The organism is uncultured Photobacterium sp. (genome assembly GCF_947502415.1).
In the GTDB taxonomy this organism is placed as follows: domain Bacteria; phylum Pseudomonadota; class Gammaproteobacteria; order Enterobacterales; family Vibrionaceae; genus Photobacterium.
In genome coordinates, this window is sequence record NZ_CANMZV010000017.1 from 57672 (window position 1) to 100047 (window position 42376).

General features: G+C 49.2%; 40 protein-coding genes and 1 riboswitch (1 of these 41 running past the window's edge). Of the genes, 28 read left to right on the forward strand and 12 right to left on the reverse strand.

From position 1 onward, the window contains the following. From Q0852_RS16960 to Q0852_RS16985, 6 genes are all read left to right on the forward strand, one after another. Window positions 1-527: the 3' portion of a c-type cytochrome gene (locus Q0852_RS16960; RefSeq protein ID WP_299019934.1), read on the forward strand. 91 nt of this gene lie to the left of the window's left edge; the window shows 527 of its 618 coding nt (coding positions 92-618); the start codon falls outside the window, past its left edge; the stop codon is at window positions 525-527. A 919-nt stretch (window positions 528-1446) separates the two neighbouring features. After that, on the forward strand, window positions 1447-2088 hold the full coding sequence (locus Q0852_RS16965) for a class I SAM-dependent methyltransferase (protein ID WP_299019935.1): 642 nt from the start codon (window positions 1447-1449) through the stop codon (window positions 2086-2088). Continuing rightward, a complete protein-coding gene (gene yihI, locus Q0852_RS16970) occupies window positions 2088-2642 on the forward strand; it encodes a Der GTPase-activating protein YihI (protein WP_299019936.1) in 555 nt (184 codons plus the stop codon). Before Q0852_RS16965 ends, yihI begins: the two co-directional genes overlap by 1 nt. 12 nt (window positions 2643-2654) lie before the next feature. After that, entirely contained in the window at window positions 2655-3125 is a 471-nt protein-coding gene (locus tag Q0852_RS16975) for a DUF2489 domain-containing protein (RefSeq protein ID WP_299019989.1), read from the forward strand. A gap of 206 nt (window positions 3126-3331) precedes the next feature. Continuing rightward, the gene (hemN, locus tag Q0852_RS16980) at window positions 3332-4705 is read left to right on the forward strand and encodes an oxygen-independent coproporphyrinogen III oxidase (RefSeq protein WP_299019938.1); all 1374 of its coding nucleotides are present in this window, start codon (window positions 3332-3334) and stop codon (window positions 4703-4705) included. Window positions 4706-4808: 103 nt separating this feature from the next. Continuing rightward, on the forward strand, window positions 4809-5051 hold the full coding sequence (locus Q0852_RS16985; RefSeq protein ID WP_299019940.1) for a hypothetical protein: 243 nt from the start codon (window positions 4809-4811) through the stop codon (window positions 5049-5051). 211 nt (window positions 5052-5262) lie between these two features. On the opposite strand, the gene glnG is transcribed toward Q0852_RS16985, so the two are convergent. The 4 genes from glnG to glnA form a co-directional block, all read right to left on the reverse strand. After that, on the reverse strand, window positions 5263-6678 hold the full coding sequence (gene glnG, locus Q0852_RS16990) for a nitrogen regulation protein NR(I) (RefSeq protein ID WP_299019942.1): 1416 nt from the start codon (window positions 6676-6678) through the stop codon (window positions 5263-5265). Window positions 6679-6733: 55 nt separating this feature from the next. Further along, window positions 6734-7783 (reverse strand): nitrogen regulation protein NR(II), encoded by a 1050-nt coding sequence (gene glnL / locus Q0852_RS16995; RefSeq protein WP_299019944.1) that lies wholly within the window; start codon window positions 7781-7783, stop codon window positions 6734-6736. 123 nt (window positions 7784-7906) lie between these two features. Next, complete coding sequence (locus Q0852_RS17000; protein WP_299019946.1) at window positions 7907-8482, reverse strand: DUF4124 domain-containing protein; 576 nt, start codon at window positions 8480-8482, stop codon at window positions 7907-7909. Window positions 8483-8607: 125 nt separating this feature from the next. Beyond that, on the reverse strand, window positions 8608-10017 hold the full coding sequence (gene glnA, locus Q0852_RS17005) for a glutamate--ammonia ligase (RefSeq protein ID WP_299019947.1): 1410 nt from the start codon (window positions 10015-10017) through the stop codon (window positions 8608-8610). Window positions 10018-10565: 548 nt separating this feature from the next. On the opposite strand from glnA, the gene typA reads away from it, so the two are divergent. Beyond that, window positions 10566-12395 (forward strand): translational GTPase TypA, encoded by a 1830-nt coding sequence (typA, locus tag Q0852_RS17010; RefSeq protein WP_299019948.1) that lies wholly within the window; start codon window positions 10566-10568, stop codon window positions 12393-12395. Between the two features lie 170 nt (window positions 12396-12565). Here typA and Q0852_RS17015 read toward each other — a convergent pair whose 3' ends face one another. Then, on the reverse strand, window positions 12566-13207 hold the full coding sequence (locus tag Q0852_RS17015; protein WP_299019950.1) for a DUF2959 domain-containing protein: 642 nt from the start codon (window positions 13205-13207) through the stop codon (window positions 12566-12568). A gap of 104 nt (window positions 13208-13311) precedes the next feature. Between Q0852_RS17015 and Q0852_RS17020 the strand changes: the two genes are divergently transcribed. The 3 genes from Q0852_RS17020 to Q0852_RS17030 are packed head-to-tail and all read left to right on the forward strand — an operon-like array spanning window position 13312 to window position 15666. Beyond that, a complete protein-coding gene (locus Q0852_RS17020; RefSeq protein WP_299019952.1) occupies window positions 13312-14259 on the forward strand; it encodes a virulence factor BrkB family protein in 948 nt (315 codons plus the stop codon). Continuing rightward, entirely contained in the window at window positions 14256-14693 is a 438-nt protein-coding gene (dtd, locus tag Q0852_RS17025; protein ID WP_299019954.1) for a D-aminoacyl-tRNA deacylase, read from the forward strand. The genes Q0852_RS17020 and dtd overlap by 4 nt, the downstream gene beginning before the upstream one ends. Window positions 14694-14742: 49 nt before the next feature. Continuing rightward, complete coding sequence (locus Q0852_RS17030) at window positions 14743-15666, forward strand: bifunctional GNAT family N-acetyltransferase/hotdog fold thioesterase (protein ID WP_299019955.1); 924 nt, start codon at window positions 14743-14745, stop codon at window positions 15664-15666. On the opposite strand, the gene Q0852_RS17035 is transcribed toward Q0852_RS17030, so the two are convergent. The 4 genes from Q0852_RS17035 to hslR form a co-directional block, all read right to left on the reverse strand. After that, entirely contained in the window at window positions 15618-17615 is a 1998-nt protein-coding gene (locus tag Q0852_RS17035; RefSeq protein ID WP_299019957.1) for an AsmA family protein, read from the reverse strand. The two genes, Q0852_RS17030 and Q0852_RS17035, sit on opposite strands and share 49 nt — an antisense overlap. A 165-nt stretch (window positions 17616-17780) precedes the next feature. After that, the gene (gene pckA, locus Q0852_RS17040; RefSeq protein WP_299019959.1) at window positions 17781-19412 is read right to left on the reverse strand and encodes a phosphoenolpyruvate carboxykinase (ATP); all 1632 of its coding nucleotides are present in this window, start codon (window positions 19410-19412) and stop codon (window positions 17781-17783) included. 318 nt (window positions 19413-19730) lie between these two features. Further along, window positions 19731-20609, reverse strand: a complete 879-nt coding sequence (gene hslO, locus Q0852_RS17045) for an Hsp33 family molecular chaperone HslO (RefSeq protein WP_299019961.1) — start codon at window positions 20607-20609, stop codon at window positions 19731-19733. 26 nt (window positions 20610-20635) lie between these two features. Continuing rightward, complete coding sequence (gene hslR / locus Q0852_RS17050; RefSeq protein WP_299019963.1) at window positions 20636-21043, reverse strand: ribosome-associated heat shock protein Hsp15; 408 nt, start codon at window positions 21041-21043, stop codon at window positions 20636-20638. A gap of 289 nt (window positions 21044-21332) precedes the next feature. Here hslR and gspC point away from each other — a divergent pair, with 289 nt between their 5' ends. The 14 genes from gspC to cysQ all read left to right on the forward strand — a co-directional run bounded on the left by gspC (window position 21333) and on the right by cysQ (window position 34153). Then, a complete protein-coding gene (gene gspC / locus Q0852_RS17055) occupies window positions 21333-22223 on the forward strand; it encodes a type II secretion system protein GspC (protein ID WP_299019964.1) in 891 nt (296 codons plus the stop codon). 29 nt (window positions 22224-22252) lie between these two features. Continuing rightward, window positions 22253-24262: a type II secretion system secretin GspD gene (gene gspD / locus Q0852_RS17060; RefSeq protein ID WP_299019965.1), complete on the forward strand. Its 2010-nt coding sequence runs from the start codon at window positions 22253-22255 to the stop codon at window positions 24260-24262. Between the two features lie 2 nt (window positions 24263-24264). Beyond that, a complete protein-coding gene (gene gspE, locus Q0852_RS17065) occupies window positions 24265-25767 on the forward strand; it encodes a type II secretion system ATPase GspE (protein ID WP_299019991.1) in 1503 nt (500 codons plus the stop codon). Window positions 25768-25770: 3 nt separating this feature from the next. After that, complete coding sequence (gene gspF / locus Q0852_RS17070; protein WP_299019966.1) at window positions 25771-26991, forward strand: type II secretion system inner membrane protein GspF; 1221 nt, start codon at window positions 25771-25773, stop codon at window positions 26989-26991. A 24-nt stretch (window positions 26992-27015) separates the two neighbouring features. Beyond that, window positions 27016-27450: a type II secretion system major pseudopilin GspG gene (gene gspG, locus Q0852_RS17075; protein ID WP_299019967.1), complete on the forward strand. Its 435-nt coding sequence runs from the start codon at window positions 27016-27018 to the stop codon at window positions 27448-27450. Between the two features lie 61 nt (window positions 27451-27511). Next, a complete protein-coding gene (gene gspH, locus Q0852_RS17080) occupies window positions 27512-28102 on the forward strand; it encodes a type II secretion system minor pseudopilin GspH (RefSeq protein ID WP_299019968.1) in 591 nt (196 codons plus the stop codon). Continuing rightward, window positions 28099-28461 (forward strand): type II secretion system minor pseudopilin GspI, encoded by a 363-nt coding sequence (gene gspI, locus Q0852_RS17085; protein ID WP_299019970.1) that lies wholly within the window; start codon window positions 28099-28101, stop codon window positions 28459-28461. Before gspH ends, gspI begins: the two co-directional genes overlap by 4 nt. Next, window positions 28448-29119: a type II secretion system minor pseudopilin GspJ gene (gspJ, locus tag Q0852_RS17090; RefSeq protein WP_299019971.1), complete on the forward strand. Its 672-nt coding sequence runs from the start codon at window positions 28448-28450 to the stop codon at window positions 29117-29119. The genes gspI and gspJ overlap by 14 nt, the downstream gene beginning before the upstream one ends. Continuing rightward, window positions 29119-30126 carry a type II secretion system minor pseudopilin GspK gene (gene gspK / locus Q0852_RS17095; RefSeq protein ID WP_299019973.1) on the forward strand — a complete coding sequence of 336 codons (1008 nt, stop codon included), beginning with the start codon at window positions 29119-29121 and terminating at the stop codon, window positions 30124-30126. Before gspJ ends, gspK begins: the two co-directional genes overlap by 1 nt. Next, the gene (gspL, locus tag Q0852_RS17100) at window positions 30095-31378 is read left to right on the forward strand and encodes a type II secretion system protein GspL (protein ID WP_299019975.1); all 1284 of its coding nucleotides are present in this window, start codon (window positions 30095-30097) and stop codon (window positions 31376-31378) included. The genes gspK and gspL overlap by 32 nt, the downstream gene beginning before the upstream one ends. Continuing rightward, window positions 31375-31851: a type II secretion system protein M gene (locus Q0852_RS17105; RefSeq protein WP_299019977.1), complete on the forward strand. Its 477-nt coding sequence runs from the start codon at window positions 31375-31377 to the stop codon at window positions 31849-31851. Before gspL ends, Q0852_RS17105 begins: the two co-directional genes overlap by 4 nt. A gap of 2 nt (window positions 31852-31853) precedes the next feature. Next, complete coding sequence (locus tag Q0852_RS17110) at window positions 31854-32612, forward strand: type II secretion system protein N (protein ID WP_299019978.1); 759 nt, start codon at window positions 31854-31856, stop codon at window positions 32610-32612. Between the two features lie 146 nt (window positions 32613-32758). Beyond that, on the forward strand, window positions 32759-33310 hold the full coding sequence (gene nudE / locus Q0852_RS17115) for an ADP compounds hydrolase NudE (RefSeq protein ID WP_299019979.1): 552 nt from the start codon (window positions 32759-32761) through the stop codon (window positions 33308-33310). Window positions 33311-33319: 9 nt separating this feature from the next. Beyond that, window positions 33320-34153, forward strand: coding sequence for a 3'(2'),5'-bisphosphate nucleotidase CysQ (gene cysQ, locus Q0852_RS17120; RefSeq protein ID WP_299019981.1), 834 nt, complete (start codon window positions 33320-33322; stop codon window positions 34151-34153). Between the two features lie 53 nt (window positions 34154-34206). Here the strand turns inward: cysQ and sthA are convergent, their stop codons facing one another. Then, window positions 34207-35622: a Si-specific NAD(P)(+) transhydrogenase gene (gene sthA, locus Q0852_RS17125; RefSeq protein ID WP_299019982.1), complete on the reverse strand. Its 1416-nt coding sequence runs from the start codon at window positions 35620-35622 to the stop codon at window positions 34207-34209. 323 nt (window positions 35623-35945) lie between these two features. Between sthA and fabR the strand changes: the two genes are divergently transcribed. Both fabR and Q0852_RS17135 read left to right on the forward strand, forming a co-directional pair. Continuing rightward, on the forward strand, window positions 35946-36578 hold the full coding sequence (fabR, locus tag Q0852_RS17130) for an HTH-type transcriptional repressor FabR (protein ID WP_299019983.1): 633 nt from the start codon (window positions 35946-35948) through the stop codon (window positions 36576-36578). A gap of 23 nt (window positions 36579-36601) precedes the next feature. Continuing rightward, window positions 36602-36976, forward strand: a complete 375-nt coding sequence (locus Q0852_RS17135; protein WP_299019984.1) for a YijD family membrane protein — start codon at window positions 36602-36604, stop codon at window positions 36974-36976. 101 nt (window positions 36977-37077) lie between these two features. Here Q0852_RS17135 and trmA read toward each other — a convergent pair whose 3' ends face one another. Next, on the reverse strand, window positions 37078-38184 hold the full coding sequence (gene trmA, locus Q0852_RS17140) for a tRNA (uridine(54)-C5)-methyltransferase TrmA (protein WP_299019985.1): 1107 nt from the start codon (window positions 38182-38184) through the stop codon (window positions 37078-37080). 147 nt (window positions 38185-38331) lie between these two features. Beyond that, a riboswitch (cobalamin riboswitch) is annotated at window positions 38332-38558 on the forward strand. Between the two features lie 38 nt (window positions 38559-38596). Here trmA and Q0852_RS17145 point away from each other — a divergent pair. Then, window positions 38597-40537: a TonB-dependent receptor gene (locus tag Q0852_RS17145; protein ID WP_299019986.1), complete on the forward strand. Its 1941-nt coding sequence runs from the start codon at window positions 38597-38599 to the stop codon at window positions 40535-40537. 155 nt (window positions 40538-40692) lie between these two features. Then, a complete protein-coding gene (gene murI / locus Q0852_RS17150; RefSeq protein WP_299019987.1) occupies window positions 40693-41484 on the forward strand; it encodes a glutamate racemase in 792 nt (263 codons plus the stop codon). Here the strand turns inward: murI and Q0852_RS17155 are convergent. After that, window positions 41453-41911, reverse strand: a complete 459-nt coding sequence (locus Q0852_RS17155; protein WP_299019988.1) for an RNA-binding protein — start codon at window positions 41909-41911, stop codon at window positions 41453-41455. The genes murI and Q0852_RS17155 overlap by 32 nt on opposite strands. Window positions 41912-42376: the final 465 nt, after the last annotated feature.

Genomic DNA, 42376 nt, shown 5'->3' on the forward strand with positions numbered 1-42376 from the left:
CCTGTGCAGCCTGCCATGGCGCAGACGGTAACAGCATTATGGCGCAATACCCGAAAATCGCTGGTCAGCATCCCGGTTATCTTGAAAAACAGCTGAAAGATTTCAAGCAGGCAATGACTACTGGCGGCAAGCAGGGCCGTAATGATCCGGTGATGGGGGGGATGGCAATGCCGCTGACTGAACAGGATATGGCGGATCTTGCTGCTTACTATGCCAGCTTGCCGATTTCTGATAACACCACTCCGGAATCTTCCATTGAAATAGGTCAGAGTTTGTATCGGTTTGGGGATGCTGAGCGCGGTATCGCAGCCTGTACTGCCTGTCACGGTCCGCGTGGTAACGGAACCAGCCTCTCTGGTTTCCCGAAAATTTCTGGTCAGAATGCAGAATATGTGAAGCTGCAGCTGGATAAGTTCCGTGCCGGTCAGCGAAGTAATGATCTCAATGCGATGATGCGCTCGGTAGCCGCTAAGCTGACTGATGACGAAATTAGTGCTCTATCCCAGTATGTGGGTGGTTTGCATTAATTGTGTGAGTTTATGAAAATCCATTAATGATTTGCTCAAATGAAAAAGGCAGCTATGGCTGCCTTTTTTGTACCTGGAGCAAAAAAAGTCAGACACTGAGGCCGTTTTGCCCTGCAAGTTAATAACAAAATTGTCGATGACGGAGAGAAAAGCTGACCAGCTTGTAAGAGATCGGCCATTCGATGCGGGCGATGATGATGAAAGGGTGGTGGGATGCTGTTGTTAATTGCTTATAGAACAGTGATTTATATATAGGTGGAGATTGTTTCATAAAATCAGCATAACTAAACAATATTGTATATAGCCTGAATCAGCGTAGAGTTGGCGGGGTCAGCAGGGAAAGCGACAAAGGATAGGAAAGCGCCATTGAAGGCATAGGAAGGAGCCAAAAGAATTCACAGGACGTCTGGCCAGGGAGGCCGGGAAGTTCGCAAGATGCGTAGGATTCGTCAGGAAGACGCTTACGGAAAAGACTTCGGAAGAAGACTCGGTGCACGATGGAGAGTGTATCCACAGGGATGGTGAAATGGGTTACCGGGACGGGTAACACGCTTTATGGAAAAGCCGGTTAGGGATTAATCGCAGCAACAGGATGTTGTCGCAAGGACGGTGAAAATTCATCAGGATGATGAAAAACAATAAACGTTGGCAGGGAAAGCACTAAAAACAAAAGGATTGTTGTCTAACTGGGATGTTTGAATACTGGTTAAGGACAGACTAGACAGGATATAAGCCAGCAATGGCGACCCACAGAGCGACAGGTGTATACCTGTCGCTTTTTTCTTTTTGGCCTGTAGGCCACCTTCTCTGTGGTGCAAAAGTGCACATTTCTCCATCGAATCTGCTATGATACCCGGCTTCATTTTGAGCCAGCCTGCGGTGTAATGAATTGCCGGCTGGATAGAGGAGTCAGAAAGTCATGCAAACCTGCCCGCTATGTCATAGCCAGTCGGCCGGTACGTTCCACCAGGATAAGCGTCGCGCGTATTTTCGCTGCTTGGACTGCGCATTGATTTTTGCCGAACCTGATGCGTTGTTGCCTCCGGAAGATGAAAAAGCTGTTTATGATCAGCATGAAAATAATCCGGAAGATCTGGGTTACCGCAGTTTTCTCGGTCGTTTGGCAACCCCGTTGGCTGAGCGCCTTGGTGCATCGCCGCTTAGCGGTCTGGATTTTGGCTGCGGACCGGGCCCGACTCTTTCGGTGATGCTGGAGGAGATGGGGTATAATATGGCGATCTATGATCCGTATTTTGCCCATAAGCCTGAGGCCTTGGAACGGCAGTATGACTTTGTCACCTGTACTGAAGCGATCGAACATTTTTATACGCCTGCGAAGGAATGGGGGCAGTTGATCGGTATGGTGAAACCCGGTGGATGGCTGGGTTTGATGACTAAGTTAGCCACTGATATCGATGCCTTTGTGCAATGGCATTATAAGAACGACCCAACCCATGTGAGCTTTTTCAGCCGCGAGACTTTCCGTTACCTGGCACAGCGAGATAGCCTGGAAGTCGAGTTTGTTGGAAATGATGTAATTTTGCTGAGGAAAACCCAGTAATGACCCGTAAGAAAAGAAGTCGTAAGCCAGGTTCTGAAGGACCTGCAGCATATACACAGAAATCAACAACTCAGCACGATCTGGAAGCGCGTAAGCGTCAAAAAGATAAAAAGCGTAAAGGCCTGAAGTCTGGCAGCCGTCATTCTGCCGCGCAAGTTGAAGATTCACGCGCGCAAGCTAAGCGTAAAGACCCACGTCACGGTAGCAAAAAGCCGGTAGCCCTGATTGTCGATACTAAGCCGGTAACCAAGAAAGAGCGCCGTTTGAGCGCAGAGCAAGAACTGGCGATGCTGGAAAATGATGCACAGCTGATGGTACTGCTGGATCGTATCGAAGCTGGCGAGAAGCTGGGTGCTGGCCTGCAGAAGCAGGTAGACCAGAAACTGGATCGCATCGAGCAGCTAATGAGTCAGCTTGGTTTGCTGGACGAAGACGAACCGGAAATGGCATCTGTTGCTGGTGTTTCTTCAGATGATGATCTGCTTGATCAGTTTGAAAATATGGATTTAGATTCTTTTGGTGAGTCATTCGAGACCTCATCCGATAAGGAGTAACCCTTGCAGGATATGACGCTTTGGTTAGGGCTGGCCGGTACGATTATTGCTGTGCTGGCGGTGTATGCCGGGTATCTGTTGTTCAAACTGTACCAGCAGCATACTCGTCACAAGACTTTTCTGGAGCGAGCCAAGCTTCATCAGGTCGAGAAAATCAATGAACGCAATGCCAACATCATGGATAGCGTGTTCATTATTGCTGAAGCAGGCAAGCAGGACCAATGCGATATGTCTGAGATTTCCATTCGCCTTTATAAGCTGATGGAAGTTTTGCAGGCCGAAAAGCACGTGGATTTTGCGAGTCAGTATCCGGCAATGAATGAGCTTTACCATGTGGTCAAAGACATGCCGCGTGGTGATAAGCGCAAGACGTTGCACAAGAAAGAACGTATGAAACTTGATTTGCAGCGGATGAAAGCTGAAGCTCGCTTGCTCAATGCCATCAAGCGCGAGCTGGATACCATTCTGGAACTCAAGGCATAAATCAAGTGGGCTATTTTAGTGCTTGATTCTCCTCATCTATACTGAAGATATCGGTGTGGATGAGGGCTTTGGCTCAGTGCCGCCCTTGCATTGAGTCAGCTATCATTTCGGCTTTGCTGAAAAAGTAAAAATTTCTACATCATTACCAAGTTATGGCACACTTGGCATTCGCAATTTATTCCCCAGACGACTAGTGGAAGTATGTCATGTCACATGAGCAGATTATTTGGGATCAGGCACTGATAGAAAAGTATAACTATTCTGGTCCTCGCTATACTTCATATCCAACCGCCCTTGAGTTCCATGAAGCTTTTACGCCGGCGGAATTTGATATGGCATGTGCTCAGTACCCTGAGCGTAACCTTTCACTGTATGTCCATATCCCATTTTGTCATAAGCTTTGTTACTACTGTGGTTGCAATAAGATCATCACTCGCCATCAGCATAAGGCAGATCAGTACCTGGATGCCCTGGAACAGGAAATTCGCCAGCGTGCGAGTTTGCTCGGTGAGCGCAAGGTCAGTCAGTTGCATTGGGGCGGTGGTACGCCAACCTTCCTGACCAAGGCACAGGTCAGCCGCCTGATGGGGCTGTTGCGTGAGCAATTTGATTTTGCTGATGAGGCTGAAATTAGTATTGAAGTCGACCCGCGCGAGATTGAGCTGGATATGCTGGATCACCTTCGTAGCGAAGGCTTTAACCGCCTGAGTATCGGGGTGCAGGACTTCAATAAAGAAGTGCAGAAGCTGGTCAACCGTGAGCAGGACGAAGCGTTTATCTTTGCCATGGTTGAGCGGGCGAAAGAGTTGGGTTTCCGCTCTACCAACCTGGATTTGATTTATGGCCTGCCGAAGCAGAACCGTGAGTTGTTTGCCCAGACACTGGAGCAGGTACTGATGATGAAGCCAGGTCGACTGTCGGTATTTAACTATGCCCACATGCCGAAGCTGTTTGCCGCGCAGCGTAAGATCCACGATGTCGATCTGCCGACGGCCAACGAGAAACTGGCTATTTTGCAAGATACCATTGCGACTCTGACCGGCGCTGGCTATCAGTTTATCGGTATGGATCATTTCGCATTACCGGATGATGAGCTAGCGGTAGCTCAGCGAAATGGTGTACTTCACCGAAATTTCCAGGGCTATACCACCCAGGGAGATTGTGATTTGCTTGGTCTGGGGGTTTCGGCTATTTCGATGATCGGTGATTGTTATGCCCAGAATCAGAAAGAGCTGAAGAAATACTATGCCAGCGTAGATGAGAAGCGCGAGGCATTATGGAAAGGTGTATCTCTTGATGCTGATGATTTGCTGCGTCGTGAAGCAATTAAGTCGCTGATCTGTAATTTTCAGCTGGATATGCGGGATATTGAGCAGCGTTTTGATTTGGATTTTAAAACGTATTTTGCTGAAGATCTTGAGCTGTTGCAGACGTTCATTAATGATGAGTTGGTAACAGTGGATGAGCACAATATTCATGTCGAGCTGAAAGGGCGCCTGTTGATCCGTAATATTTGTATGTGCTTTGATAAGTACCTGCGCGATCGTGCCCGCCAGCAGCAATTTTCTCGAGTGATTTAATTACACTTGATTTTAAACGTTTCAGTTATACAAAAGCCCTCATGGCTTAGGTCGAAAACCTAAGTCGTGAGGGCTTTTTTGATAACAGGCTTAGCTGTTAAACATGTTTACGGTAGCTATTAATGCCAGTATGCCTGCGGCGAAATGGCCTGAGCCATTGGCTGCAACATCACTAACAGCAGGCATAGCCACGCTAAACGAAAGAATACTTTCCAGCATGGTGGTGTTCCCACAGTGTTTTGGTTGGTGTTTTGAGCGGATGCATAGAGCAGGGCGCTGCGTTATCACGCTTCAAGCCATTGGAATACTAACCGCGAAGGTTAAACGTTGTGTTCCGTTGGTATGAAAGTGAGCGTATTTTACTCGAAATTGACCAGGATGGAATTGCTTTTGCTCAAAAAACAATCACGGAGGGTGTTGTTATCAGTAAGTTATTGACTATTCTCTAGGTATTCAAGGGGTTAACAATGCTATTTGACATAGAAAAACCTTTTGGGGGAGTGGCAGCCCAAAAAAGGTTTTAGCGTTTGGGCTGCACTACCGGACTTTGTTGTTGATTAATCGGCGGAAAGATTGAGTTCTTTTAGCTTTCTGGTCAGGGTGTTTCGACCCCAGCCTAGCAGTCGGGCTGCTTCTTGTTTGTGGCCGTGGGTGTACTCCAGGGCGGTCTCCAGCAGGATTTTTTCAAACTCCGGTAAGGCTTCACCCAGCAGGTTCTGATTACCTTGTTGCAGTGTATCTCTGGCCCATTGTTCGAGCGCGTAGTGCCAGTGACCATTGTTGCTGTCGGCTGCGGGCCGACTTTCGTTGGTTAGCAATTCAGGTGGCAGGTCAGACGGCAGGATTTCATTACCGCTGGCCATGACGGTCAGCCAACGACAGGTATTTTCCAGTTGACGGACATTCCCCGGCCAGTTGACTTCAGTCAGGAGCTCCTCGGCTGAAGGGTGAAGGGTTTTTACTTCGACCCCGAGTTCATCTGAGGCGCGCTGGAGAAAGTGCCTGGTCAGCTGCGGGATATCTTGGCGGCGGTCTTTAAGCGCTGGCAGGTGAACCCGGATCACGTTGAGGCGGTGGAACAGGTCTTCACGGAACTCACCGTTGGTAACCAGTCGTTCCAGGTCTTGGTGGGTGGCAGCAATGATCCTGACATCGACATTGACCGGTGAGTGGCCGCCGACTCGGTAAAACTGGCCATCCGCCAGCACCCGTAGCAGGCGGGTCTGAATATCTAAAGGCATATCGCCGATTTCGTCGAGAAACAGTGTTCCGCCATTGGCTTGTTCGAAGCGCCCCTGACGGACACTGTTAGCTCCGGTAAAGGCTCCTTTCTCGTGGCCAAATAGCTCTGATTCAATCAGATCTTTGGGGATTGCTGCCATATTAAGGGCGATGAACTCTTTATGGCTTCGTGGGCTGTGGCGGTGCAGGGCATGAGCAACCAGTTCTTTACCGGTTCCGGATTCGCCGTTGATCAGGACTGAAATCGATGAACGTGATAAGCGTCCGATTGCCCGGAAGACTTCCTGCATCGCCGGAGCCTCGCCGATAATTTCCGGTGCATCCTTTTCTGTAATCTCGGGCTGCTGTTGGCGTTTTTGTTCCTGACTGTGGGTGACAGCCCGTTCGACCAGGCTGACAGCTTCATCGATATCAAAAGGTTTGGGCAGATACTCGAAGGCACCTTCCTGGTAGGCGTTGACGGCGGCATCCAGATCCGAGTGGGCGGTCATTATGATAACCGGGAGTGACGGATAATCCTGATGCAGTGATTTGAGCAGGGTCAGTCCGTCGGTTCCCGGCATGCGGATATCCGAGACCAGTACGTCAGGCACATTGCGTTCCAGTGCTTCAATGACACTGTCGGCGTTGGCAAAGGTTTCACATTTTAGTCCGGCCGCGTTGAGGGTACGTTCCAGTACCCAGCGAATAGAGCTGTCATCGTCGACAACCCAAATAAGTCCTTTGCTCATATCTCGTCCTCTCTGGTTATCGTGCCTTTGGTGATAGGGGTACTGATCTTTAATCTCATTTTATCGGTAAATAGATAGTAAATTTGGTATGGCCCGGCCAGCTGATCACTTCGATTTTCCCTTGGTGCTGATCTATCAGGTTCTGGGCGATAGACAGACCTAGCCCGGTGCCTCCTTCCCGCCCTGTAACCATCGGGTAGAACAGGGTGTCCTGTATATCTCCCGGGATCCCCGGGCCATCGTCAATGATGTCGATCTTGGCGGCGATGCGGTATCGCTTGCCGTGGATCAGGGTCTGGTGCGCGGTACGGGTTTTCAGGGTGATGTTGCCACCGCCATGTTGCTGCAGTGCTTGAGCGGCATTGCTGACGATATTCAGAATGGCCTGCTCCAGCTGTTCCGGATCCATGGTGAAATCAGGCAGGCTGGGGTCGTAGTCGCGCTGTAGTTGAATATTACTGCCACTGTCGAGGGTAACCAGTTGGCGTACTTTTTCCAAAACTACATGAATATTATCAACCTGGCGCGAGCCGGGGCGCTGTGGACCGAGCAGACGGTCGACTAGGTTACGAAGCCTGTCTGCCTGCTCGATGATCATCTGGGTATATTCTTTATAGCTAGGGTCCGGCAGGGTTTTTTCCAGCAGTTGGGCTGCGCCCCTTAATCCGCCGAGTGGGTTTTTAATTTCATGGGCCAGGCCGCGAACCAGTTCTCTGGCTGCCTGTTGCTGGGCGTGTTGGCTCAGCTCCTGGCTGATCCGGCGCTGCTGGTCGATAGGCTTGAGTTCAAGCAGGATCAAGAGCTCTTTTTGCCATGACAGCGGGCTGGCATTGAGTTCCAGGGTATAGTGTCTGCCGTCGATAACGAAGGTCACATCGCTGTCGGCTAACCCCTGGCCACTTTGTAAGGTTGCCTGGATAAGGCCGAGGTCCAGGGAAGAGTGCTGTAACAGTTCCGGGAAATGGGCATTGTTGAGGCGGCGTTTGCTGAACGACAGCAATTGTTCGGCGGCCGGGTTGACGTAACGTATACTCAGCCCTTCGTCGAGCAGCAGTATCGCAGTGACCAGATTGTCGAGAATTAGCGGTGTAAAAGCGGCAGTCACGGTAATCATCCTTGTTGGAGCCAGTTCAGTTTGGTGCAGTGAACTGACAGTGCACCATGTTGGTGCAATCAAGTTTAGCCTGTCTGCCTGGTATCGTGAATGAAAATGTTTCCGAATCAGGGATTACTTGGGTGTTATCACCGGTGGTTTGCGGTTAAGCAAGGAGGCCCGGTGCAGGTAGACAGTGATTATATCGGATGATGCAATAACCTTGCCGTATTTAAGTATCTGAGCCTGAAGGGTATGGCTGCCGCGATCCACGTTATGGAGCTGCCAGTTAAGCTGGGCCTGTGGCCTGCCATAAGGTTGGCCATTAAGTAGCAGGCGGGCATTGTGGCCTTTGGTGAGTTTGCGGTTACTTACTGCTGATATCTCGATAATCCCTTCATTGTTGCGAATGGTTTGTTCGTGAAGAGGAGAGAGCAGACGGACAGTCGCTGGGGGAAGTGAGGCATCGTTTTGTTGAATAGGTGTGGCGGGGGTTTTTGTTGATGGATTCTTGTCTTGCTGGCTGTTGGGCGCGATTGAGCTGGGGGGCGGAACGTTGATATCGACGGTGGAGGCCCCTGGCCGGGCTTGATCGGAGAAGTGTACTACGCCGTTTTCATCTTCCCATGTATAGATGGTGGTCGCCTGAGTCGCGGTAGTCAGGCTGGTTAGGATGATAAAGAGTATGAGCGTGTAGCGAGCTGTTTTCATGGAGCTTGATAATGGCAGGTGACGGATAGGGTAAGAGTTATCTGCTTCTGACTTGGCGACAAGAGTAAAAAGGCCTGCTTGTGAAGCAGGCCTAAATCTTCGCTGTTAAGTAATGTCTCTGTTACTTACACTGAGTAGTACAGTTCGAACTCTAGCGGGTGCGTGGTCATATTGATCTTCTCAACATCCTGAGATTTTAGGCCGATGTATGAATCGATGAAATCATCAGAGAACACGCCACCGGCGGTCAGGAATTCGCGGTCTTCGCTCAGTGACTGCAGGGCGCCCTGTAGCGATTCAGCAACCGTTGGAATTTCTGCCGCTTCTTCTGCCGGCAGGTCGTACAGATCTTTGTCCATTGCTTCGCCTGGGTGGATCTTGTTCTGGATACCGTCCAGACCTGCCATCAGCATGGCTGCAAATGCCAGGTATGGGTTCGCAGCCGGATCACCGAAGCGTACTTCGATACGGCGGGCTTTCGGGCTTGGTACCACAGGAATACGGATTGACGCAGAACGGTTACGCGCTGAGTAAGCCAGCATAACCGGTGCTTCGAAACCCGGAACCAGACGCTTGTATGAGTTGGTTGATGGGTTCGCAAAAGCATTGATGGCACGGGCGTGCTTGATGATACCGCCGATGTAGTAAAGCGCGGTTTCAGACAGGCCTCCGTACTTGTCGCCGGCAAACAGGTTCTGACCGTCTTTAGCCAGTGACTGGTGTACGTGCATACCACTGCCGTTATCGCCAACGAGCGGCTTCGGCATAAATGTCGCTGTCTTGCCGAAGGCGTGCGCTACATTGTGTACGACGTATTTGTAGATTTGGATTTCATCCGCTTTGGTGGTCAGGGTGTTAAAGCGGGTGGCGATTTCGTTCTGGCCTGCAGTCGCTACCTCGTGGTGGTGCGCTTCAACAACCAGTCCCATTTCTTCCATAATCAGACACATCGCAGAACGGATATCCTGTGATGAATCAACTGGAGCAACCGGGAAGTAACCGCCTTTAACGCCTGGGCGGTGGCCCTTGTTACCGCCTTCGATGTCGCTGCCGGTGTTCCATGCTGCTTCAACATCGTCAATCTTGAAGAAAGAACCTGACATATCAGTCGCGAATTTCACATCATCAAACAGGAAGAACTCTGGCTCCGGGCCGATCAATACGGTATCGGCGATGCCGGTTGCACGCATGTAGTCTTCGGCACGTTTGGCGATAGAGCGTGGGTCACGATCGTAGCCTTGCATGGTCGAAGGCTCTAGGATGTCACAACGGAGATTCAGTGTGGCATCTTCGGTAAACGGGTCAAGTACCGCGCTTGATGCATCAGGCATCATTACCATGTCTGATTCGTTGATACCTTTCCAGCCAGCAACCGAAGAGCCATCGAACATCTTGCCTTCTTCGAAGAATTCAGCATCGATTTGGTGGGATGGGATAGAGATGTGCTGTTCTTTACCTTTTGTGTCGGTAAAGCGTAGGTCAACAAACTTAACTTCGTTTTCCTGGATAAGCGCTAGTACGTTTTCTACTGACATCTTGAGTAACCTCCGGTGTTAGGTTGGGCAACTGGCCGCAAAAAAATGTCGAACGGGTTTTTCGTTCATCTGAATATATCTTTGCTAAAACCGTGCCAACTATAAAAAGCCCTAAAATCGCCCAATAACGGTGATTTGCAAGCTAAGAAAATCCATCTCTGCACTGTTATGGTGAATTGGTGCACCGTTATGGTGCGATTAATGGTGGTTTCACCCTTTTGGTGCGCTTTTACTATTAGCCGAGGTTGGCATCTTGTCAATCGGTTGGTTGCATAATAATCCGGGCAGGTTGTCGAGGCGTTTAAATCGGTGCGGGAGGTGTGGGAATTAATGCGGACTGCTGAGTGGGGTTGTGGAGTGGTTTTTTGGGGGGAGAACTGCCGGAAAACAGCTGTTGTTGCCCCGGTTAGCGGAAAGAATGAAAAAAGCTGGTGATATAAATCACATATTTCGTGGGTTTTGGCGTAAAATCTGTTAGATTATGAGCCGTTTTTTTAACCAAGTAGCCACCATCCGGTCGCTGCATGTTCTGAGTGAATGTGAAACACATGTCTAATCCACAGATCGATAAATTAAGAAATATCGCAATTATTGCGCACGTTGACCACGGTAAAACAACGCTGGTTGACAAACTGCTTCAGCAGTCTGGCACGTTAGAGTCTCGCGGTGAAGTTGAAGAACGCGTAATGGATTCCAACGACATCGAAAAAGAGCGTGGTATTACCATTCTTGCGAAGAACACAGCGATTAACTGGAATGATTACCGTATCAACATCGTAGATACCCCAGGACACGCCGATTTCGGTGGTGAAGTTGAGCGTATCATGTCGATGGTTGACTCTGTTCTGCTTATCGTTGATGCCGTTGACGGCCCAATGCCACAGACTCGCTTCGTAACCCAGAAAGCATTTGCACACGGTCTGAAGCCAATCGTTGTTATCAACAAGATCGACCGTCCTGGCGCACGTCCTGATTGGGTAATGGATCAGGTATTTGACCTGTTCGACAACCTGGGTGCGACGGATGAGCAGCTGGACTTCCAAGTTGTTTACGCATCGGCTCTGAACGGCTGGGCAACCCTGGAAGAAGGCGAAACTGGCGAGAACATGGAACCTCTATTCGAAGCTATCGTTGAAAACGTTGCAGCGCCAGCTGTTGACGTTGACGGTTCGCTGCAGATGCAGGTTTCTCAGCTAGACTACAGCTCTTACGTTGGTGTTATCGGTGTTGCGCGTGTAACTCGCGGTTCTGTTGTACCTAACCAGCAGGTAACTATTATTGGTGCTGACGGTAAGAAGCGTAACGGTAAAGTAGGTACGGTTCTAGGTTACCTGGGTCTTGAGCGTCACGAAGTTGAAAAAGCAACGGCGGGCGACATCATTGCAATCACAGGTCTGGGTGAGCTGAAAATCTCTGACACTATCTGTGACGTGAACAATGTTGAAGCACTTCCTGCGCTATCTGTTGATGAACCAACAGTAACTATGACTTTCCAGGTAAACACTTCTCCATTCGCTGGTAAAGAAGGTAAGTTCGTGACTTCACGTAACATCCTTGAGCGTCTTGAGAAGGAACTGGTACACAACGTTGCACTACGTGTTGAAGAAACTGAAGACCCGGATAAATTCCGCGTATCAGGTCGTGGTGAGCTTCACCTGTCTATCCTGATCGAAAACATGCGTCGTGAAGGCTTCGAGCTAGCGGTATCTCGTCCAGAAGTTATCATCAAAGAAGAAGATGGTCAGCTAATGGAACCGTTTGAAACTGTGACTATCGACGTACTGGAAGAGCACCAGGGCGGTATCATGGAAAATATCGGTCTACGTAAAGGTGAGCTGACTGACATGGCACCAGATGGTAAAGGCCGTGTTCGTATGGACTTCATGATGCCTTCTCGTGGCCTGATTGGTTTCCAGACTGAGTTCATGACCCTGACTTCAGGTTCTGGTCTGCTATACCATACGTTTGATCACTACGGCCCACACAAAGGCGGTACTATCGGTCAGCGTAACAACGGTGTTCTAATTTCGAACGCAACAGGTAAAGCCCTGACTTACGCACTGTTTAACCTTCAGGAGCGTGGCCGTCTGTTCACTGAGCACGCGGACGAAGTTTACGAAGGTCAGATCATCGGTATTCACAACCGTTCTAACGACCTGACAGTAAACTGTCTGAAAGGTAAGCAGCTGACTAACGTTCGTGCATCTGGTACTGATGAAGCTCAGGTTCTTTCTCCTGCAATCAAGTATACTCTTGAGCAGGCACTAGAGTTTATCGATGATGACGAGCTAGTAGAAGTAACACCTGAAAACATCCGTATCCGTAAGAAACTTCTTACTGAAAACGATCGTAAACGTGCAGGCCGTTCTGCGAAATAATCGCTAACTGCTGACGTTAATCAATCCCCCCATCGGTGCTACCATGGGGGGATTTTTTGTATCTGAGGCTTGATGAACGCGAAAACTGCTGAATTTCCGCGTTTTGCTGAGCAGTGTCTGGAGATGATGGCCGAGCGGACCTGTTGGATACTGACCCGCCTGGCAGACGATTAAGCTTTTTTCAGCTGGGAGATGAAGCGCTCTGATTCGGCGATGGCACTCTCCATGTCGCCAATAGCTCGTTCGATGTCGCGTTGCAGGGTGTTGAATTCTCCTTGCAGATCACCGATAGCGGCAGCATTGAGGTTATGTTTCAGGTATAGGGTATTGTCGCGCAGGGTATTGAGCACTGGCGTCATTTTCTGCTCGGCGCGGTGCATTGCACTGAACATTCGCTGATAGGATGCTTTGGTATTGTTGAGCTTTCTTTCGCTGTCGCGCTTGAGCTTGCTGCTGGTATAAAGGGAAAGTTCGTCCTGCCATTCGTCAAAAAGGGCATCGGCAACGTCCTCGATTGCGGCAATTCGGCTGCTGACTTTGTCGGCCGCATCGGTACTGGCTTCGTACTGGTCGTTGATGCGGTTATACATGTCTTCCAGTTCCCCGCCATCGAATTGGGTGAGGGCTTTTAGCGCTTCCAGGGCGCTGGTAAATTGTTGCTGAGCATCTTGCTGTGCTTCTGTTGCTTCTTCAACCCGGTCTACCATAATTTCACGTTTGTGGACCCCGACAGATTCCATGGCAGAGTAATAGGCGCTCTGGCACCCGGATAACAGGGTGAGGCTGAGCATCGTGACAAGCAGATAAGGCATAACAGGCTCCTGATTAGGCTTGGTGAGATTGGGACGACGTTTGTTATCTGCCGCTTAACCAACTATTTTGACTATAAAAACAGATAAATAATTTTGTAGAGACTATGGCTGATAAAAAGATTACAGGCAAGCTGAATTGGCGGCAATCGTTGTGTATTGCTGTTGCTTACATCAAGTACTTACGCCGGCGGATTGGTCATGACCGCTTGACGGTGGCTGCGGGGTCAATGGCGTATGTCACCTTGTTGTCACTGGTACCGCTGCTGACTGTGGTGCTATCTGCATTATCAACGTTTCCGGTATTCGCCGGCCTTGGCGAGTTGCTGCAAAATTTTGTGATTGAGAATTTCGTGCCAGCGGCCGGAGAGGTCGTGAAAGAATACCTTAATGAGTTCGTGGCCAATGCCGGTAAGATGACGGCTGTCGGGATTGCGGCGTTGTTTGTGGTGGCGTTGATGTTGATTTCATCTATCGACAGGGCGCTGAATTTTATTTTTCGGGTGCATGAAAAGCGCCGGCCGATGATTTCATTTTCTATCTATTGGATGGTGCTGACGTTGGGGCCAATTCTGGTGGGTACCAGTATTGCCGTCAGCTCTTACCTCGGTTCTCTTAACCTACTCAATAGCGAGGCAGTTCACGGGTTGTTTCAGCAAACTTTGCGCGCACTGCCCGTGCTTATGTCCAGTTGTGCCTTTCTGGGGTTGTATCTGCTGGTGCCGAATATCAAGGTACGGTTACACCACGCACTGATCGGTGCATTGTTTGCCAGTACCTTGTTTGAGCTGAGTAAGAAGGGATTTGCCCTTTATATTTCCAACTTTCCGTCTTACCAGGTGATTTACGGTGCTTTGGCGGTGATCCCTATTCTGTTTGTTTGGGTATACCTGTGTTGGTGTATCGTTCTGCTGGGGGCTGAAATTACCGCCAGCTTGGGGGAACGTGTACACTGGCAACCAAAGGTGATGTCAGAGTCTGAGCCGCAAGGTCGCCTGGACAGCCAAATTAACCAAGTAAAACATGAAACAAAGGAAAAGGAGCAAGAAGAATGATTGCGCTTATTCAGCGAGTGAGTGAAGCCAGTGTTACCGTTGAGGGTGAAGTAACAGGGACTATCGGTAAGGGCTTACTGGTGTTGCTGGGTGTCGAAAAAGGTGATGATGAAGCAAAAGCGCAACGTTTAAGGGATAAGGTGTTGGGTTACCGGGTGTTTGAAGATGATGCCGGGAAAATGAATCTGAATGTTCAGCAGGCGGGAGGTAGCGTGCTGGTCGTTTCACAGTTCACACTGGCTGCTGATACCAAAAGCGGTATGCGTCCGAGCTTTTCGGCTGGTGCGGCGCCGGCGGATGCGGAACGTCTGTATGAATATTTTGTCGAATGTTGTAAGGCCAAAGATATCAAGACTGAAACCGGTATCTTTGCTGCCGATATGAAAGTGGCTTTGCTTAATGATGGTCCCGTGACTTTCTGGTTGCAGGTGTAAGTCCACACTAACCGACCAATAGCTAGAAGAAATAGTGGAGAAGGATTTCATGTTTCGATTGCTTACCCCAAAAACAGACAGTGAACTGACCCAGTATTATGATTTTCGCTGGCGTATGTTGCGTGAGCCCTGGCACATGCCGGTTGGCTCAGAGCGGGACGCCTACGACGAAATGGGCTGTCACCGGATGATTGTTGATGATAACGGTGAGACCATTGCGATCGGTCGGTTATATATGACGCCGGATAATGAAGGTCAGATCCGTTTCATGGCTGTGCATCCTGACCACCGCCACCAGGGAATGGGGGCGATAGTGCTAATGGCGCTGGAATCGCTGGCCCATCAGGAAGGAGCTAAGCGTCTGGTCTGTAATGCTCGCGAGGAGGCGATCCCTTTCTATTTGCGTAATGGCTTTACCAGTCAGGGCGAGTTGACGGAGGAGCGTGGTCCAGTGCGGCACCAGCAGATGCTCAAGCACCTGAAGCCGATGACGGATGTAGTTCGGCATCCTGAGTGGTGCCAGGAGCTACAGGAGTTGTGGCAGTATCAGATCCCAATTAGCGAGAAGATGGGGGTTCGGATCAGCCAGTATACGGGCTACCGCTTTGAGGTTAGTGCCCTGATTAATGCCAATCTCAATCCTTGTGAGACGATGTTTGCCGGTAGCATTTTTACGATGGCTACGCTTGCAGGCTGGGGGTTTGTCTGGACGCTGTTGAAAGAGCGGAAGCTGACTGCTGATATCGTCCTGGCTGACAGTCATATCCGTTATGTTGCCCCTGTTAAGGAACGTCCCTGTGCTGTTGCCTCGCTCGAGAACCTCAAGGGGGATCTCGAGCGGTTGGCTAGTGGTCGGAAAGGCCGGGTCACTGTTGAAGTTTGTGTCTATAGTGGTGAGCAATTGGCCTCAACTTTCACTGGAACTTATATGCTGCTGCCATCACAGGATGATGACTGCGAGATCTGTTGTTGAGCTCCCCGCCATTCTTTTATTAGCTGCTGGCAGCCTTGGGTTGCCTGCAGTTTTATCTCACGGCCATTTGGTTTGGCCAAATCCCATTGACCCTTGAGTGTTGCGTTAAAATCGGTGGCCTGAAGCGATATCGGAGCCAGCGAGATCCGCCCGCGATCGGCCCTAAGGTGCAGCTCGCTGGCGCTCACTTGCTGGGACTTCATTTTTTGGGATGTTGCGAATATCGGCTTCTCCATTTCGCTCCATTGTGCCCAGAGCTGACTGGTGCTGTGTTGTTTGAGTTGGAGCTGGCGGAATTTGCCATCCAGTTTACCTTCAAAACTATAGGCCAGACTTGTTGTGTGTTGGCTCAGTCCGTTGGCTGATAGTTCGATATCCATAGCCCCGCTGACCGGAAGGGGAAGTGCCAGCCATTGCGATAGTGCGGTAGCTGGCATGCTGTCAGTTGTGAGATGCAATTGCCAGGGGTGGCCATCTTGTCGCAGGTTGAGTGAGCCCTTGGCTTCCAGTATTCCATTGCTGCGAAACGGGACTGTGAGTTCCGACAGTTGCCATTGTCCGTTCTGGCTGTGCATGGTCATCAAGGGTTCGACCATGGCAATGGTTTTTATGCTGGCAAAACCGGCGCTGGCTGTCAGTTCTCCCTGCCATAGGCCGGGTTGGCCGTGGTGTTGGAAGATCAGATCGTGCCCGCTGAGATTGAGATCAGACAGCTGAAAGTGGCGCTCGGGGTGAGTATCGATAAACTGGGCATAGCCGATATCCAATGCGGCAAGCCGGATATTTTCGAAGCGGCGGCTGGCTGTCTGCAATTGAGCGGGCCACTGTTCCGGCAGGAACCACTTGATGCTGTTGATGGTTAGCTGATTCAATGCCAGGGTGTCCGGTGTCAGAGTACCGTCGGTCTGGATATAGCCTTCCATCACCTTGGCCGATATTCCTTCGATAATCATTTGCTGCGGGGAAAATGCCAGCTCGACCAGGGGATCTTCAAATACGGTATTGTGCCAGCGGAGACTGTCGGCGTTGAGTGAGAAATGGGCATTTTGCTGTTGCCAGTGGGTTGTTGGCCAGTGCCAGTTTTGCAGTGACAGATCCGCGTTATTAAGAGTGAGTTCAGGTAGTTCTAAAGAACTATTGAGGATATCCAGCCGACGGATATCGATAATGGATGGCAGCTCAGATGGATGTTTGAATCTGGTGGCTAAGCGGTGGGCTGGCTGGATACCGAGTGGACGGTTGTCTTGCAGTTTCAGGTCAGAGACTGTTAGCTGGTGTAGGATCAGGGTTTCAGCTTTTGTTTTATTGAGGTATTCAGCCTGTCCGTTGAAGTTTGCCTGTTGCCAGTTAAACGAGAAACCATAGATGATCCAGTGTTGCTGGTTGTGGTTGCCGTCGAGCAAGACATTGTTCAGTGTGGTGTCTTGCCAGCGTATTTTTTTTGCTGCTAGCTGGAAGTCGCCGGTAAATTGAGGCCATGGCTGAGGTTCGCTGCGCCAGTTATTGAGCTGTAGCTTGCTGTTTTTAATCGTCAACTCGGGACTTTGCAGATTGAAACGGGTCAGGGCCAACCGATTGGTATATAGCGGTGGCAGGGCTGGAAGTGATGAATCAGGCGTAAGGCTGAGGCCGTCGATTAAAATGGTGTCAAAGTGCCAGCCAGGTTTAAAGAGCTTATTGGGTGTGAGCCAGATTTGTAGCTCTTTGGTCGTAAAACTGATGCTGTCTTGCTGTGGATCTTTGAGGTTGATATCGCTGATGGTCAGGTGCCACGGGTCGGTGAAGTTGTAATTGACCGAGCTTGCGGTTATCGAATAAGAGCTAAAGGTGTTAAGTGCATAGCTAACGAGGGAAGTCGCATGTCGGGTATGCATCAGAGTCAGCACGATTGTTAGGCATAGCAGTAATAAAACGAGTGCGGTAGCGAAGAGTTTTCCGAACAGACGCATTGAACCTTCCCGAGGTGGTTTTCTTATGGGTATAAAGTGACGGAAAATCTACCGGTCTGCAAGCAAGTTTACCTTGTTTATAAGCTGTTTTTGAGTGCTATCAGCTAGAAAAATAAATAAAAAAGCCCCTCGGGTGAGGGGCTCAATAAGGATTGGGTGGTTAGCTTAGTCTAGCTGAGGGCCAGCTGCGACCAGTGATGCACCTTCTTCATTATCAGTATACTTATCGAAGTTATTGATAAAGCGTTCGGCCAAGTCTTTCGCCTTGCTTTCCCACTGCAGTGGATCTGTGTAGGTATCGCGAGGGTCAAGGATTGCCGAATCAACACCTGGTAGTGAAGTTGGTACTTCCAAGTTGAAGAGAGGTACATGCTTGGTTTCAGCCTTGTCGATAGAACCATCTAGGATGGCATCGATAATACCGCGGGTATCCTGGATAGAGATACGCTTGCCGGTGCCATTCCAACCAGTGTTCACCAGGTAAGCTTCTGCGCCCGCGGCTTCCATACGCTTAACCAGTACTTCAGCGTACTTGGTTGGGTGAAGGGTCAGGAATGCGTTACCGAAACAGGCTGAGAACGTAGGTGTTGGCTCTGTGATACCGCGTTCAGTACCGGCCAGTTTAGCTGTGAAGCCAGACAGGAAGTGGTACTTGGTTTGCTCCGGAGTCAGCTTAGAGACCGGAGGCAGTACACCGAATGCATCGGCAGACAGGAAGATCACCTTGTTAGCGTGGCCACCCTTAGATACCGGCTTAACGATGTTTTCGATATGGTAGATAGGGTAAGAGACACGGGTATTTTCTGTTTTAGAGTTGTCGTCGAAGTCGATAGAGCCGTCATTGCGGACTGTCACATTCTCCAACAAGGCATCACGACGGATGGCATTGTAGATATCAGGCTCAGCTTCTTTGGACAGGTTGATAGTCTTCGCGTAGCAGCCGCCTTCGAAGTTGAATACGCCGTTATCATCCCAGCCGTGCTCATCATCACCGATCAGGGCGCGTTTCGGATCGGTAGACAGGGTCGTTTTACCTGTACCGGATAGACCGAAGAAGACTGCAACATCACCTTCCTCACCCATGTTGGCAGAACAGTGCATGGACGCAATGCCTTTTAGCGGCAGGAAGTAGTTCATCATTGCGAACATACCTTTCTTCATTTCGCCGCCGTACCAGGTACCGCCAATTAATTGCATTTTCTCGGTAAGGTTGAAAACAGTGAAGTTTTCGGAGTTCATGCTGTGCTCTTCCCATTTCTGGTTTGTGCACTTAGCGCCGTTCATGACGACGAAGTCCGGCTCGAAATTTTCCAGCTCTTCTTCGCTTGGACGGATGAACATGTTTTTCACGAAGTGAGCCTGCCATGCTACTTCAGTGATAACACGAATACATAGTCGGGTATCAGGGTTGGCACCACAGTAGCCGTCAATGACAAACAGACGTTTGCCTGATAGCTGCTCGGTGACAAGTTCTTTCAGACCGTTCCACGCTTCCTTACCAATGGCTTTATTATCGTTTTTGCCTTGGTCAGCCCACCATAGGGTATCTTGAGTCGTATCATCTTTGACGATGAACTTATCTTTGGGTGAGCGTCCGGTGAAGATACCGGTATCTACAGCCACTGAGCCTAGCTCAGTTACGACACCTTTTTCATATCCTTCCAGGCCTGGTTTGGTCTCTTCTTCGAACAGGACTTCGTAAGATGGGTTACGAATGATCTCTGTAACATTTTTGACACCGTATTTAGACAGATCCATATGTTTTGCAACCTTTTTCTCGACGTTCATGACAGTCATAGGTGCTCCTTGGGTAAGATGTTGTTTAACTGTTGACCATGCTAGCAACCCTATGGGGGTAAATCAGGGATGTTAATCAAAAATTAACCATTAAAAAGTTAAGGTTAGGTAAAAGTTTTAGGTGTTTTGTGGGTTGTAATTTTACGGTAATGTGAAGCGTTTGCGCTAGGTCTCAAAATTAATATTTGTCTTGAAAAAAGCGTGACTTAGCGCGTTATAAGCTTTCAGTAGTGAGGGGGGGATGTGCTTCAGAATGAAAAAAAGCCGGAATAAATCCGGCTTTTGTAATTTAATTTCAGTGTTAATGCGTGGCGATAATTAATGAACCTGGTTACTGCTGTCAGCCGCCGCATTTTCAAACAGAGCTGCAACATCAATGCTATCAAAGTCATAGCTGGTGCCACAGTAATCACAGTGCAGAGAAACCTTGCCTTCTTCAGCTACGATGCGATCAACTTCGGTGCGATCAATCGAACAAATTGCCGATGCACTACGCTCGCGGGAACAGCCACACTGGAATGCAACGTCCTGCGGTTCAAATAGCTGTACTGTTTCCTGGTGGTACAGGCGGTAAAGTACATCTTGTGCTTCCAGGGTAAACAGCTCTTCGTTCTTGACCGTTTCAGTCAGTTGTTCCAGGTGCTCGAAATCTTCAGCACTGCCCTGGCCGTCAGGCAGGATCTGCAGTAGCATACCGGCAGCCTTGGCGTTACCTTCTATTTCACCTGTACGTAGCCAGATGCGGGTTTTCAGCTGTTCAGAGTTTTCGAAGTAACCTTCCAGGCAGCTTGCCAGGCTGTCGCCTTCCAGACCAACGACGCCCTGGTAGCGTTCACCCTGGTTTGGCGTAATGGTGATCACCATGTGGCCTTTGCCAATCAGATCGTGGATTGATTCAGAAGCCGGTACTTCGCCTTCCCAGCGAGCCACACCGCGCATTTGCTGGTTGTGGTCGCCGTTAATGACAGCCAGTTTAACCGGGCCATCGCCCTGCAGCTGAACCGTGATGGAACCTTCGAATTTCAGGGTTGCTGTCAGCAGGCTGGTAGCAACAAGCAGTTCACCCAGCAGCTGCTGAATTGGAGCTGGGTATTCCTTGCTGGAAATGATTTGCTGATATGTCTCGTTCAGTTGAACAAGTTCACCACGTACAGATACACCGTCAAACAGGTAACGGTACAGACTATCGTTTGTCATCTTTTGTATACTCCAGCAGGTAAAAGTTAGTTACTGCTCTTAAACTTAATTATATCGCGTCGCTGTTTCTTATCAGGACGCTTGTCAGGGCTAGGGCTATCGAAGGCATTGAGCTTGCGCATCTGCGCATGGGCTTCGCGTTGCTTGATGCTTTCGGCAGTTTCCTGGTAAAGCGTTTGTGCTTCAGGTGCGCCCCGGCGGGTGTCGGACAATTTGGCGATGATAACGGTTTTTTCATCGTTGCCTTGTCTCAGGCGAATTTCTGCACCGACTTCGACCAGTTTGCTTGGCTTGGATCGTTGCCCGTTATAGTGCACTTTACCGCCATCGACCATATTACGGGCAATCGAACGGGTTTTGTAAAAGCGTGCAGCCCATAACCATTTATCAAGACGTACCTGGAGAGTGTCAGAATCAGATGATTTCTGGCCCATAACGTGCTCCTTGCCCATAAAGGGCGCTAAAAATACCATAATGCGATTACAGCGTCAGCCTTAGTAAATGGTGATATTGGCTCTAGATTTCAACAGCAAAGGGAGAATATTTGCTCCATAATGTCTAGTGTATTGATAGTAGATATATTTTTTACGTGATCTGTTTTGGTATATTTCATCTTTTATAAGTAAAAGACTGCCGTTATTTTTTTCTAACAGGTATTCTTACCGGATCCGGCATCCAAGCCGCCGTATCTAGATTACATCCACAGGATTAATGGATTTTAAAATGGTTGCAGCAAAATGGTTGGGCCTGCTTCAGGCTAAGCACCCGTTGTCAGTGACAGCACTCACTCGCATGATGACTTGGTTATTGGTGGTGATGTTGGCATGGATTCTGGGACGTTTGGTTTGGTCTGTTGTTCAGCCGGCAGCAGCGCCTTCTTCTTGGCAGGCGAAGCAGGTTGCTGTTTCGTCATCGAACCGTTCGGGCTTTCAGGTGTCTGAGGTGCTAGACATGCACCTGTTTGGTCGCTATCAGCAAAATGCACCCGTTGTTAAAAAAGAACCGGTGAAGCAAGATGCCCCGGTTACGCGCCTTAACCTGACTTTGGTTGGAGTGGTGGCGAGTTCTGATTCCCAAACCAGTCTGGCGGTGATCACTCACAGTGGAAAGCAGAATACGTATGGCCTAAACGAGGCTATTGAAGGTACACGTGCTATCTTGCAGGCTGTTTATGTCGATCGGGTGATTATTCGTAACAGCGGCAGGGATGAAACCTTGATGCTTGATGGGGTGAAGTTTACTAAGGGCGGACGGGCACTGCCGTTGCCGTTGCCTCCGGCATCGAAGGCTAAACCTGTGCCGTCTACGGATCTCAGCAGAATCAAGCAGGAAATCCTGGAAAAGCCCCAAACCTTGTTTAGCTATATCCGTCTGTCACAAGTGAAGCGGGACGGTAAGTTGGTGGGCTACCGGGTCAACCCTGGTAAAGAACGCGCGCTATTTGATTCGGTTGGGCTAAAGGCTAATGATTTGGCTGTCAGCATGAATGGTAACGACCTGACGGATCCGACGGTTATGGCTAAGTTGTGGACAGAGCTGTCACAGGCAACGGACTTTACCCTGACGGTAGAGCGAGAAGGCCAGTTACACGATATTTATATTGAGTTGCGCTAGTTACATGCGAGATAACGCAGGAGTTTTTTGTGAAAAAATGGATGGGTAAAAGTGCCCTGTGGTTGGCTGGAAGCTTGCTGTGCAGTTCTGCGATGGCAAGTGAGTTCAGTGCCAGCTTCAAAGGAACCGATATTCAGGAATTCATTAATATTGTAGGGCGCAATTTGCAGAAAACGATCATCGTTGATCCTGCTGTTCGCGGCCAGGTCAATGTTCGTAGTTATGACTTACTGAATGATGAACAGTACTACCAGTTCTTCCTGAATGTTCTGGAAGTCTATGGTTTTGCAGTCGTTGAAATGGACAACGGGGTGCTGAAAGTAATTCGAGACAAAGATGCGAAGATTTCGGCGATCCCGGTTGTTGGCGAAAAGGACAAAATCAAGGGTGACCAAGTGGTGACCCGAGTGATTGCGGTGCGTAATGTGTCGGTCCGAGAGCTGTCTCCGCTGCTGCGTCAGCTTAATGATAACGCGGGTGCAGGTAATGTGGTGCACTATGACCCAGCCAATATCATTATGATCACTGGTCGTGCAGCCGTTGTGAACCGCCTGGCGGAAATTATCGAGCGGGTTGACCGTGCCGGTGACAAAGAGATTGATGTGGTCGAGCTGAATAATGCCTCGGCGGCAGAAATGGTGCGTATTGTCGATGCGCTGAATAAGTCCTCGAACGCTAAGTCGCAGCCTCAGTTTCTCCAGCCTAAGCTCGTGGCTGATGAGCGAACCAATGCAGTATTGCTGTCGGGTGATCCGAAGGTGCGTAATCGCCTCAAGCGTCTTATCCGCCAGCTGGACAAAGAAATGGCAACTTCGGGTAACAACCGAGTGGTGTACCTGAAATATGCCAATGCCGAAGAGATGGTCGATGTCCTGAAAGGGGTGTCGGACAACCTGCAGGCCGAGAAGCAAGGTAGTAGCAAGTCGGCAAGTAAGAACGAAGTGATGATATCGGCTCACGTCGATACCAACTCTCTAATTCTGACTGCGCCGCCAGATATCATGCGCGCACTGGAAAATATCATTGCCCAGCTGGATATTCGCCGTGCCCAGGTGCTGATTGAAGCGATGATTGTTGAGTTATCAGAAGGTGATGGCATCAACTTCGGGGTGCAATGGGGCTCGCTAGATAGTGGTGTTGTTCAGTTTGATAACTCCGGTATCCCCATCAGTAAATTTGCGATCGGTTTGCAGGAAGCTGAGGATATTCCAGGCTCTACAACGATTACCGGTGCTGGTAATGACAGAACGGAAACGAGAACTCCTGATAAGAAAGGTGATTTTTCTACCCTCGGTAGTGTGTTAGGTGGCGTGAATGGTGCTGCACTGGGTGTTGTGATGGGCGACTGGACGGCATTGGTTAATGCGGTAGTAACCGATCGCCATTCTAATATCCTGTCATCACCAAGTATTACGGTGATGGATAACGGCGAAGCTTCGTTCATTGTGGGTGAGGAAGTGCCGGTCGTGACCGGTTCGACATCGAGCTCGAACAATGACAACCCGTTCCAGACCGTAGAGCGTAAGGAAGTGGGTATCAAGCTGAATGTGACCCCGCAGATCAACGAAGGGGATTCAGTCCAGCTGAAAATTGAGCAGGAAGTGTCGAACGTGCTGGGCGCCGAAGGTGCCGTAGATGTGCGCTTCTCCAAGCGTCAGCTGACAACCTCGGTATTGGTGCAAGATGGTCAGATGATCGCGCTGGGTGGCCTGATTCAAGAGAAAGTTAATGAGAATGAATCGAAAATCCCTATTTTGGGCGATATTCCGATTCTGGGCCACTTGTTCAAGTCGACCAATACCAGCAAGGGTAAAACGAACCTGATGGTATTTATTAAGCCGACGATTATCCGTGATGGCGTGACTGCTGATGGTATTACCCAGCGCAAATATAACTATATCCGTGCTGAGCAGCTGTACCGCGCCGATAAAGGTATTAGCCTGATGCCGGATGCTGAGATGCCTGTATTGCCGAAGTACGGTGAAGATATTTCACTGCCTGCGGAAGTACGTGCGTTTGTGGCTCAGCTGGAGAATTAATGATGGAAGCAGATAACCAGGTCGGTGAAGTCCTGTCCTTGTTCCGTCTGCCATTCTCGTTCGCAAGGCGTCATCGGGTGGTATTGGAGCAGGCAGAGCAAGGCGTGACTCTTTATTATACCGGTTCGATAACGGCGGCTGTCCTGGCGGAAGTCCGCCGGGTCGCCGGTGGGGCGTTTATGCCCCATGAGCTTCCCGAGAAAGAGTTTGAGCTCAAGCTGACAGAAGCTTATCAGCGGGATTCGTCGGAAGCTCGCCAGCTGATGGAAGATCTGGGCTCGGACAGCGATGATTTCTTCTCGTTGGCCGAAGATCTGCCAGAAACGGAAGACTTGCTGGAGTCGGAAGACGATGCCCCGATCATTAAATTGATCAACGCGATGCTTGCGGAGGCCATTAAGGAAGCGGCATCAGATATCCATATCGAGACCTTTGAGAAAGAGCTGTCGATCCGCTTCCGGGTGGATGGCGTATTGCGTGAAGTGTTGCAGCCAAGCCGTAAACTGGCGCCACTGCTGGTTTCTCGTATCAAGGTTATGGCAAGGCTGGATATTGCTGAGAAGCGGGTGCCTCAGGATGGTCGTATTTCTCTGCGTATCGGTGGCCGGGCCGTGGATGTGCGGGTATCAACCATGCCGTCATCACATGGCGAGCGTGTGGTATTGCGTTTGTTGGATAAGAACGCTACTCGTCTTGATCTGTTCAGCCTGGGTATGACGGAAGGTAACCACAAAAGTTTCCAGCATATCATTCAGCGTCCGCACGGGATTATTCTGGTGACCGGCCCGACCGGTTCCGGTAAATCCACTACGCTGTATGCCGGGTTGCAGGAGCTTAATGGTCGGGAGCGTAATATCCTGACAGTTGAAGACCCGATTGAATTTGATATCGACGGGATCGGCCAGACCCAGGTGAACACCAAGGTGGACATGACCTTTGCCCGCGGCCTGCGTGCAATTTTGCGTCAGGATCCGGATGTGGTGATGGTTGGTGAGATCCGAGATTTTGAGACTGCATCAATTGCGGTACAGGCTTCTCTGACCGGTCACATGGTAATGTCGACCCTGCACACCAATACTGCGGTAGGTGCGATTACCCGATTGCGTGATATGGGCATCGAACCCTTCCTGGTTTCCTCGTCGTTGCTGGGTGTTCTGGCCCAGCGTCTGGTCCGTACCTTGTGTAAGCATTGCCGTGAGCCGTATGAAGCTTCGACTGAGCAGAAGCGCTTGTTTGGCCTGTCGGAAGATGAGCCACTGACCTTATACCGGGCAACGGGCTGCGAGCAATGTAACAATAAAGGTTACCGTGGCCGAACCGGTATTCATGAGCTGTTGCTTGTTGATGAGAAAGTGCAGGAGCTGATCCACGCGGAAGTAGGCGAGATGGCGATTGAGAAGGCCATTCGCGGGCATACGCCTAGCATCCGTGATGACGGTCTTGAAAAAGTGAAAGCCGGTATCACCACCCTTGAAGAAGTGATGCGGGTCACCAGGGAGGGCTGATAGATGGCTGCATTTGAATATAAGGCGCTTGATGGCAAGGGGCGACAGAAGAAAGGGGTACTTGAGGGTGACACTGGCCGTCAGGTACGCCAGCAGTTGCGCGAGCAAGGGCTGATCCCGATCGAAGTCGTCCAGACCCTGGAGCGTGAGCAAAAGCGGGCCAGTGGCGGCTTCCGGTTGCGCCGTGGGATCAGTACCACTGAGCTGTCTTTGATCACCCGTCAGCTGGCGACCTTGGTGCAGGCGGCGATGCCGCTGGAAGAGTGCCTTAAGGCTGTGGGTGAACAATGCGAAAAGCCGCGGCTTAAGCAGATGTTGCTGGCCGTACGTTCCCGTGTCGTTGAAGGTTATACCCTGTCGGACAGTATGGCTGAATACCCTCATATTTTTGACCAGCTGTTCCGTGCCATGGTTGCAGCCGGAGAAAAATCCGGGCATTTGGATACGGTGTTGAATCGATTGGCTGATTACACCGAGAATCGCCAAAAGATGCGCAGTAAACTGCAACAGGCAATGATCTACCCGACCATGTTGACCCTGGTGGCAGTGTCGGTGGTGGCATTTTTGCTGGCAACGGTGGTGCCGAAGATTGTCGATCAGTTTGTCCAGATGGGGCAGAAGCTGCCGGCAATTACCGAGGTACTGCTGGCGGCCAGTAATTTTGTCCAGAACTGGGGCCTGGTGGTGGTCTTGATGATAGCCTTGCTTGTGTTGTTGCTCAAAGCAGCACTGAGAAAGCCGGACTTTCGTCTGCGTTGGGATCGCTGGGTGATGGGGTTGCCGGTTATTGGTAAGGTTGCCCGTGGCCTGAGTACTTCCCGCTTTGCCCGTACCCTTTCAATTTGTACCTCCAGTGCAATTCCGCTTTTGGAAGGTATGAAGGTCGCGTCAGATGTGATGACCAATACCTGGGTCAATAAGCAGGTACTTGAAGCGGCCGATAAGGTACGAGAAGGGGCGAGCCTGCGCGTATCTTTGGACCAGACTAAGCTGTTCCCACCCATGATGCTGCATATGATCGCCAGTGGTGAACGCAGTGGTGAACTTGAGCAGATGTTAACCCGGGCCGCCGATAACCAGGATCGAGATTTCGAGTCTCTGGTCAATATGGCACTGGGGATTTTTGAACCCTTACTAATTGTCGCTATGGCTGGCATAGTCATGTTTATCGTGATTGCCACTCTGATGCCGATTATTGCCTTGAACAATATGGTAGGCATGTAGTTTTTTTCTTTGGAGGTTTTTTTAATGCAACGCAAACAACGCGGCTTTACGCTGCTGGAAGTGATGGTAGTTATTGTTATCTTGGGGGTTCTGGCCAGCCTGGTTGTGCCTAACTTGCTAGGTAACAAGGAAAAAGCGGATCAGCAGAAAGTCGTAACAGATATTGGTGCCCTGGAGCAGGCGCTTGATATGTACAAATTGGACAACAGTGTTTATCCGAGTACGGACCAGGGCCTGGATGCGCTAGTGACTAAGCCGTCATCAAGCCCTGAGCCGCGTAACTACCAGGACGGCGGTTATATCAAGCGCCTACCGAAAGACCCTTGGGGTTATGAATATAACTATGTAATGCCGGGCGAGCACGGTGCGGTTGATGTTTTCAGCCTGGGTGCTGATGGTCAGGAAGGCGGTGACGGCGTGAATGCTGACATCGGTAACTGGAATATGCATGACCGATAAGGGCTGAAGCGGTTCCTGATCGTATCGGGAGCCGCCTTGGACGACCCAGAGGCTGAGTTGAATGAAGAAGCGTGCAGCAGGTTTTACCCTGATTGAGATCTTACTGGTATTGGTTTTATTGGCGACCAGTGCTGTGGCCGTGATTATCATGTTGCCTGAAAGTAAGGAAGACATTGTGAAAGAGGAAGCCGCACGTTTCCACCATTTGGTTCAGCTTCTGGGGGAAGATGCCCTGCTTAACGGTATCGACTACGGTGTTCGCGTTGAGCGGCACCGGTATCAGTTTCTTCAGCTAACAAGTAAAGATTGGCAGCCAGTTAAGGAATCCCGTTTTTTCACTGAGGTGGAATTGGATAAAGCGATTACCTTGCAGGTTGAGATTGGCGGTTACTCCTGGCAAGACAAAGATCGTCTGTTTAAGCCTGGTTCGCTGTTTAATGAAGACTTGTTTGCTGAACAAACTGACAAAAACAAAATCAAGCCGCCGCAAGTGGTGGTGATGGCCAGTGGTGAATACACACCATTTACCCTGGAATTCGAAATTGATGGGGAAAATCAGTTCTGGCGGGTTCAGGCTGATGAGCTGGGACAGCTGTACCTGCTTCCTCCCGGAGAAACAATCAAGAGCCAGAAAGAAAGGGAAACGCGATGAGGAAAGGCAATCGCGGCATGACCTTGTTGGAAGTGCTGGTAGCGCTGGCAGTGTTTGCCACTGCGGCCCTGAGTGTGATGAAGGCCGTCAGCCAGCATCTGAATACCTTGGGTTTCCTGGAAGAGAAAACATTTGCGGCTATGGTCGCGGACAATGAGCTGACCAAAATGCGACTGTCCGGACAGATCCCTGCGTCTGAAAAACGGGGCAAGTCGGAATTGGCTGGCCGTGAATGGTACTGGTCGATCAAAAGTACCAAAACCGCGGATGGTTTTTTGCGGGCTCTGGATGTGACAGTGACAAAAGATGAAGCAAGAAAACAGTCGGTGGTGACGTTGAGAACCTATGTTGAAAATTAACCGACAATTTCCCCGGAAGCAGCCGAAGGGCGCACGTCAGGGCGGTTTTACATTGCTGGAGGTGCTGGTGGCGATTGCCGTCTTTGCCATGCTGAGTGTTTCGGCTTACCAGGTAATGAATGGCGTCCAGCGTAGTGATCAGCTGTCGCGTGAACACAATACGCGGTTGCAGCAAATCCAGCGTGCGATGGTGATGATGGATAATGATTTCCGCCAGATCGTCGCCCGTAAAACTCGATCTCAGGGTGAAGACTCGTCGGATAAGTTATTACTCAGCGGTGAGTATCTGCTTGATTCAGCCAGTATGGGGATCCTTTTCACCCGTACAGGTTGGCAGAATCCGCAGCAGATGTTCCCTCGTGGTGAAAATGTCAGAGTCGGTTACCGGATTGTCGACGACACCCTTGAGCGGGTGTGGTTTCGTTATCCGGATACCGTTGTCGGAACTGAGTCATTGGTTCGTCCGATACTGGCCGATGTCACTAAGCTGTCGTTCCGCTTTTATAGCAAGAAAAAATGGCAGGAAAAATGGAGCCAGGCCGGAGCATTGCCCGAGGGGATCATGGTGAAAATGACCCTGGAAGACTATGGCGACATTGAACGGATATATATGTTGCCGACTTCTGTCCTGCAGGCAAAACAGCAGGAGGGCAGCTAATGAAAAAACAACAAGGTGTCGCCCTGATTGTTGTTTTGATGCTGCTGGCATTGATGACCCTGATTGCGGCTCAGATGAGCGAGCGGTTGCAACTGAACTTCTACCGGGTAGAGAACCAATTGCAGAACCAGCAGGCGTATTGGTATGCGTTGGGAATGGAAGAGCTGGGCAAGGTCGCGATTCAGCAAGGCATTGATGACAGTGATACTGTCAACCTCAGCCAGGCATGGGCCACCGAGGGGCAGCGTTACCCGCTCGATGGCGGAGAAGCGATAGGCGATATCGTCGATCGTCAGGCTTGTTTTAACCTTAATGCCTTGTCCGGCGTTAAGCCGGAAGCTGACAGTATCAAGAAGCCTTTTTTAGTTCGTTATCTGCAAGCTATTTTAGAAGAGGCCGGAGTCGACAGTTATGAGGCTGAAGTGGTGGCTGACTCCAGCTGGGAATATGTGGATGCGGCGGAAGGCGTTAATTCGTCCTTTGGTGCAGGTGACAGTACTTATGAAGGTTTCCAGCCATCTTACCTGCCCCCACGGGATTTGATGGCTGATGTTAGTGAGTTTCGTGCCGTCAACGGGGTAACTGCCCAGATTTATAATAAGGTGAAGCCGCTGCTGTGTGCGCTCCCAAGCACTGAGATGAAGCTGAATGTGAATACGATTCGCGAGCACCAGGCGGCCCTTTTAGTTGGGGTGTTTGCCCCGGCATTGTCTTTGTCGGATGCCCAGAAGCTGATTGCTGATCGTCCTTATGATGGTTGGCAGGATATTCAGGATTTTATGGCTTCCGGAGCAATTAACGGCCTCAGCGCCGATATCAAAAAGCAGGCTCAGCCTCATTTGGATGTGAAAAGCGATTATTTTCAATTGGACACAGAGATCCTGGTCGATAGGTCCAGAGTCAGGTTAGTGGCCTTACTCAAACGTGATGGTCAAGAAAAGGTGACGGTTGTGCGTCGCCGTTATGGAGGAATCAGTGAGCGAATTTCTGACAATAAGGCTAAGTAGCCGGCCTGAACAGCCGGTGCAATGGCTGGTCTGGTCGCCACAGCAGAAAGAAGTGATTGCATCTGGCCAGCTGGCTGATCTTTCGCAGTTAGATGAATTGGCAGATTATGCTGCGCAGCGTCCGGTTTTTGCACTGATCCCTGCTGGTGATTTGCTGTTGACTCAAGTGACAATTCCGTCCGGAAGCGGACGTCAGCTGGCAGCGGTGTTGCCCTATTTGCTGGAAGAGGAATTGGCGCAGGATGTCGACTCATTACATGTACACCTGCTGAGGCGGGAAGGCAATACGGCTCATGTCGCAGTAATCGAGCACAGTAAGGTGAAGGCATGGCTGGCTGCGCTCAATAAGGCCGGCATTGAAGTGAAAAAGCTTCTGCCTGACTGTTTATGTCTGCCGCTGTTTAATGACAGTTACACAGCCGCTGAGCTGGAAGGGCAGTGGTTGATCCGTCAGTCTGAGTCACAGGGCGTGGGGGCCGAAGCTTCCTGGCTAGGTAGTTGGCTGCTGTCGCAGAAAGCACCGGTGACACCAGATCTTGAGCAAGGCGTAGACGAAGAGGAGTCAGAGTCCGAAGCGTCGAAGACGGAGGATGATAATGCCGCTTCGCCAGAGTTGCTGATCCGCCATTATACACCGGCACCTAAATCGGTTCCGGGTAAGTGGCAGGCGGAAACTCCAGAGCTGGTAATGCAATTGTTGGCGCTAGGGGCAGAAGCGAGCAAAGTAAATTTGCTGTCTGGGCCATATAAACCTCAGTCAGCATGGCGTAAGCACCTTAAACCGTGGCGAAACGTGGCGGTAGCCGCCGGGCTGGTGCTGGTAGCCGTTGTTGCTGAGCATGTTGTATCAGTACAGCGGATGGAAAATCAGGCGCAGGTTTATAAGGCTGAAAGTGAGCGGATTTTCCGTCAGGTCTTGCCACAGTTTAAGCGGATCCCATCCCAGAGTTATCTTAAACGCCAGGTGAAAAGCGAACTGGCTCGTCTTGGTGGGGCTGGCAATGAGCAGGGGCTGCTTCCCTGGCTGGCCGAGCTGCAGCCTGCGCTGAGCAAGGTATCCCAGTTATCGATTCAGAATCTGAAATACGATCAAAATCGTTCGGAACTGCGCTTCCAGGCTAGCTCGACTGAATTTCAGCACTTTGAACAGTTGCGTTCTTTACTGGCGGAAAAATTCGAAGTCCAGCAAGGACAATTGAACAAAGAAGGTGAGCAGGTGACCGGAGCTGTGGTGCTAAGGAGAAAATCATGAATGCGTGGTGGAAGGCCTTGAGTGCCCGTGAGCAACGGCTGGTGTTAGGTGGTGGTATCGCCTTGCTGGTTGCAGTGTTGTATTGGGGGTTCTGGCAACCTTTGGAAAACCGTGCCGAGGTGGCTGAGAATCGCTTGCAGAGTGAACGCCAGATGCTGAACTGGATCAGTGCCAAAGCCGATGAGATTACTACCTTGCGCAGGCAGTCCGGTTCGACCGGTTCGGTCAGCAATAAGGGCTTGAACCAGGTGGTGAATGAGACAACCCGCCAGTTCCGGATTGAGTTGATCCGGATGCAACCTCGTAGTGAGGCAGTACAGGTTTGGGTTAAGCCTTTACCATTTAATACTCTGGTTAACTGGCTGGCTTTCCTTAAGAAGGAGCATGGTATTGATGCACAGTTCCTGGATGTATCAAAAACCGATAATGCCGGTATGATTGAGGTGAGTCGTTTACAGCTGGGCCGAGGATAGTCGTGAAGTATAAATTAGGATTAGGCGTTTCGTTTGGCGCCGTATTGGTAGCAAGCCTTGTTGCTCATATCCCGGCTAGCTGGGTTTGGCAGCAGGTGCCACCGGTTCATGGATTAAAAGTATCAGGAATGAGTGGTACGCCTTGGCAGGGCACGGCCTCGCGAGTTGAATGGCAAGGCCAGAATTTTGGCCGCCTGCAGTGGGACATGCGTGTCGGGTCGCTGTTTACCGGTAAGCCGGCATTTAATGTTCGCTTTGGTCAGGGCAGTGAGATGAATCTCAATGGTCGCGGGCTGGTTGGCTACGCATCTGCCGGACCATTTGCCGAGAAGCTGCTGGTTTCGATGCCGGCGCAGCAGGTGGTGAAGTATGCCAGGGTACCGGTGCCAGCAACCGTTGCTGGTAATCTGGAGCTGACATTACGAGATTACCAGTATCAGGCACCCTATTGCTCGGTACTTGATGGCTCACTGGTTTGGAGTGCTGGGAATATTACCTCGCCGTTGGGTGAGCTGAAGCCTGGGCCGGTGATTGCCGATTTACAGTGCGACCAGGGTAAAGTTGTCGCAGCTGTTAATCAGTCGTCAGTGGCGGTATCTAGTGAGTGGCAGGCTGAATTGGCAACCAATCAGGGATACACTCTCAATGGCTGGTTCAAGCCAGGGGCTGAGTTTCCACCTCAGCTAGGCAAGCAGCTGAAGTGGTTGGGTAATCCGGATCCGAAAGGACGCTACAAAATCAACTACAGTGGTCGCCTTTAATAGTTGAGTTATTTAGTCAACTTAACGCTTTCCCCATAATTTACTTTATTTCACTTGGCTATTGCCCTTAAATAGCTACTACTGGCGTGCAGATACTGATTAGCGGTATCTGTATCCAGGTTCGGATGGTGATACAGGATAACGGCATGGCTGCGGACAAAAACAAACCTGAAATCTTGGCGACGGAAGTGGTTGCCCAATCTCGGCTCTTCAAAATTGAATCTCTTGATTTGCGATTTTCAAATGGTGTTGAGCGAACCTATGAACGGATGAAGCCGAGTGGTCGTCATGCCGTGTTGGTCGTGCCAGTGACAGCAGAAGGTGATTTGTTGTTGATCCGGGAATACTCGGCAGGAACGGAGCAGTATGAGCTGGGATTTCCTAAAGGGCTGATTGACCATGGTGAGTCGGCGGCCGAAGCGGCAAACCGTGAACTCAAGGAAGAAATAGGCTTTGGGGCTCACAGTATGCAGCCGCTTAAGGAAGTTGTGCTGGCACCTTCTTATTTTTCCAGCCGGATGACCTTGTTCCTGGCTCAGGAGCTGTACTCCGAGCGCCTGGAGGGAGATGAACCCGAGCCTTTGGAAGTGGTACGTTGGCCGCTTAATCAGGCCGAGGAGCTGCTCCATCATCTGGATTTTTCCGAAGCACGTAGTATCACAGCGCTTTTCCTCGCATTAAAACAACTATCACAGTAGGAGCGAGCTATGGATTTATCGAACCTATTACCTTCAGTAATCGACATTGCCCGAGCTTCCGGGCAGGTTATCCTCGATATTTACCAGCACGGACAATTTGAGAAGCAACTGAAAACGGATAATACGCCGGTAACCAGTGCTGATTTGGCCGCCCATAAACTGGTAATGGAAAAGCTTACCGAGCTGACTCCGGATATTCCTGTTCTTTCTGAAGAAGATTCAGCTATTCCGCTTTCAGAGCGTAGCCAGTGGCAGCGTTACTGGCTGGTGGATCCTCTTGATGGAACACAGGAGTTCATTGCCGGTAGTGGAGACTTTGCCACCATCATTGCCTTGGTTGAAAACCATCAGCCGATAATGGGGGTGGTTTATGCGCCGATCTCCGGAGTGGTATATTATGCCTACCAAGGTAAGGGAGCTTGGAAGACGACGCCGGAAGGGGAAACCGTACGGATCTCAACTCATAAGCATGAATTGCCGACTCAGTCGATTGCAGTGGCTATCAGCCGTCGTCAGGATATCAGTGTGATCATAGGTCGTCTTGACCCATCACTCAATTATGATTTGGTGCCATTGGGCTCGGCAGCCCTGAAGTCATGTCTGGTTGCCGAAGGCGCGGTCGATTGCTACTTGCGCCTGGGGCCAACGGGTGAATGGGATACAGCGGCGACCCAGTGTATTGTTGAAGAGGCTGGTGGGCGGATCCTTAATACCCATTTGACGCCGCTCTCTTACAATGAGCGTGATACACTGGAAAACCCTAACTTTATTACCTTAGGTGATGAGGGTCTGCCTTGGTCTTCGATACTGACACCTGACAATCGGATGATGGAAGCCAAATAAGCGTAAAAAACGGAGCAAAAGCTCCGTTTTTTATTGTGTGTGTTTTATGTCGTTCAGAATAATCGGTTCAGGCCATTGAGTGCGGCAACCCTGAAGGCTTCAGCCATTGTCGGGTAGTTGAAGGTGGTATTGACGAAATAATCGATGGTATTGCCTTCGCCTTTTTGCTCCATGATCGCCTGACCGATGTGAATGATCTCGGCGGCACGCTCTCCAAAACAGTGGATCCCCAGGATCTCCTTGGTCTCTCGGTGGAAGAGAATTTTCAGGCTGCCGACTTCTGTCCCGGCAATTTGTGCTCGTGCCAGGTGTTTGAACTGCGAGCGCCCGACTTCGTAGGGGACTTTCTCTGCGGTGAGCTCCTGCTCGGTTTTTCCAACCGAACTGATTTCAGGAATGGTGTAGATGCCGGTAGGAATGTGATCGATAAGTTGTCCTTGGGCAGCTCCGTTGGTGATGGCTTGGGCGACAAAACGTCCTTGGTCATAGGCCGCACTGGCTAGGCTCGGGTAGCCAATCACATCGCCGACAGCATAGATGTGTTCGACGTCGGTACGGTAGTTTTGATTGACTTTAAGCTGGCCACGGGCGTCAGGGGTTAGTCCTACTTTGTCTAAGTTTAACTGGTTGGTATTACCGGTCCGGCCATTGGCGTACAGCAGGCAGTCGGCACGCATTTTTTTGCCTGACTGCAAATGGAGGATTACGCCGTCTTCCGTCCCTTCAATTTTCTCGTAAGTTTCGCCATTGCGGATCATCGCTCCGCTATTCCACAAGTGGTAAGACAGCGAGTCTGAGATTTCATTATCGAGAAATTCCAATAGCCTGTCCCGCGTGTTGATTAAATCGACCTTAACCCCTAACCCACGGAAAATCGAGGCGTATTCACTGCCGATCACTCCTGCTCCATAGATGATGATATGGCGGGGGTCGTGCTTGAGCTGGAGGATTGAATCGCTGTCATAAATTCGGCGGTGGTTAAAGTCCACATCTGCAGGATGGTAGGGGCGAGAGCCCGTGGCGATGACAAATTTGTCAGCACTGTAGATATCGTGGCTGTTATCCGGCGCTGTGATTTTAATGGTGTGGTTGTCTATAAAGCTTGCCTCACCAAAGATGAGCGTACAGTGGTTTCGGTCATAAAAGCCTTGTCGCATGCGGGTTTGTTTGTTGACGACATCCTGGGCATGGCCAAGGATTTGGCTAAAGGTACTGTGCAGGGTGGAGTTGTTTTTGCAGTAGAGCGGGTTTTGATTGAATTCGATGATCCGGCTGACGGCATGACGCAAAGCCTTAGATGGTATGGTACCCCAGTGAGTACATCCGCCACCGACACTTTCTTCCCGCTCGATGATTGCGATATTTAAGCCTGCTTTGGTGAGCCCCATGGCGGCACCTTCCCCTCCAGGGCCACTGCCGATGACGATGGCATCAAAGTGCAGGAGACTCTTTTTTGTAGACTTGGTCATGGTTTTACCTTTCTTATCATCCGTGCAACATTGCTGTTGCTATAGTTTAACTTCTTGTCGGTGTGGTGAGAATCGGTGGTTGATGATAGGTAGCGAATGATCACGTTGTAGAACGGAAATACCACCAAAAGAGAATACGGTGACAGTAAAGATGTAGTCTGTCAGTTTGTGAGCCAGTAGTTAAAAGTAACAATTACTGCTTTGATTCAGCTAGCATCAGGAATTACTATGTTTTGATCGTCATTAAAATGGCGATTCACGCTGAAGACGTGAGTAAAAGCGCGTATAGTTGCAGAAAAAGGTTACAGAGAAACAATAGGTTCATGGGTATTAGGGCTCAGCAAAAAGAAAAAACCCGCCGTTCACTTATCGATGCTGCATTTAATCAGCTTAGTGCGGAGCGTAGCTTTTCTAATCTTAGTTTGCGGGAAGTGGCGCGGGAGGCCGGTATCGCTCCGACGTCTTTTTACCGCCATTTTAAAGATATGGATGAGCTGGGTTTGACGATGGTTGATGAAGGCGGTTTGATCCTTCGTCAGTTAATGCGTCAGGCTCGCCAGCGCATTGCCAAAGAGGGTAGTGTGATCCGTACCTCTGTAGAAACATTTATGGAATTCATTGAAAGCAGCCCGAACGTGTTTAGGTTGCTTTTGCGCGAGCGTTCAGGAACTTCCCCCGCGTTTCGTGCGGCTGTTGCTCGTGAGATCCAGCACTTTGTGGCTGAGTTGACCGAGTACTTAGAAGCCAAAACCGGTGTTACCCATGATGAAGCTTACACTCAGGCTGAAGCATCGGTCACGCTGGTGTTCAGCTCCGGCGCCGAGGCGTTGGATCTGGATAATCATGCTCGGGCAGAGCATGCAGAAAGACTGATCATGCAATTAAGAATGATTGCAAAGGGTGCCTATTGGTATCGTAAAGAGCGTGAGCGTCGAGAGCTCAGGCAGAAACTCTAACTTTATTTTGTTGGTGAAAGGATATGAACAAGGAACAAGTAAAAGCTGAGCGTAAAACGCTAGTCCTATCTTTGTTGGCGGGTCTATGTGGTAATGCGACATTGGCTGTTTTCACATCGAGCGCTGTTTCGTTTTCTGTTTTCCCTGTTATTGCATTTGGTTTGGCGGCGTACTGCCTGTACCAGGAATACCTGAACAAGCCGATGGCTGAGGGTACTCCTGCAATTGCATTTGCCTGCTTCCTGGTCGGCGCATTTGGATACTCGGCCTTCCTGCGTGCTCAAACACCGGATATGGGTTCTAACTTCCTGCCGCTGATGATTGCCCTGGGTTTGCTGTTCTGGATTGCTTACAAGCTGGGTATCACGAACCCTAAATCAAAAGCTGCTGATGCTTAAGGTTTTCTCGATGTAAAAAAGGCGCCGATGACGCCTTTTTTGTACCTGTTTTATATGATTAGGTGCGTCAATCCATTAGGGATAGCGCTAGGTCGTTAATCTTATTTTCGTTCCAGCAATACACCCGCTTCCATGTGGTGGGTATATGGGAACTGATCGAACAGGGCAAAACGGGTTATGTTGTGCGTTTCACTCAGGATCTCAAGGTTTTCCTTCAGCGTATCCGGGTTGCATGAGATATACATGATACGGTCGTAGCCCTGCACCATACGACAAGTGCCTTCGTCCATACCTGAGCGTGGAGGATCAACAAAGATAGTGTTGCAGTTGTAGCTTTGTAGATCGATGCCCTGATCTTTCAGACGGCGGAATTCGCGCTTGCCTTCCATTGCATCGGTAAAGTCTTCTGCAGACATACGGATGATTTGGACGTTGTCGATATTGTTGACGGCGATGTTGTACTGTGCTGAATCTACTGATGGTTTTGCTAGTTCGGTGGCAAGTACACGCTCGAAGTTTTGTGCCAGTGCCAGTGAGAAGTTGCCGTTACCACAGTACAGTTCTAGCAGATCGCCTTCGCTGTCCTGGGTACAGTCTACAGCCCACTCCAGCATTTTCTGTGCTACTTCGCCGTTAGGTTGGGTAAAGCTGTTTTCGACTTGTTTGTAAGTCAGGGTACGATCATTAACCTTGAGCTTTTCAATAACAAATTCTTGGTCCAGAACGATCTTTTGCTTACGTGCACGACCAATGAAGTTCAGGTTGAAGCCTTCATCGTTCAGGCGTTGCTTTAGGGAGTTGGCTTCTTTTTTCCACTCTTCGTCAAGTTGGCGGTGGTATAGCATAGAAACCAGGATTTCACCGCTCAGTGTTGACAGGAAATCAACCTGGAAAAGTTTATGACGTAGTGCTTTTACAGGTTTTAGCGCATCAACCAGTAGCGGCATTAGGTCGTTGATCAGGCGGCTGGCTGCCGGAAACTGATCGACGCGGTATTTTTCGCGTGTTTCCTGGTTGAACATGATGTAATACAGGTCTTCACCTTCATGCCATACACGGAATTCAGCACGCATGCGGTAATGCTCGGCAGGTGAGGCGAACACCTCAAGTTCAGGGGTTTCAAAATCTGCAAAGATATTTTGAATACGCTCTGCTTTTTCATCCAGCTGCGACTGGTAGTCAGCTGGATTGATTGCGGTGGATGCCATCTCGGATGCCTCAAACTGCTCAAATTAAGAGCGCAGATTTTATTGCATTGCTGACCGATGTCCAGTGTTGCCCTGATAAAAGTGTCGTTGGCAGGGATTATTTATATGCAATACCAAACAAAACTAGACATTCACCGGAATGGTATTTAGCATTTATTTTGCGCTGGTTAGCCTGATTTCAGGTTGGGGAATACGGTGGGAATCCGTGACTGACGCGCAGCGGTGATAGAGAACGAAAGCACATGGACGATAGTTCCGAACACTGCTTCTTCCGGCTGTGCAATGCAGCATTCAGAAGTGGGAAGTTGTTGCCTTAGGTGGTTATTCAACCTTGCTCTTAAGTCCGAAGACCGACCAGTGTAGCAAGCAGAAAAGCTGCTTTGTTATAAACGCGACTTAAGGTATCCATTAAATGAAGAAAACGTTATTAGCAGTGGCGTTAGCCCCGCTGTGTTTCCAACCTAATGCTTTTGCAGCAGAAACCGCTCCCGATGAGACTATGGTAGTTATTGGCCGTAGTGTGAATGTAAACTCCATCGAGGATATTCCTGCAAATGTCACTGTTATTGATCAAGATGAAATTCAAGCAACCGGAGCTAGTGATTTAGCCTCTCTATTACGTGGCCGAGCAGGTATTCAACTATCTGACACCAATAGTGGACCAGTGTTTTCTTTGCGTGGTTTCGCTGGTGAACAGGCTGCACACAATACGCTTATTTTGATTGATGGCCGCCGATTGAACAAAGCTGATTTATCTGCACCTCGGCTTAACGCTATCGCTTTGAGTCAAATTGAGCGAGTTGAAATTTTGTCGGGTAGTGCAGGCGTCCTTTATGGTGATCAGGCTGTTGGTGGTGTTATCAATATCATTACGAAAGCACCTCAAAAGCCTGGAGGAAGTATTGGTGCAACAGTTGGAAGCTTTGATACTTATGGTTATCGAGGTGATGTTTATGGTCCTATTAATTATGACTGGCGCTATTACTTAGCTGCGAATCAAATTAATAGTGATAACTATCGAGATCACAATACAAGTGAAGATGGTTCAATTATAGGTAGGCTTGAATTTAGTCAAGATGATAAGCGGTTTTTCGCTGAGGTGAGTTATTTTGATTCATATAGAGAATACGCAGGTTCTTTAACTAAAGAGCAGTTTGAAGATAATCCGAAACAAGCAAATGCTGGCAGCCTGCAAGATTACAATCATGAGATTACCACGGCATATCGCGTCGGCTATCGTCAGGGCTTCATTGAGTCATGGGATGTTAATGCGGAGCTAACTTATGATGATACGGATGCTAATGGTTTTCAGTCTGGTAAAAATAGCAAAGACAGTGAGCACTTGTTTACAGCATTTCAACTGGAAGGTGCACTTCCTGCAGCGAATGGCGATGTAAATATTCTTATTGGCGTTGATTTCTCGAATAAAGAATTTGATTATCTATCAAGTTTTATCGACCGAGACAATGAGCAACAAACTATCAGTGCTTATACACAAGTACATTATCCGGTATTAAACGATCTAATTGTAACAGCTGGGGGACGCTACTCTGAAGTTGAGGATCGTCTTAGAGATAAAGTTGCCTACCCAGCACCATCCAATTTGAAGGAAAATGCACACGCCCTTGAATTGGCTTTGAATTACTACATCAATGACGAGCATCGTGTTTATGCACGTGTTAATGAAAACTTTCGTTTTGCTAAAGTCGATGAACAAGCATTTACACCACCAGATGTTATTGGTTTAAAACCTCAAACGGGTAATTCAATTGAGACGGGTTGGTCGTATGCAGGTATTGAATTAACGACGAATTTGAACTTTTATCGTCTAGATCTTGAAGATGAAATTGTGTTTGACAGTAGTGCTCAAGCACCTGAAGGTGCTTTTTTTCCTCAGGGGGCAAATATTAATTCCGATGCGACTCGCCGGTATGGTGTTGATGTTAGTAGTTATTGGGATGCATCAGATTTTGTGTCTTTAGGTGTTGAATATCACTATATTGATGCTGAATTTGTAAAAGGTAGCAATAAGGGTAAGGATATTTCTTGGGTTGCACCTCATACGGGGCGTGTATTTGGGACGTTGACATTTTTACGTGATTGGCAGGTTTTTGCGGAGTCAGTATACACAGGAAGCAAATATAAGGATGGAGATAATGCCAATAATCATAGTAGGTTAGAGGCTTATTGGCTTGTTAATGTAGCACTGAATTATATGTTTAATGATTGGCGAGCAAGTTTACGGGTCGATAATCTTGCTGATGAAAGCTATCCAAGCTCAGCTAATCAATGGGACGCTTACTATTCTGGTGATGGCCGAAAAGTGACTTTAGCTGTTGATTATCAATTTTAATTTGATTTCAAGCCGCCTTCGGGCGGCTTTTTAGTACTAGGGTGTATTCATAACATTGAAGAAATTGGTCACTTTGATAGCTAGCATCATTTTTTATCTGGTAAAGATCGCAGTATGATGAGCGCCCTGAGATTAATTTCTGTATGTGGTGAAAAGTGAAACGGGTACTCATTTTTGATTCTGGTGTTGGTGGATTATCGGTTTACCAGGAAATCTATGCTCAGTTACCCCATGTTCAATATGTCTATGCATTTGATGATGCTGGCTTTCCATACGGAGAACTGCCTGAGGACGTATTAATTACACGAACGATGCATATTGTTTCTCTCTTGGTTGAGCGCCATAACATCGACTTGGTGGTGATCGCCTGTAATACGGCAAGCACTATTGTCCTGCCAACATTACGTTCCCAATTAGGCATTCCTGTGGTTGGCGTTGTCCCTGCGATAAAACCGGCTGCACTGATCAGTGAGCGCAAATCTATTGGGCTGTTGGCTACGCCTGCTACAGTAAAGCGTGAATATACCAACCAGCTTGTCAGCCAGTTTGCCAGTGATTGTGAAGTTTATCGTATCGGCTCCACTCGCTTGGTTGAAATGGCAGAAGCTAAGCTGCGTGGAATAGCGGTGCCGATGAAGGAGTTGGCAGACATTCTTTTCCCTTGGCAGGATAAAGTCGACAGTATTGTTTTAGGCTGTACTCACTTTCCGTTAATTAAAGATGAAATTGCTGAAGTGTTTGGATCGCCGGTAAATATTATTGATTCGGGCTTGGCAATTGCGAATCGAGTGAAAGCGTTGCTGGGAGAAATAGATTATCTTCGTCCTGGCTCTGCGGTGAACCTTACATACAACAGCGCCGCGCTAAACCATCACGCGACGCTGAATCAGAGTTTAAAAGGAATGAAGTTAGAGGCTATTCAGTCTCTAAACTATCCGCAGTTTTAGGTTCGTTGGCTTCTCTTACTTTTAGAGTGCGTTGACCATATTCTTTGTTGTTTAGCTGCTCGATAGCGTGTTCGGCATCTTTGCTGCTCATTACCACGAAGCCAAATCCTCGTCGTTTACCTGTTCGCTTATCTTTCATCAGGCGAACGGCAAAGACTTCACCGTGCTCGGCAAAGAGTTTCTTTACCTCATTTTCATTGGCTCGGTAAGGCAAGTTACCAACATAGAGGGTTTTGCTACTTTGAGAAGAATCTACATCTTGAACAGATGGGTGGGTTTGTTGTAAATGATTGACAGCGAGGCCTGCCGCGATAGCTCCTATAGCAAAACTGATACCTGATGATAAAGAAATAATAAAGCTAAACAGTAAGGCCCCGATAACGGCAATAGCAGCTATCGCTATCATAATTGGATTGGAAAATTTCATATTCAAAGCTACATCGTCATAAATAATTATAAGAAGAGGTGTTATTGGTTATTTTAACAACAGAGTCACATTGATATTACTTTCATTGACTTGCAATTGCTAGTTAGTGAATGTGACGGTCCTCCAATGTTGAAATTGAAGGCATTTATCTCACATTAGCTGAAATAATCATCATGTGGCTATTTTTTTAAAAAAAAAGACTTGTCAGGGTGATCGAAGTCTCTATAATGCCGCCTCACCGACACGGAGTACGGCAATTTAAGCCAGCGACGTATCGGATTGTTCTTTAACAATTTGACCATGCAATCTGTGTGGGCACTCGTGAAATGATTAGTCAAACCTTTTGCTTTCACTTTTTAAAAGTGAAAGCAAATATGGCATCAATGAACTGAGTGACCAATACAAAATAGCTTACGTTATTTTGGCACAGTCAATTCTTATCTTTTATAGATAATTATCAGTATT

Coding starts and splice junctions, on each gene's coding strand:
- gspE (WP_299019991.1), top strand. CDS start 24,265: ATGGAAGCAGATAACCAGGTCGGTGAAGTCCTGTCCTTGTTCCGTCTG.
- Q0852_RS17135 (WP_299019984.1), top strand. CDS start 36,602: ATGAACAAGGAACAAGTAAAAGCTGAGCGTAAAACGCTAGTCCTATCT.
- glnG (WP_299019942.1), bottom strand. CDS start 6,678: ATGAGCAAAGGACTTATTTGGGTTGTCGACGATGACAGCTCTATTCGC.
- glnA (WP_299019947.1), bottom strand. CDS start 10,017: ATGTCAGTAGAAAACGTACTAGCGCTTATCCAGGAAAACGAAGTTAAG.
- yihI (WP_299019936.1), top strand. CDS start 2,088: ATGACCCGTAAGAAAAGAAGTCGTAAGCCAGGTTCTGAAGGACCTGCA.
- Q0852_RS17020 (WP_299019952.1), top strand. CDS start 13,312: ATGGCTGATAAAAAGATTACAGGCAAGCTGAATTGGCGGCAATCGTTG.
- gspH (WP_299019968.1), top strand. CDS start 27,512: ATGAAGAAGCGTGCAGCAGGTTTTACCCTGATTGAGATCTTACTGGTA.
- typA (WP_299019948.1), top strand. CDS start 10,566: ATGTCTAATCCACAGATCGATAAATTAAGAAATATCGCAATTATTGCG.
- gspG (WP_299019967.1), top strand. CDS start 27,016: ATGCAACGCAAACAACGCGGCTTTACGCTGCTGGAAGTGATGGTAGTT.
- Q0852_RS17035 (WP_299019957.1), bottom strand. CDS start 17,615: ATGCGTCTGTTCGGAAAACTCTTCGCTACCGCACTCGTTTTATTACTG.
- hslR (WP_299019963.1), bottom strand. CDS start 21,043: ATGGGCCAGAAATCATCTGATTCTGACACTCTCCAGGTACGTCTTGAT.
- gspI (WP_299019970.1), top strand. CDS start 28,099: ATGAGGAAAGGCAATCGCGGCATGACCTTGTTGGAAGTGCTGGTAGCG.
- fabR (WP_299019983.1), top strand. CDS start 35,946: ATGGGTATTAGGGCTCAGCAAAAAGAAAAAACCCGCCGTTCACTTATC.
- sthA (WP_299019982.1), bottom strand. CDS start 35,622: ATGACCAAGTCTACAAAAAAGAGTCTCCTGCACTTTGATGCCATCGTC.
- cysQ (WP_299019981.1), top strand. CDS start 33,320: ATGGATTTATCGAACCTATTACCTTCAGTAATCGACATTGCCCGAGCT.
- Q0852_RS17105 (WP_299019977.1), top strand. CDS start 31,375: ATGAATGCGTGGTGGAAGGCCTTGAGTGCCCGTGAGCAACGGCTGGTG.
- gspC (WP_299019964.1), top strand. CDS start 21,333: ATGGTTGCAGCAAAATGGTTGGGCCTGCTTCAGGCTAAGCACCCGTTG.
- Q0852_RS17145 (WP_299019986.1), top strand. CDS start 38,597: ATGAAGAAAACGTTATTAGCAGTGGCGTTAGCCCCGCTGTGTTTCCAA.
- Q0852_RS17000 (WP_299019946.1), bottom strand. CDS start 8,482: ATGAAAACAGCTCGCTACACGCTCATACTCTTTATCATCCTAACCAGC.
- gspF (WP_299019966.1), top strand. CDS start 25,771: ATGGCTGCATTTGAATATAAGGCGCTTGATGGCAAGGGGCGACAGAAG.
- dtd (WP_299019954.1), top strand. CDS start 14,256: ATGATTGCGCTTATTCAGCGAGTGAGTGAAGCCAGTGTTACCGTTGAG.
- Q0852_RS16985 (WP_299019940.1), top strand. CDS start 4,809: ATGTTTACGGTAGCTATTAATGCCAGTATGCCTGCGGCGAAATGGCCT.
- gspJ (WP_299019971.1), top strand. CDS start 28,448: ATGTTGAAAATTAACCGACAATTTCCCCGGAAGCAGCCGAAGGGCGCA.
- Q0852_RS16975 (WP_299019989.1), top strand. CDS start 2,655: ATGACGCTTTGGTTAGGGCTGGCCGGTACGATTATTGCTGTGCTGGCG.
- pckA (WP_299019959.1), bottom strand. CDS start 19,412: ATGACTGTCATGAACGTCGAGAAAAAGGTTGCAAAACATATGGATCTG.
- Q0852_RS17155 (WP_299019988.1), bottom strand. CDS start 41,911: ATGAAATTTTCCAATCCAATTATGATAGCGATAGCTGCTATTGCCGTT.
- hslO (WP_299019961.1), bottom strand. CDS start 20,609: ATGACAAACGATAGTCTGTACCGTTACCTGTTTGACGGTGTATCTGTA.
- gspK (WP_299019973.1), top strand. CDS start 29,119: ATGAAAAAACAACAAGGTGTCGCCCTGATTGTTGTTTTGATGCTGCTG.
- nudE (WP_299019979.1), top strand. CDS start 32,759: ATGGCTGCGGACAAAAACAAACCTGAAATCTTGGCGACGGAAGTGGTT.
- Q0852_RS17030 (WP_299019955.1), top strand. CDS start 14,743: ATGTTTCGATTGCTTACCCCAAAAACAGACAGTGAACTGACCCAGTAT.
- Q0852_RS16965 (WP_299019935.1), top strand. CDS start 1,447: ATGCAAACCTGCCCGCTATGTCATAGCCAGTCGGCCGGTACGTTCCAC.
- hemN (WP_299019938.1), top strand. CDS start 3,332: ATGTCACATGAGCAGATTATTTGGGATCAGGCACTGATAGAAAAGTAT.
- Q0852_RS17015 (WP_299019950.1), bottom strand. CDS start 13,207: ATGCCTTATCTGCTTGTCACGATGCTCAGCCTCACCCTGTTATCCGGG.
- trmA (WP_299019985.1), bottom strand. CDS start 38,184: ATGGCATCCACCGCAATCAATCCAGCTGACTACCAGTCGCAGCTGGAT.